Origin of the sequence: Streptomyces yaizuensis (genome assembly GCF_034961445.1) — a bacterium.
Taxonomy (GTDB): domain Bacteria; phylum Actinomycetota; class Actinomycetes; order Streptomycetales; family Streptomycetaceae; genus Streptomyces; species Streptomyces yaizuensis.
Window position 1 is genome coordinate 113,532 of the sequence record NZ_BSBI01000007.1, and the last position, 57,671, is coordinate 171,202.

Annotated in this window: 49 protein-coding genes and 1 pseudogene (2 of these 50 cut by a window edge); 37 read left to right on the forward strand and 13 right to left on the reverse strand. The window is 72.4% G+C overall.

The window, feature by feature from the left end:
- On the forward strand, window positions 1-30 hold the end of the coding sequence (locus SYYSPA8_RS18170; protein ID WP_323448257.1) for a hypothetical protein. It extends 819 nt beyond the left edge of the window; only the last 30 of its 849 coding nucleotides appear in the window; its start codon lies off the left edge, out of view; its stop codon occupies window positions 28-30.
- 77 nt (window positions 31-107) lie between these two features.
- Here SYYSPA8_RS18170 and SYYSPA8_RS18175 read toward each other — a convergent pair whose 3' ends face one another.
- Together SYYSPA8_RS18175 and SYYSPA8_RS18180 are read right to left on the reverse strand one after the other, a co-directional pair.
- A complete protein-coding gene (locus tag SYYSPA8_RS18175) occupies window positions 108-2,504 on the reverse strand; it encodes a helix-hairpin-helix domain-containing protein (RefSeq protein WP_407706033.1) in 2,397 nt (798 codons plus the stop codon).
- 662 nt (window positions 2,505-3,166) lie between these two features.
- A complete protein-coding gene (locus tag SYYSPA8_RS18180) occupies window positions 3,167-4,150 on the reverse strand; it encodes an aldo/keto reductase (RefSeq protein WP_323448259.1) in 984 nt (327 codons plus the stop codon).
- A 164-nt stretch (window positions 4,151-4,314) separates the two neighbouring features.
- On the opposite strand from SYYSPA8_RS18180, the gene SYYSPA8_RS18185 reads away from it, so the two are divergent.
- Together SYYSPA8_RS18185 and SYYSPA8_RS18190 are read left to right on the forward strand one after the other, a co-directional pair.
- On the forward strand, window positions 4,315-5,364 hold the full coding sequence (locus SYYSPA8_RS18185) for an LLM class F420-dependent oxidoreductase (RefSeq protein WP_323448260.1): 1,050 nt from the start codon (window positions 4,315-4,317) through the stop codon (window positions 5,362-5,364).
- Window positions 5,365-5,522: 158 nt separating this feature from the next.
- Window positions 5,523-6,311: a ferritin-like domain-containing protein gene (locus tag SYYSPA8_RS18190; RefSeq protein ID WP_323448261.1), complete on the forward strand. Its 789-nt coding sequence runs from the start codon at window positions 5,523-5,525 to the stop codon at window positions 6,309-6,311.
- Window positions 6,312-6,411: 100 nt separating this feature from the next.
- Here SYYSPA8_RS18190 and SYYSPA8_RS18195 read toward each other — a convergent pair whose 3' ends face one another.
- Complete coding sequence (locus SYYSPA8_RS18195) at window positions 6,412-7,434, reverse strand: magnesium and cobalt transport protein CorA (RefSeq protein ID WP_323448508.1); 1,023 nt, start codon at window positions 7,432-7,434, stop codon at window positions 6,412-6,414.
- Window positions 7,435-7,490: 56 nt separating this feature from the next.
- On the opposite strand from SYYSPA8_RS18195, the gene SYYSPA8_RS18200 reads away from it, so the two are divergent.
- The 4 genes from SYYSPA8_RS18200 to mshC all read left to right on the forward strand — a co-directional run bounded on the left by SYYSPA8_RS18200 (window position 7,491) and on the right by mshC (window position 11,026).
- A complete protein-coding gene (locus SYYSPA8_RS18200; RefSeq protein WP_323448262.1) occupies window positions 7,491-8,186 on the forward strand; it encodes a histidine phosphatase family protein in 696 nt (231 codons plus the stop codon).
- Between the two features lie 63 nt (window positions 8,187-8,249).
- A complete protein-coding gene (locus SYYSPA8_RS18205; protein ID WP_323448263.1) occupies window positions 8,250-8,840 on the forward strand; it encodes a DUF3090 domain-containing protein in 591 nt (196 codons plus the stop codon).
- Entirely contained in the window at window positions 8,804-9,625 is an 822-nt protein-coding gene (locus tag SYYSPA8_RS18210; RefSeq protein WP_323448264.1) for an SCO1664 family protein, read from the forward strand. Before SYYSPA8_RS18205 ends, SYYSPA8_RS18210 begins: the two co-directional genes overlap by 37 nt.
- Window positions 9,626-9,796: 171 nt before the next feature.
- Window positions 9,797-11,026, forward strand: coding sequence for a cysteine--1-D-myo-inosityl 2-amino-2-deoxy-alpha-D-glucopyranoside ligase (mshC, locus tag SYYSPA8_RS18215; protein ID WP_323448265.1), 1,230 nt, complete (start codon window positions 9,797-9,799; stop codon window positions 11,024-11,026).
- Between the two features lie 82 nt (window positions 11,027-11,108).
- On the opposite strand, the gene SYYSPA8_RS18220 is transcribed toward mshC, so the two are convergent.
- The gene (locus SYYSPA8_RS18220) at window positions 11,109-12,410 is read right to left on the reverse strand and encodes a PAC2 family protein (protein WP_323448266.1); all 1,302 of its coding nucleotides are present in this window, start codon (window positions 12,408-12,410) and stop codon (window positions 11,109-11,111) included.
- A gap of 408 nt (window positions 12,411-12,818) precedes the next feature.
- Here SYYSPA8_RS18220 and SYYSPA8_RS18225 point away from each other — a divergent pair, with 408 nt between their 5' ends.
- The 5 genes from SYYSPA8_RS18225 (at window position 12,819) to SYYSPA8_RS18245 (ending at window position 18,698) form a co-directional block, all read left to right on the forward strand.
- Window positions 12,819-14,150 (forward strand): enolase C-terminal domain-like protein, encoded by a 1,332-nt coding sequence (locus SYYSPA8_RS18225; protein ID WP_323448267.1) that lies wholly within the window; start codon window positions 12,819-12,821, stop codon window positions 14,148-14,150.
- The gene (locus tag SYYSPA8_RS18230; protein ID WP_323448268.1) at window positions 14,147-14,923 is read left to right on the forward strand and encodes an SDR family NAD(P)-dependent oxidoreductase; all 777 of its coding nucleotides are present in this window, start codon (window positions 14,147-14,149) and stop codon (window positions 14,921-14,923) included. The genes SYYSPA8_RS18225 and SYYSPA8_RS18230 overlap by 4 nt, the downstream gene beginning before the upstream one ends.
- Before the next feature lie 72 nt (window positions 14,924-14,995).
- Window positions 14,996-16,039 carry a sugar ABC transporter substrate-binding protein gene (locus tag SYYSPA8_RS18235; protein WP_323448269.1) on the forward strand — a complete coding sequence of 348 codons (1,044 nt, stop codon included), beginning with the start codon at window positions 14,996-14,998 and terminating at the stop codon, window positions 16,037-16,039.
- Window positions 16,036-17,676, forward strand: a complete 1,641-nt coding sequence (locus SYYSPA8_RS18240; RefSeq protein WP_323448270.1) for a sugar ABC transporter ATP-binding protein — start codon at window positions 16,036-16,038, stop codon at window positions 17,674-17,676. Before SYYSPA8_RS18235 ends, SYYSPA8_RS18240 begins: the two co-directional genes overlap by 4 nt.
- Window positions 17,673-18,698 carry an ABC transporter permease gene (locus SYYSPA8_RS18245; RefSeq protein WP_323448271.1) on the forward strand — a complete coding sequence of 342 codons (1,026 nt, stop codon included), beginning with the start codon at window positions 17,673-17,675 and terminating at the stop codon, window positions 18,696-18,698. The genes SYYSPA8_RS18240 and SYYSPA8_RS18245 overlap by 4 nt, the downstream gene beginning before the upstream one ends.
- 17 nt (window positions 18,699-18,715) lie before the next feature.
- Here the strand turns inward: SYYSPA8_RS18245 and SYYSPA8_RS18250 are convergent, their stop codons facing one another.
- From SYYSPA8_RS18250 to SYYSPA8_RS18270, 5 genes are all read right to left on the reverse strand, one after another.
- A complete protein-coding gene (locus tag SYYSPA8_RS18250; RefSeq protein WP_323448272.1) occupies window positions 18,716-19,387 on the reverse strand; it encodes a FadR/GntR family transcriptional regulator in 672 nt (223 codons plus the stop codon).
- 150 nt (window positions 19,388-19,537) lie between these two features.
- Window positions 19,538-21,148: a glycerol-3-phosphate dehydrogenase/oxidase gene (locus tag SYYSPA8_RS18255; RefSeq protein ID WP_323448273.1), complete on the reverse strand. Its 1,611-nt coding sequence runs from the start codon at window positions 21,146-21,148 to the stop codon at window positions 19,538-19,540.
- 15 nt (window positions 21,149-21,163) lie between these two features.
- On the reverse strand, window positions 21,164-22,705 hold the full coding sequence (gene glpK, locus SYYSPA8_RS18260) for a glycerol kinase GlpK (RefSeq protein WP_323448274.1): 1,542 nt from the start codon (window positions 22,703-22,705) through the stop codon (window positions 21,164-21,166).
- 62 nt (window positions 22,706-22,767) lie between these two features.
- Window positions 22,768-23,550: an MIP/aquaporin family protein gene (locus SYYSPA8_RS18265; RefSeq protein ID WP_323448275.1), complete on the reverse strand. Its 783-nt coding sequence runs from the start codon at window positions 23,548-23,550 to the stop codon at window positions 22,768-22,770.
- 364 nt (window positions 23,551-23,914) lie between these two features.
- Window positions 23,915-24,679, reverse strand: coding sequence for an IclR family transcriptional regulator (locus tag SYYSPA8_RS18270; RefSeq protein WP_323448276.1), 765 nt, complete (start codon window positions 24,677-24,679; stop codon window positions 23,915-23,917).
- 239 nt (window positions 24,680-24,918) lie between these two features.
- Here SYYSPA8_RS18270 and metH point away from each other — a divergent pair, with 239 nt between their 5' ends.
- From metH to SYYSPA8_RS18290, 4 genes are all read left to right on the forward strand, one after another.
- The gene (metH, locus tag SYYSPA8_RS18275) at window positions 24,919-28,464 is read left to right on the forward strand and encodes a methionine synthase (RefSeq protein ID WP_323448277.1); all 3,546 of its coding nucleotides are present in this window, start codon (window positions 24,919-24,921) and stop codon (window positions 28,462-28,464) included.
- A 249-nt stretch (window positions 28,465-28,713) separates the two neighbouring features.
- Window positions 28,714-30,816, forward strand: a complete 2,103-nt coding sequence (locus SYYSPA8_RS18280) for a glycosyltransferase family 4 protein (protein ID WP_323448278.1) — start codon at window positions 28,714-28,716, stop codon at window positions 30,814-30,816.
- Window positions 30,817-30,986: 170 nt separating this feature from the next.
- Window positions 30,987-31,718 carry an HAD family hydrolase gene (locus SYYSPA8_RS18285; protein WP_323448279.1) on the forward strand — a complete coding sequence of 244 codons (732 nt, stop codon included), beginning with the start codon at window positions 30,987-30,989 and terminating at the stop codon, window positions 31,716-31,718.
- A 476-nt stretch (window positions 31,719-32,194) separates the two neighbouring features.
- Window positions 32,195-33,781, forward strand: a complete 1,587-nt coding sequence (locus tag SYYSPA8_RS18290) for an ABC transporter substrate-binding protein (protein WP_323448280.1) — start codon at window positions 32,195-32,197, stop codon at window positions 33,779-33,781.
- Window positions 33,782-33,868: 87 nt separating this feature from the next.
- On the opposite strand, the gene SYYSPA8_RS18295 is transcribed toward SYYSPA8_RS18290, so the two are convergent.
- Complete coding sequence (locus SYYSPA8_RS18295) at window positions 33,869-34,543, reverse strand: response regulator transcription factor (RefSeq protein ID WP_323448281.1); 675 nt, start codon at window positions 34,541-34,543, stop codon at window positions 33,869-33,871.
- An 80-nt stretch (window positions 34,544-34,623) separates the two neighbouring features.
- Complete coding sequence (locus SYYSPA8_RS18300) at window positions 34,624-35,565, reverse strand: RecB family exonuclease (RefSeq protein WP_323448282.1); 942 nt, start codon at window positions 35,563-35,565, stop codon at window positions 34,624-34,626.
- Between the two features lie 46 nt (window positions 35,566-35,611).
- Here SYYSPA8_RS18300 and SYYSPA8_RS18305 point away from each other — a divergent pair, with 46 nt between their 5' ends.
- The 3 genes from SYYSPA8_RS18305 to SYYSPA8_RS18315 all read left to right on the forward strand — a co-directional run bounded on the left by SYYSPA8_RS18305 (window position 35,612) and on the right by SYYSPA8_RS18315 (window position 38,708).
- Window positions 35,612-36,898, forward strand: a complete 1,287-nt coding sequence (locus SYYSPA8_RS18305; RefSeq protein ID WP_323448283.1) for a site-2 protease family protein — start codon at window positions 35,612-35,614, stop codon at window positions 36,896-36,898.
- Window positions 36,899-36,988: 90 nt separating this feature from the next.
- Window positions 36,989-37,879: a tRNA (adenine-N1)-methyltransferase gene (locus SYYSPA8_RS18310; RefSeq protein ID WP_323448284.1), complete on the forward strand. Its 891-nt coding sequence runs from the start codon at window positions 36,989-36,991 to the stop codon at window positions 37,877-37,879.
- A 262-nt stretch (window positions 37,880-38,141) separates the two neighbouring features.
- Window positions 38,142-38,708, forward strand: coding sequence for a hypothetical protein (locus tag SYYSPA8_RS18315; RefSeq protein WP_323448285.1), 567 nt, complete (start codon window positions 38,142-38,144; stop codon window positions 38,706-38,708).
- Between the two features lie 100 nt (window positions 38,709-38,808).
- Here SYYSPA8_RS18315 and SYYSPA8_RS18320 read toward each other — a convergent pair whose 3' ends face one another.
- Window positions 38,809-39,120, reverse strand: a complete 312-nt coding sequence (locus SYYSPA8_RS18320; RefSeq protein WP_323448286.1) for a ferredoxin — start codon at window positions 39,118-39,120, stop codon at window positions 38,809-38,811.
- Window positions 39,121-39,385: 265 nt separating this feature from the next.
- Here SYYSPA8_RS18320 and arc point away from each other — a divergent pair, with 265 nt between their 5' ends.
- From arc to prcA, 6 genes are all read left to right on the forward strand, one after another.
- Window positions 39,386-41,152 (forward strand): proteasome ATPase, encoded by a 1,767-nt coding sequence (gene arc / locus SYYSPA8_RS18325; RefSeq protein ID WP_323448287.1) that lies wholly within the window; start codon window positions 39,386-39,388, stop codon window positions 41,150-41,152.
- Window positions 41,153-41,575: 423 nt separating this feature from the next.
- A complete protein-coding gene (gene dop / locus SYYSPA8_RS18330) occupies window positions 41,576-43,087 on the forward strand; it encodes a depupylase/deamidase Dop (RefSeq protein WP_323448288.1) in 1,512 nt (503 codons plus the stop codon).
- A gap of 150 nt (window positions 43,088-43,237) precedes the next feature.
- On the forward strand, window positions 43,238-43,456 hold the full coding sequence (locus SYYSPA8_RS18335; RefSeq protein WP_323448289.1) for a ubiquitin-like protein Pup: 219 nt from the start codon (window positions 43,238-43,240) through the stop codon (window positions 43,454-43,456).
- 6 nt (window positions 43,457-43,462) lie between these two features.
- Complete coding sequence (locus SYYSPA8_RS18340; protein WP_323448290.1) at window positions 43,463-43,762, forward strand: endonuclease domain-containing protein; 300 nt, start codon at window positions 43,463-43,465, stop codon at window positions 43,760-43,762.
- Window positions 43,714-44,559, forward strand: a complete 846-nt coding sequence (prcB, locus tag SYYSPA8_RS18345) for a proteasome subunit beta (protein WP_323448291.1) — start codon at window positions 43,714-43,716, stop codon at window positions 44,557-44,559. Before SYYSPA8_RS18340 ends, prcB begins: the two co-directional genes overlap by 49 nt.
- 74 nt (window positions 44,560-44,633) lie before the next feature.
- Complete coding sequence (gene prcA, locus SYYSPA8_RS18350; protein ID WP_323448292.1) at window positions 44,634-45,404, forward strand: proteasome subunit alpha; 771 nt, start codon at window positions 44,634-44,636, stop codon at window positions 45,402-45,404.
- A 74-nt stretch (window positions 45,405-45,478) separates the two neighbouring features.
- Here prcA and SYYSPA8_RS18355 read toward each other — a convergent pair whose 3' ends face one another.
- A complete protein-coding gene (locus SYYSPA8_RS18355; protein WP_323448293.1) occupies window positions 45,479-46,579 on the reverse strand; it encodes a LacI family DNA-binding transcriptional regulator in 1,101 nt (366 codons plus the stop codon).
- A gap of 113 nt (window positions 46,580-46,692) precedes the next feature.
- On the opposite strand from SYYSPA8_RS18355, the pseudogene SYYSPA8_RS18360 reads away from it, so the two are divergent.
- From SYYSPA8_RS18360 to SYYSPA8_RS18415, 12 genes and pseudogenes are all read left to right on the forward strand, one after another.
- Window positions 46,693-48,052 (forward strand): annotated as a pseudogene (locus tag SYYSPA8_RS18360) (MFS transporter).
- A 9-nt stretch (window positions 48,053-48,061) separates the two neighbouring features.
- Window positions 48,062-49,423 (forward strand): Pup--protein ligase, encoded by a 1,362-nt coding sequence (gene pafA, locus SYYSPA8_RS18365; RefSeq protein WP_323448294.1) that lies wholly within the window; start codon window positions 48,062-48,064, stop codon window positions 49,421-49,423.
- Between the two features lie 185 nt (window positions 49,424-49,608).
- Window positions 49,609-50,571, forward strand: a complete 963-nt coding sequence (locus SYYSPA8_RS18370; RefSeq protein WP_323448295.1) for an FKBP-type peptidyl-prolyl cis-trans isomerase — start codon at window positions 49,609-49,611, stop codon at window positions 50,569-50,571.
- A 119-nt stretch (window positions 50,572-50,690) separates the two neighbouring features.
- A complete protein-coding gene (locus SYYSPA8_RS18375) occupies window positions 50,691-51,062 on the forward strand; it encodes an FKBP-type peptidyl-prolyl cis-trans isomerase (protein WP_323448296.1) in 372 nt (123 codons plus the stop codon).
- Window positions 51,063-51,239: 177 nt separating this feature from the next.
- Complete coding sequence (locus SYYSPA8_RS18380) at window positions 51,240-52,196, forward strand: helix-turn-helix transcriptional regulator (protein ID WP_323448297.1); 957 nt, start codon at window positions 51,240-51,242, stop codon at window positions 52,194-52,196.
- Between the two features lie 14 nt (window positions 52,197-52,210).
- Window positions 52,211-53,215, forward strand: coding sequence for a helix-turn-helix transcriptional regulator (locus SYYSPA8_RS18385; RefSeq protein WP_323448298.1), 1,005 nt, complete (start codon window positions 52,211-52,213; stop codon window positions 53,213-53,215).
- 5 nt (window positions 53,216-53,220) lie between these two features.
- Complete coding sequence (locus tag SYYSPA8_RS18390; protein WP_323448299.1) at window positions 53,221-53,481, forward strand: hypothetical protein; 261 nt, start codon at window positions 53,221-53,223, stop codon at window positions 53,479-53,481.
- Between the two features lie 239 nt (window positions 53,482-53,720).
- A complete protein-coding gene (locus SYYSPA8_RS18395) occupies window positions 53,721-53,924 on the forward strand; it encodes a hypothetical protein (RefSeq protein ID WP_323448509.1) in 204 nt (67 codons plus the stop codon).
- A 325-nt stretch (window positions 53,925-54,249) separates the two neighbouring features.
- Window positions 54,250-54,549 (forward strand): Sec-independent protein translocase subunit TatA, encoded by a 300-nt coding sequence (gene tatA, locus SYYSPA8_RS18400; RefSeq protein WP_323448300.1) that lies wholly within the window; start codon window positions 54,250-54,252, stop codon window positions 54,547-54,549.
- A gap of 58 nt (window positions 54,550-54,607) precedes the next feature.
- Window positions 54,608-55,576, forward strand: coding sequence for a twin-arginine translocase subunit TatC (gene tatC / locus SYYSPA8_RS18405; RefSeq protein ID WP_323448301.1), 969 nt, complete (start codon window positions 54,608-54,610; stop codon window positions 55,574-55,576).
- Between the two features lie 47 nt (window positions 55,577-55,623).
- Window positions 55,624-56,523, forward strand: a complete 900-nt coding sequence (locus tag SYYSPA8_RS18410) for a diacylglycerol kinase (protein WP_323448302.1) — start codon at window positions 55,624-55,626, stop codon at window positions 56,521-56,523.
- A 75-nt stretch (window positions 56,524-56,598) separates the two neighbouring features.
- Window positions 56,599-57,671, forward strand: the beginning of a protein-coding gene (locus SYYSPA8_RS18415; RefSeq protein ID WP_323448303.1) for a DEAD/DEAH box helicase. It continues 1,759 nt past the right edge of the window; 1,073 of the gene's 2,832 nt are visible here — the first part of the coding sequence; it begins with the start codon at window positions 56,599-56,601; the stop codon falls past the right edge of the window.

Here is a 57,671-nt window from a genome sequence, read left to right on the forward strand (position 1 = left end):
AGCGGCGCCCGGTCCGGCCCGGGGCGCTGAGCGCGCCCCTCCCACGGCCCCGTACGGCCCGCCCCCACCCCACGGTGCGGGCGGGCCGACCCGTACCCCGGTCCCGATCAGCCGGCCGGCTCCAGCAGGGACGTCAGCAACCCCTGGAGGCGGGTGGTCCGGGGCTGCGCGGGAATCTCGGCGACGGCGCGGGGCAGCGCCTGGTCGACCCCGTGCACCACGGAGAGATGGCGCTCGCCCCGGCTGAACGCCGTGTACACCCACGGACGGCTCAGCCCCGGCGCCGCGTCACCCGGAAGCACCACGACCACGGCGGGCCAGCGCAGGCCCACCGCCTGGTGCGCGGTCAGCGCCCAGCCGTGCCGCAGGGACGCGGCCACCCGCTCCCTCGGCACGGTCACCCGCTCGCCCGCGCACTCCAGCCGGAGCCCCTCGGCGTCCGCCGAGACCACCGTCCCGGGCACGGTCCGGCCCGGCGCGGGGGAGTGGGCGACCCGGTCCCCGGGGTCGAAGCCGGCGAACCGGCCGGGACCCGGGTTCAGCCGCTGCTTCAGGGCCGCGTTGAGCGCGCGGGTGCCCGCCGAACCGCCATGGCCGACGGTGATCACCTGCGTCCGGTCGGCCGGCACCCCGATGGCCCGGGGCACCGAGTCCGCGACGAGCTGCACCGTACGGTGCACCGCCTCGCCCGCGTCCCGCACCGGGACGATGACGACCTCCTTGCCCGGGGCCTCGACCCGCGTCAGCTCGCCGACGCCGATCCCCGACACCAGCTCGCCGATCGGCCCCGGATCCGGCGTCCGCGAGACCACCCGGGGACAGACCGCCGCCGCCAGCAGATCACCGAACACCCGGCCCGCGCCCGCCGCGCCCAGCTGCCCGGGGTCACCGCTGAGGACCAGCCGGGCGCCGTCCGGCAGCGACTCCACCAGCATCGCCGCGCCCTCCACATCGAGGAGCTGCGCATCCAGCACGACGAGCAGATCCAGCGCCAGGGCGCCGTCCGCGTCCCGGCCGGGCCCCTGGGCGTCCGTGAGGAGCCCGGTGACGGTCACGGCCGCCGGGCCCACGGCCGCCCTGCCGTGCTCGCCGTGGACGGCGACCACCGGGCGCAGCCCCAGCTGTGCCGCCGCGCGGGCCAGCGCGACCGGCTCCGCGCGGGCCGCCTCACCGCCGGTGTGCGCGACCAGGCCGCTCGCCGTGACCGCCCGCACCAGCTCGGTGGGGTCGGCCGCCTCCCAGCGCGCGTCCGCCCCGGCGCGGGCGAGCCGGGCCAGACCGTCGGCCAGGCTCTCCTCCGCGAGCGCGTACCGGTCGAGCCCCAGGAGCACCGGAGCCGCCTCCGCGATCGGCCCGTCCGGGTCCTGACCGTCCTCGTCCGGATCCGGTACGGGCCCGTCCTCGCCGGCCGCCTGCTCCGCCGGGTCACCGGGGCCGTCCTGGAACGCCAGCACCGCTCCCTCGGCGATCGCCCGCTCCAGCGCCCCGTCGGGGTCCGGGACCCGGCGCTCGGCCAGGGCTCCGCGTACCGCCGCCACCGCCAGCGCGGTGTGCCCCTCCAGGGCCGCGCTCTCCAGCCGCCAGGTGACCAGGGCGTTCGTCCGCCGCTCGTCCTCGGGGGCGCAGGCGTCGCCGAGGAGGGCACGGGCGAACCCGTCGGCCTGCTCGGGCCGCACCCCGGGGACGGACAGCAGCTGCCACGGGTCCTCGCGCAGTACGCCGGCGGCCTGCTCGCCCAGCGCGGCGACCGCCCCCGCCGCGAGCGCCTCGGGGGCGCCGCCCTCCCGGAGCACGTCCCCGGTGGCGGCGACGGCCTCGGGGGAGGCGGCCGGCCGGGCCACCGGGCGCGGCGCCGGTGCCGACCGCGCGGCCCGGGCCGCCTGCGGCTCCCGGACCGGCGCGGCCGACCGGGCGGCGGGTGCCTCCCCGGGCGCGGGCTCGAAGAACGCGCCGCCGTGCTTGTCCCCGCTCTCCACCGCCCGTACGGCCGCGAGCAGATCGGCAGCGGTGCCGCTCAGCTTGGCCCCGGCGGTGACCGGGCCGCCACGCTCCGCCTTCCGCCGCTCGATCCGCTCCCGCAGCTCCCGCTGCGCCGCCAGCTCGGCCTGCGCCTCACTGACCGCCCCGGCGTCGGCCGCCGCCTCCGTGCCGGACGTATCCGCCGCCGGGGCGCCGGGCCGCTCCTGCTCCTCGTCCTGCTCCTCGTCCTGGTCCTGGTCCTGCTCCGTGGGTACGGGTACGGCCTCGTCGGCCCCCTCGGACGCCGTCTCCGGGCCGCCGTTCGCTGCTTCCACGCCGGACTCCTCCTTCTGCGCGGGGGCACCGCTGCTCTCGCGGTCCGTATCCGGGTCCGCTTCCGCTCCAGCGGGCCGTCCGTCGGGGGCCGTTCGCTCCGTGGGGCCGGCCGGGCTCGGGTCCGCGTCCGGCTGCGGGGCGCCGGAGCGGCGCCGCTCCGCAGAAGTCGGTTCGTCGTTGTCAGCGGTCCCACGGCCTGCGTCGCCCACGCCGGCGGGCCGCCCGCCGGGGTCCGTGGCCGTGGGCGCGGCGTCACCGGTGTCGTCGGATCCCCGGTCCGCGCCGTCTGCCGTGGTCTTGGGAGTGTTCCCGGCCCGTGCTGTCGTCTCCGGGTCACCGGGTCGGTCGGGCTCCGCCGGTGCGGCTGCGGCGCCGTCGGACGTGCGGTCCGCGCCGGATGCCGCTGCCGTGCCCGTCCCGGGCGCTTCCTTCGGCGCCGCCCCTGACTTCCCTGCTGGTCGGCTGTCCGGCTCCGTGGCCGTGGGCGCGGCGTCACCGGTGTCGTCGGATTCGCGGTCCGCGCCGTCTGCCGTGGCTTTCGGAACGCTCCCGGCCCGTGCTGTCGTCTCCGGGTTGTCGGGTCGGTCCGGATCCGCCGGTGCGGGTACGGCGTCACCGGTGTCGCCGGACGTGTGGTCCGCGCCGTCTGCCGATGCCCCTTCCGCCCCGGGCTTCCCTTGCGGGCCGCCAGAGCGCCGGTCCTTGCGCTTCGCGCCGCGCGCCGCCGACGCCGCAGCCGTGCCGGTCTTCCGCTTCCCGCCGCGCGCGGGGGCGCCGGGACCCTCCGGCGCCGTGGTGCCGGGCGCGGGCCCGGTCGACTGGGTCGGCTCCGGCGTGGCAGGGCCGGGGTGCGGCCCCCGGGGAGAGGCGGTCACAGCGTGCTCCAGTCGTGATCGGGATAGCGGTGCAGGGGCGCCGACACATCGTCCAGCGCCCGGCAGATCTCGTCAGGAAGCGTAAGGGCCTCCACTGACAGTGCCGCCGCCAGCTGCCGCGCGTCGCGCGCGCCGACGATGGGCGCGGCCACCCCCGGCCGGTCCCGCACCCACGCCAGCGCCACCTGGAGGGCCGTCGCCGCGAGGCCGTCCGCCGCCGTCAGGACCGCGTCGACGATGCTGGACGCCGTCTCGTCCAGATAGGGCTCCACGAACGGACCGAGCAGCTCCGACGCGCCGCGCGAGTCCGCCGGGGTGCCGTGCCGGTACTTCCCCGTCAGCACCCCGCGCCCCAGCGGCGACGACGGCAGCAGCCCGACCCCCAGGTCCAGCGCGGCGGGCAGCACCTCGCGCTCCACCCCGCGCTGGAGCAGCGAGTACTCCATCTGCGTCCCCGCGAGCCGGGCCCGCCCGCCGGGTGCGGCGAGCTGCCAGGCCGCCGCCTTGGCCAGCTGCCAGCCGCAGAAGCCCGCGACCCCCGCATACCGTGCCCGGCCGCTGCTCACCGCCGTGTCCAGCGCCTGGAGCGTCTCCTCCAGCGGGGTCCCGGGGTCGAAGCCGTGGATCTGCCACAGATCCACGTGGTCCGTCCCCAGCCGGGCCAGCGAGTCGTCGAGGGCGGCCAGCAGATGGCCGCGCGAGCCGTCGAACCGGCGGTCGGGGTCGGGCACACTGCCCGCCTTCGTCGCTATGACGAGGTCCCGCCGGGGCACCAGCCGCTCCAGCAGCTGGCCCAGGACGTACTCCGCCTCGCCGCCCCCGTACACATCGGCGGTGTCGACCAGGGTCCCGCCCGCCTCCCAGAACACCTTCAGCTGATCCGCCGCGTCCTGCTCGTCGGTGTCCCGCCCCCAGGTGAGGGTGCCGAGCCCGATCCGGGACACACGCAGGCCGGTCCGGCCGAGATGCCTCTGCTCCATGAGGGCTGAGACTACTGGCCGTACCCGCGCGAGCAGAGGCCCTGTGGACAACCGTCGCCGATCGCCGGCGGGACCCGGGTGCGGCCACCCCCCTGACGGATGGGCCCGTGCCGCGTTAGAGTCCCGGGAACACGGACGTTACTGATGAGTAAGAGGGAGTGGTCATGCGGCTCGGCATCAACCTCGGCTACTGGGGCGCGGGTATGGACGGCGACAATCTCGCGGTCGCCCAGGAGGCCGACAGGCTCGGCTACGACGTCTGCTGGGCCGCGGAGGCGTACGGCTCCGACGCCCCCACCGTCCTCGCCTGGGTCGCCGCCCAGACCGAGCGCATCGACGTCGGCTCCGCGATCCTCCAGATCCCGGCCCGGCAGCCCACCATGACGGCCATGACCGCCGCCACCCTCGACTCCCTGACCGGCGGCCGCTTCCGGCTTGGCCTCGGCGTCTCCGGCCCCCAGGTCTCCGAGGGCTGGTACGGCGTACGGTTCGACAAGCCGCTCGCCCGCACCCGCGAGTACGTCGAGATCGTGCGCCGCGCCATGAGCCGCGAACGCCTCACCCACCAGGGGCAGCACTGGACCCTCCCGCTCCCCGACGGCCCCGGCAAGCCCCTCAAGCTCACCGTCCATCCGCAGCGCGAGCACATCCCCCTCTACATCGCCGCCATCGGCCCCAAGAACCTGGAGCAGACCGGCGAGATCGCCGACGGCGCCCTGCTGATCTTCCCGGCCGCCGAGCACCTGGAGGCCACCGCGATCAGCCCGCTGCGGGCCGGCCGGGAGAAGGCCGGGAAGACCATGGACGGCTTCGACGTCTGTCCCACCGTGCCGCTCGCCGTCGGCGACGACATCACCGCGCTGGCGGACATGTTCCGCCCGTACACCGCCCTCTACGTCGGCGGCATGGGCAGCCGCAAGCAGAACTTCTACAACCAGCTCGCCCAACGGATGGGTTACGAGAAGGCCGCCGCCGAGATCCAGGACAAGTACCTCGACGGCGACAAGGACGGCGCGGCGGCTGCCGTACCGCACGAGCTGATCGACTCGACCACCCTCCTCGGCGGGATCGACCGGATCGCCGACGGCATGCGGGCCTACGCGGAGGCCGGGGTCACCACCCTGACGCTCGCCCCCGCCGGATTCACCCGCGACGAGCGGATCGCGGCACTCCGCGCCGGTACCGAGGCCCTGGAGCGCGCCGGGCTCGCCTGACCCCCGTACCGCCACCCGGCCGGTACGGCCCCATCTCCCCGTACCGGCCGGACCCCGGCGCAATCCCCCGTTCGGCCGCGTTTGGGGTGCCGAGCTGTTGCTCCGCCCACCCCACCGCAGTTGACTCGGATCCAGGGTGTCCACAGGAGGTGGCAGTGATGCTCTCGGCCCGCGGCCTGTTCCAGGAGATCATCGACGACGACCGGGCGTTCCAGCTCTTCTGCTCCATCGCCGCCAGCGGTGAGGCCCAGGGCGGCTGGGAGAACGGCCGCATCGCCGCCCTCGTCCCCGAGCGCATGCGCGCGCTGGCCCCCCGGATCGCCCGGCACGGCGCCGACGAGGACAAACACGGCCGGATCTTCAACGCCCTGCTCCGCAGACGCGGCCTCGACCCCGTCCCCGTGCCGCCCGGGACCGACTACACCATGCTGCTGGAACGCCAGGGCATCGGCCTCGCCCACGACAAGCTCCGCCGCGACGAGCCCCTGAGCGAGGAGGACATCGTCGTCTACCTCGCGCACAGCAGGGTCACCGAGCAGCGCGCCGCCGACCAGATGGACATGCTCGTCACGTACTTCGGCGACCATCCCGAACTGGGCCGCGCCATCAGGATGATCTGCGCGGACGAGGAGAACCACCTCGCCTACTGCCACGAGGAACTGCTCGGGCTCGCCGCCGCGGGACACGGCCGCACCATCCACCGCGTCCTGCGGCAGAGCGCCCTCGCCGAGATCGGCGTCTACCGCACGGTGAGCCTCGCCGTCATGGACCACATCGGCCGGCTGCTGCGCTGGCCCGGGGCCAAGTCCGCCGTCCTCGCCGCCGGCATCCACGGGATGTACGCGTACGAACGGATCGGCGGCTGGCACCGGATGGTCGGGCTCACGATGCCGGAGCGGCGGGGCGCCCTCGACGGGCCGCCCGCGCCCGCGCCCGCCGCCATCTGACCGCCGCCATCCGAACGGCAGCATCCCCGGGGGCCGCCCCTGCCGCCCACCCGCCGCCCCGCCGCGGTGGCGGGTGGGCGCCCCACCACTCGCGGGCGCCTCACATCCAGCCCCGCCGCTTGAACAGCCGGTGCAGCCCGTACACCGCCGTCGCCATCAGGACGAGCACCGCCGGATAGCCCCCCACCCAGCCCAGCTCCGGCATGTGCGCGAAGTTCATCCCGTAGATCCCCGCCACCAGCGTCGGCACCGCCGCCATCGCCGCCCACGCCGAGATCTTGCGCATGTCGTCGTTCTGCCGGACGCCCTGCTGCGCCAGATGGGCGGCGAAGATGTCCGACAGCAGCCGGTCCAACCCGTCCACCTGCTCGTTCACCCGGGTCAGATGGTCCGCGACATCGCGGAAGAAGAACCGCGCCCGCTCCGGGACGAACGGCACCCCCGCGCTCTCCAGCCGGTCCATCGGCTCCGCCAGCGGCCCGGCGGCCCGCCGGAACTCCAGCACCTGCCGCTTGAAGCCGTAGATCCGGGCCGCGGTGAGCCGGACCGCCGGCCCCGTCCCGCCGCCCGCCGGGGCGAACACCTCCGCCTCCAGCTCCTCCAGGTCGACCTGAAGCTCCCCCGCCACCTCGATGTAGTGGTCCACCACCGCGTCGGACACCGCGTACAGCACCGCCACCGGACCGTGCCGCAGCACCTCCGGGTCGCCCTCCAGCCGCCGCCGCACCGCCGCCAGCGGGGCGCCCTCGCCGTGCCGCACCGTCACCACGAACGAGTCCCCGATGAACAGCATCAGCTCGCCCGAGCTGACCGTGTCCCCCTCCGGTTCGTACACCACGGGCTTGAGGACCACGAACAACGAGTCGTCGTACACGTCCAGCTTGGGCCGCTGATGCGCCCGCAGCGCGTCCTCCACCGCCAGCGGATGCAACCCGAACTCGACGCTGACCAGGTGGAACTCGTCCTCCGTCGGCTCCAGCACACCGATCCACACAAACGCGTCGCCGCCCGCCCGGCACAGCGCGAGGGCGGCCGGGAGGTCTGTGAGATCCGCGGGATCCGCCGGACCCCCGGTCCTGCGCCCGTCGCGGTACACCGCGCAATCCACGATCACAGTGCGTATACTCCCGTGCGCACCACCCCGCCGCACCCCGGCACCGAGGGCCTACGCTGACAGGCATGGCCACTCTGATCCTCGTACGGCACGGACGCTCCACCGCGAACACCGCCGGGGTGCTCGCCGGCTGGACCCCCGGAGTCCACCTCGACGAACGCGGCGCAGCCCAGGCCGCCGAACTGCCCCGCCGCCTCGCCGGACTGCCGATCGCCGCCGTGGTCAGCAGCCCGCTGGAGCGCTGCGCGCAGACCCTGCGGCCGCTGCTCGACGCCCGGCCCGGGCTCCAGCCGCACACCGACGACCGGATCGGCGAGTGCCACTACGGCGACTGGTCCGGCCGCAAGCTGAAGGAGCTGTCCGGCGAACCCCTGATGGAGGTCGTCCAGCAGCACCCGTCGGCGGCGGCCTTCCCCGGCGGCGAGTCGATGCGCGCCATGCAGGCCCGCGCCGTGGACGCCGTACGCGACTGGAACGCCCGCGTCGAGACCGAGCACGGCGAGGACGCCCTCTACGTCATGTGCTCCCACGGCGACATCATCAAGGCCATCGTGGCGGACGCCCTCGGGCTCCATCTCGACCTCTTCCAGCGGATCCATGTCGAGCCCTGCTCGGTGACCGCGATCCGCTACACCCGCACCCGTCCCTTCCTGCTCCGCCTCGGCGACACCGGCGACCTCAGCGGCTTCGCCCCGCGCGGCGGCCCCGACCAGGGCGGCAGCGGCGACGCGGTCGTCGGGGGCGGTACGGGCGCACCGTGATCGCCGGGCGCAGTAGGGTGGAGCGCGCCGTGCAGGTCGTTCCCGAGTCTTGAGGGAGAGAGCGTGTCCCGTCAGGTGTTCCTCTATGACCCACCGGACCGGTTCGTCGCCGGTACGGTCGGGCTGCCTGGCCGCCGTACGTTCTTCCTCCAGGCGTCCGCCGCCGGGCGGACCACCAGTGTCGCCCTGGAGAAGACACAGGTGGCCGCGCTCGCCGAGCGGATCGACGAGTTGCTGGACGAGGTGGTGCGCCGCACCGGCGGCAACGCCCCCGTGCCCGCCGTCGCGCCCTCCGACAACGCGGACACGGCCCCGCTGGACTCACCCGTCGAGGAGGAGTTCCGGGTCGGGACCATGGCGCTGGCCTGGGACGGCGAGGAACAGCGCATGATCGTCGAGGCGCAGGCCCTGGTCGAGCTGGACGCCGACTCCGAGGAGGACCTCGCCGAGGCCGAGGAGCGGCTGCTCCAGGACGAGGAGAACGGCCCGCCGATGCTGCGGGTACGGCTCACCGGGGCGCAGGCCCGCGCCTTCGCCAAGCGCGCCCTGGACGTGGTGAACGCCGGCCGGCCCCCCTGCCCGCTGTGCAGTCTGCCGCTCGATCCGGAAGGACATGTATGCCCGCGTCAGAACGGATACCGGCGGAGCGTCTGACCGCCGCGCTGGATCTGCTCACCCACGGTGAGCTGACCGTGCGCGGGCAGGTCCGCGAGGCGTCCAACGCGGTGCTGTTCTGCTCCGTCTCCCAGGGCGGGGAGAGCGCCGACTGCGTCTACAAGCCGGTCGCGGGGGAGCGCCCGCTGTGGGACTTCCCCGACGGGACGCTGGCCCAGCGGGAGGTCGCCGCGTACGAGATCTCCGAGGCCCTGGGCTGGCGGCTGGTGCCGCCCACCGTGCTGCGCGACGGCCCCTACGGCGAGGGCATGGTCCAGCTCTGGATCGAGGCCGACCCCGGCGCGGAACTGCTGGCGCTGGTCGACGGCGACGAGCCGGGCGAGGGCTGGCGGGCGGTCGGCCCCGCCGAGGTCGGCCCCGGGCGCACGGCGCTGCTCGTCCACGCCGACGACACCCGGCTGCGGCGGCTCGCCGTACTGGACGCGGTGATCAACAACGGGGACCGGAAGGGTGGCCATCTGCTTCCGGCGCCCGGCGGCCGGCTCTACGGCATCGACCACGGGGTCACCTTCCATGTGGACGACAAGCTGCGCACCCTGTTGTGGGGGTGGGCGGGCGAGCCGCTGCCCGCCGAGGCGCTGGCGGCGCTGGACACCCTCGCCGCCGCGCTCGGCGACCCCGGCGGCCTGGGGGAGCGGCTGGCCCGGCTGCTGACCCCCGCCGAGGTCGCGGCGGTACGGGAGCGGGTGGCCGCGCTGCGGGCCGGCGGCGTGCATCCCGTCCCCTCGGGGCAGTGGCCCGCGATCCCCTGGCCTCCGGTCTGACCCCCGGGCCGCCGGTCCGACCCCGGGCCGCCGGCGACCGGCCCCATCTGAGCTGGCCTGGCCCGTATGCGAAGACCCGCATACGAACGCTGATCATGCAAGAGCGCGTTATCAGCCAACCCGGCGTGATCCGGTTCGTATGTGGATCAGGTCTCCGGTTAGTCTCGATGCATGCATGCCTGGCCCGCTTCTGAGGTCCCCGCCCTGCCCGGCAAGGGCCGCGACCTCCGGATCCACGACACCGCGACCGGTGCGGCGATCCCGCTCGTCCCCGGTCCCGTCGCCCGTATCTATGTCTGCGGCATCACGCCGTACGACGCCACCCACCTGGGGCACGCGGCGACCTACAACGCGTTCGACCTCGTACAGCGCGTGTGGCTCGACACCAAGCGGCAGGTTCACTACGTCCAGAACGTCACCGACGTCGACGATCCTCTCCTGGAACGCGCCGAACGGGACGGGGAGGACTGGACCCGGCTCGCCGAGCGCGAGACGGCCCTCTTCCGCGAGGACATGACCGCGCTGCGGATGCTCCCGCCGCAGCACTACATCGGTGCCGTCGAGGCGATACCCCGTATCGTCCCGCTGGTCGAACGCCTCCGCGACGCCGGAGCCGCCTACGAACTCGAAGGCGACATCTACTTCTCCGTCGAGGCGGACCCCCACTTCGGCGAGGTCTCCCACCTCGACGCCGAGGCGATGCGGCTGCTCTCCGCCGAACGCGGCGGCGACCCGGAGCGCCCCGGCAAGAAGAACCCCGTCGACCCGATGCTGTGGATGGCCGCCCGCGACGGCCAGCCCAGCTGGGACGGCGCGAGCCTGGGCCGGGGCAGGCCCGGCTGGCACATCGAGTGCGTCGCCATCGCCCTCGACCACCTGGGCATGGGCTTCGACGTCCAGGGCGGCGGCTCGGACCTGATCTTCCCGCACCACGAGATGGGCGCCTCCCACGCGCACGCGCTCACCGGGGAGTACCCCTTCGCCCGTGCCTACGTCCACGCGGGCCTGGTCGGCCTCGACGGCGAGAAGATGTCGAAGTCCCGGGGGAACCTGGTCTTCGTGTCGGCGCTGCGCCGGGACGGGGTCGATCCCGCCGCGATCCGGCTCGCCCTGCTCTCCCGGCACTACCGCGCCGACTGGGAGTGGAACGACGGGATCCTGGCGGACGCGGTGGAGCGTCTTGGCCGCTGGCGCGCCGCCGTGTCCCGGCCGGACGGCCCGTCCGCCGACGCGCTGCTGGAGGAGATCCGCGAGGCGCTGGCCGACGACCTGAACGCCCCGGCGGCGCTGGCCGCCGTCGACCGCTGGGCCGAGCGCCAGAGCGCACAGGGCGGTACGGACGAGGGTGCCCCCGGTCTGGTCTCGCGGGCGGTCGACGCGCTGCTGGGCGTGGCGCTCTGACCGGCTGACCTCGTCGCCGGCCCCCGCACACGGCGGAGGGGGTGCCCGATCGGGCACCCCCTCCGCCTTTCACCGGTCCGGGTCAGCCGGCCGGCGGGCCCTCGCCGGGGGCACCGTCCGCGCCGTCCGCGCTGTTCCCGTCCTCGCCGCCATCGCGGGTGGGCCGGTCACCGCGGTCGTCCCGGGCGGCCCTGCCGCGCTTCCTGCCCCGGCCCTCCGGTTTCTCCCGGCTGCCCTGTTCGTCCTGTTCGCCCTGCGTGCCCTGTGCCCCCTGGTCGTTCCGGGGTTCCGGCTCACGCCCCGCGGGACCGGCCCCGGATCCGCCGGCCGCCGGGCCACCGGATGCCGGAGTGCCGGATGCCGGAGCGCCTGCCGCCGGACCGTCGGAACCCGGCCCTCCGGAGGTCCCCGACGGCTCCGGACGCGCCGGTTTCGGCCGGGGCGGCCCACCGGGCCCGCCTGGCCCGCTGTCCCGCAGGAAGCTCCCGTCGCCGTCCTGGGCCACCCCGGGCCCGCCGGCCGTGCCGGGACCCGTCCCCGGCCCGCCGTCGCGCCGCCGCAGATACCGCTCGAACTCCCGGGCGATGGCCTCGCCGGACGCCTCCGGCAGCTCCGCCGTGTCCCGTGCCTCCTCCAGCGTCTGGACGTACTCCGCCACCTCGCTGTCCTCGGCCGCCAGTTGGTCGACCCCCAGCTGCCAGGCCCGCGCGTCCTCGGGCAGTTCGCCCAGCGGGATCCGCAGCCCGATCAGATCCTCCAGCCGGTTGAGCAGGGCCAGCGTCGCCTTCGGATTGGGCGGCTGCGAGACGTAGTGCGGCACCGCCGCCCACAGGCTCACCGCCGGCACCCCGGCGTGCGTGCACGCCTCCTGGAGGATGCCCACGATCCCGGTCGGACCCTCGTAACGGGTCTCCTCCAGCTCCATCGTCCTGGCCAGATCCGGGTCGGAGGTGATCCCGCTGACCGGCACCGGCCGGGTGTGCGGGGTGTCCCCGAGCAGTGCGCCCAGGATCACGACCATCTCCACGCCCAATTCATGGGCGAAGCCGAGGATCTCGTTGCAGAACGAGCGCCAGCGCATGGACGGCTCTATGCCGCGTACCAGCACCAGGTCACGTGGTGAGTCACCGCCGACCCGGACCACGGAGAGCCGGGTCGTGGGCCAGGTGATCTTCCGTACGCCGCCGTCCAGCCACACCGTCGGCCGGTTGACCTGGAAGTCGTAGTAGTCCTCGGCGTCGAGTGCCGCGAACACCTCGCCCTTCCACTCCCGTTCCAGGTGCGCGACCGCAGTGGACGCCGCGTCGCCGGCGTCGTTCCAGCCCTCGAACGCGGCCACCATGACCGGGTCGATCAGCTCGGGTACCCCCGCGAGCTCGATCACCCAGTGCCTCCTTCCGACGTTTCCCTCTCGTACGCCCCAACCTTACGGCTTGCCCGGCACATCACCGCAGCCCTCGTGCACGGGCGGGTGAACGCCCCGGCGCGGGGGGCGTGCGCCGGAGCTGTCCCGATCCTCCCCCCGGCGCCCCAGAGGATTCATCCGAGCTGTCGGCTCACAGTTCGCCGGAAATCCCCCTCACCACCCTGGACGTCGGGAACCGTCGGCGCTATACATCGGATGACCCGGCGGTCCGACGTTCCGTATCAGCTCCTGTGCCGTCCCTGTGCCGTCCCCGCGTCGTACCTGGGCCGTTTCCGTGCCGTACCTGTGCCGTCCCGCCCCACCCCTTCACCGCCCCTGCCCTGCCCCTGCCCTGCTTGTTCCCTCGGAGCGCCCGGGAGTGCGCGCATGAGCCCGACCGTCACCGGTTTCGAGGTCCACGACATCCGCTTCCCCACCTCGGAACAGCTCGACGGGTCCGACGCCATGAACCCGGACCCCGACTACTCCGCCGCGTACGTGGTGATCCGCGCCGACGACGGCTCCGAGGGCCACGGCCTCTGCTTCACCATCGGCCGTGGCAACGAGATCGCCGCCGCCGCCATCCGGGCCCTGCGCCCCGCCGTGCTCCGGCACCCCGCCCCCACCACGCCCGCCGCCCTCGCCGCCCTCCACCACCGGCTGACCCACGACTCCCAACTCCGCTGGCTCGGGCCCGAGAAGGGCGTGACCCACATGGCGGCCGGTGCCGTGATCAACGCCGCCTGGGACCTCGCCGCCCGCCACGCCGGGCTGCCCGTCTGGGAGTTCCTGGCCCGGATGGCACCGGAGGAACTGGTCGCCCAGGTCGACTTCCGCTATCTCACCGACGTGCTCACCCGCGACGAGGCCCTGGCCATCCTGCGGGCCGCCGAACCCGGCCGCGCCGAACGGGCCGCCCGGCTGCGCGCCCAGGGCTACCCCGCCTACACCACGTCCCCCGGCTGGCTCGGCTACAGCGACGAGAAGCTGGTACGCCTCGCCAAGGAGGCCGTCGCCGGCGGCTTCGGCCAGATCAAGCTGAAGGTCGGCGGCGACCTCGACGACGACGTGCGCAGGATGCGGCTCGCCCGCGCCGCCGTCGGCCCCACCGTCCGGATCGCCGTCGACGCCAACCAGCGCTGGGACGTCGCCGACGCCGTCCGCTGGATGACCGCCCTCGCCCCCTACCGGCCGCACTGGATCGAGGAACCCACCAGCCCCGACGACATCCTCGGCCACGCCGCCGTCCGCCGGGGCCAGCCCGTCAAGGTCGCCACCGGCGAACACGTCGCCAACCGCGTCGTCTTCAAACAGCTCCTCCAGGCCGGCGCGGTCGACTTTGTCCAGATCGATGCGGCCCGCGTGGCCGGTGTCAATGAGAACCTGGCGATCCTGCTCCTCGCCGCCAAGTACGGCGTCCCCGTCTGCCCGCACGCCGGCGGCGTCGGCCTCTGCGAACTCGTCCAGCACCTGGCGATGTTCGACTACGTCGCCGTCTCCGGCAGCTGGGAGGACCGGGTCATCGAGTACGTCGACCACCTCCACGAGCACTTCACCGACCCGGCGGTCGTCACCCGGGGCCGCTACCTCGCCCCCCGGGCCCCCGGCTTCTCCGCCCGGCTGCTCCCCGAGTCGATCGCCGCCCACCGGTTCCCCGAAGGACCCGTCTGGCAGGCCCGCCGGGCCGCCGAAGAGAGCCGAGGAGGCATCGCCCCGTGACCGACGCCCATGACATCGCCGGGCTCGGCGCCCTGGTCACCGGGGGCGCCTCCGGGATCGGCGCGGCCGTCGCCCGGCTGCTCACCGCCCGGGGCGCCCGGGTCGCCGTCCTCGACCGGGACACCACCGGCGCACCCGACGGCACCCTCGCCCTCACCGCCGACGTCACCGACGACGACGCCGTCCGCCGCGCCGTCGACCGGGCCGCCGCCGCCTTCGGCGGGCTCCACACCGTCGTCTCCAACGCGGGCATCGGCGCCGTCGGCACCGTCGCCGACAACGACGACGGCGAATGGCGGCACGTCCTCGATGTCAATCTGCTCGGCATGGTCCGCGTCGCCCGCCACGCCCTGCCCCATCTGCGGACGGCCGCCGCCGACCGGCCCGGCGCCGTTTCGATCACCCACACCTGCTCCATCGCCGCCACCGCCGGACTGCCGCAGCGCGCCCTCTACAGCGCCAGCAAGGGCGCCGTGCTCGCGCTGACCCTCGCCATGGCCGCCGACCACGTCCGCGAAGGCATCCGGGTCAACTGCGTCAACCCGGGCACCGCCGACACCCCCTGGATCGGCCGGCTGCTCGATGAGGCCGACGACCCCGCCGCCGAGCGCGCCGCCCTGGCCGCCCGCCAGCCCACCGGACGGCTGGTCTCCCCGGACGAGGTCGCCGCCGCCATCGCCTATCTCGCGAGCCCGGCCGCCGCGGCCGTCACCGGGACCGCCCTCGCCGTCGACGGCGGCATGCAGGGACTGCGCGTCCGACCCCCTGCCTGAGCCCGCCCCCCCCCACCCACCCGCACGCCACGGACGCACGGACGCACGCACGGACGCGAAGGAGCGGAACGGATGAGAGCGCGTACGACCACGGCCGCCGGCTGCGCCGCCCTCCTGGCGGCCACCCTGCTCACCGGCTGCAACCGGGAGTCCGGGGACGGCGCCGGCGAGCCCCGCGTGGGCATCGACCTGCCCCGCAGCGACAGCGACTTCTGGAACTCGTACCAGCAGTACATCGAGAAGGGCGTCGAGAGCGGCACGGTCGCGGCCCTGCCCCTGACCAACTCCCAGAACGACATCGGCCGGCTCGTCGCCCATGTGCGGACCCTCACCGACCAGGGCGCCCGCGCCGTGGTGATGGCGCCCCAGGACACCGGCGCGGTCGCCGAGTCGCTGCGCACCCTCGCCGAGCGGAGGATCCCCGTCATCAGCGTCGACACCCACCCCGACGAGGGACGGGTCTACATGGTCGTCCGCGCCGACAACCGGGCCTACGGGGAGAAGGCGTGCCGCTTCCTCGGCGAACGGCTCAAGGGGCGGGGGAAGGTCGCCGAGTTCCAGGGCGACCTGGCGTCCATCAACGGCCGGGACCGCTCCGAGGCGTTCAGGACCTGCATGGAACGCGACTTCCCCGGCATCCGGGTCTTCGAGCTGGCCACCGACTGGAAGGGCGACGTGGCCTCCGCCAAGCTCCAGACCACCCTGGCCGCCCACCCCGACCTCGGCGGCATCTACATGCAGGCCGGCGGGGTCTTCCTCCAGCCCACGCTGGCCCTGCTGGAACAGCGCGGCCTGCTGCGGCCCGTCGGCGACCCCGGCCACATCACCATCGTCTCCAACGACGGCATCCCGGAGGAACTGGACGCGATCCGCTCCGGAAAGATCGACGCCACGGTCTCCCAGCCCGCCGATCTGTACGCGAAATACGCGCTGTTCTACGCCAGGGCCGCCATCGGCGGGAAGAAGTTCGCCACCGGGCCCACGAACCACGGATCCACCGTCGTACGGATCCCCGGCGGGCTGGAGGACCAGCTTCCGGCGCCGCTGGTGACCCGGGAGAACGTGGACGACCCGGCGCTGTGGGCCAACCGGCTCCAGGGGGCGGGCCGCCCATGACCGCCCCCGCGTCCCGGGACCCCGTACCCCAGGACACCGGACCGCCGGCGCTGCGCGCGCGGGGGATCGTCAAACGCTTCGGGCCCACCCTCGCCCTCGACCGGGTGGACCTCACCGTCGCCCCCGGCGAGGCCCACGCGCTCGTCGGCCGCAACGGCGCCGGCAAGTCCACCCTCGTCGGCGTGGTCACCGGGCTGCACCGCCCGGACGCGGGCACCGTCGCCCTCGCCGGCCGGCCGGCGCCCGCCCACGGGGACGCCGCCGCCTGGCGGGCCCGCGTCGCCTGCGTCCACCAGAGGCCGATGACCGTGCCCGGCCTCACCGTCGCCGAGAACCTGTTCCTCGGCCGCTTCGAACCCGGCCGTCCCCTCATCGGCTGGCGGCGGCTGCGGCGGCGCGCCGCGGAACTGCTCGGTGCGTACGGGGTCGACGTCGACCCCCGGACCCGGGTGGGGGACCTCACCGTCGAGCAGCGCCAGTTCGTGGAGATCGCCCGCGCCCTGTCCTTCGGCGCCCGCCTGATCGTCCTGGACGAGCCCACCGCCCGCCTCGACGCCCGGGGCGGCGCCCGCCTCTTCGCCCGGCTGCGCGAACTCGGCTCCCAGGGGGTGGCGTTCCTCTTCATCTCCCACCATCTGCCCGAGGTGTACGAGCTGTGCGCCACCGTCACCGTCTACCGCGACGCCCGCCATGTCCTCACCGCCCCGGTGGCGGATCTCAGCCGTACGGAACTCGTCGCCGCGATGACCGGCGACGGCGGCCGGCCGGCGCCCCGCCCGCCCGCGCCCGCCACGGCCCCGGCGGCGGGGGAGCGGGCACCCCTGCTCCGTACCGAAGGACTCGCCCTCACCGGGGTGTACGGGCCGCTGGACCTCGCCGTCCGCCCCGGTGAGGTGCTGGGACTCGCGGGGGCGGCCGCCGCCGGGGCCGTCGCCGTCGGCGAGACCCTGGCCGGGATGCGCGCCCCCACCGCCGGGCGGATCACCGTGGACGGGCGCGCGGTGCGGCCCGGCCGGGTGCCCGACGCGCTCGACGCCGGGATCGGCTACGTCCCCGAGGAGCGCCACCGGCAGGGTCTGGTGCCCGGCCGCAGCGTCGCCGAGAACGCCACCCTCACCGTCGCCGGGCGGCTCGGGCCCTTCGGGATCGTGCTGCCCGCCCGGGCCCGCGCCCTCGCCCAGACCATGATCACGGCGCTGGACATCAGGACCGGGGGGCCGGGGCAGAGCGTCGCGGAGCTGTCCGGCGGCAATCAGCAGAAGGTCGTGGTGGCCCGCGCGCTCGCCCGGGGCCCCCGCGTGCTCGTGGCCGTGGCCCCCACGGCGGGCGTGGACATCACGTCCAAGAAGTCCCTGCTCGGGGTGGTGCGGCGGTTCGCCGACGAGGGCGGGGCGGTCGTCCTGGTCTCCGGTGAACTCGACGACCTGCGGATCTGCGACCGGGTCCTCGCACTGTTCCACGGCCGCCCCGCCGCCCGCTTCGGCACCGGCTGGAGCGACCGGGAACTGGTCGCCGCGATGGAAGGGACGACGGTGGGGACGGCGACCGTACCGGAAGCACCGACGGAAGCGCCGACGGCCGTACCGGAAGCGCCGACGAGCGTGCCACCGGAACCGACTCCCGGGAGCGGCCCATGAACCCGCCCGCCGCCACCACCGTCACCGCCGGCGCCAGCGCCACCGCTCCCGGCCGGCTCCGCTTCGTCCGCTGGAGCGATCTCTCCCTCGTCCCCGTCGTCCTCGTCCTGATGGTGATCGGCTTCATCGTCTCGCCGGTCTTCCTGACCTCCGGCAATCTGATCGGCGTGCTCCAGCAGTCCTCCGAACTCAGCCTGCTCGTCCTCGGCCAGGCCCTCGTCCTCGTCTGCGGCCGGATGGACCTCTCCCTGGAGTCCACCATCGGCATCGCGCCCGTCCTCGCCCTGTGGCTGGTGCTCCCCGCCGACGGCGGCCGGTTCGCGGGCCTCGGCGCCCTGCCCACCTGGACCGCGATCCCGCTCTGTCTGCTGGCCGGCGCCGCCATCGGCGCCGTCAACGCCTTTCTGATGCTGAGGCTCCGCGTCAACGGCTTCATCGCCACCCTCGGCATGCTCACCATGCTCCGGGGCCTCCACATCGGCATCACCGAGGGCAGGTCCCTCACCGACGTCCCCGGCTCCTTCCGCCACCTCGGCAGGGCACAGTGGCTCGGCGCCCCCGCCGCCGTCTGGATCTGCCTCGGCCTCTACGCGGCCGGCGGGGCCTTCCTCGCCTGGCACCGCCACGGCCGGGCCCTCTACGCCATCGGCGGCAACCCCGAGGCCGCCCGTGCCGCCGGGATCCGCACCGACCGGATCCTGTGGGTGGTCCTCGTCCTCGCCGGGGTCCTCGCCGCGTTCGCCGGTGTCCTGTACACCGGCCACTACGGCTCCGTCGCCGCCACCCAGGGCAACGGCTGGATCTTCCAGGTCTTCGCCGCGGCCGTCATCGGCGGCATCAGCCTCAAGGGCGGCCGGGGCACCCTCTTCGGGGCCCTCACCGGCGTCCTGACCCTGCAACTCGTCGTGAATGTGATGACGCTCGCCGGGGTGCCCGCCCTGTGGAACCAGTTCCTCAACGGGGCGATCATCATCGTCGCCCTCGTCGTCTCCCGCTGGGCCGGCGGCGAGCAGCAGGACTGAGACCCTGCCGCGAGGGGTCACAGCGTCGAGCGCAGCCAGTGCTCCACGCTCGCCACGTGCACCGTCGCCCAGGAGCGGGCCGCGTCCGCGTCCCGGTCCCGCAGCGCGGCCAGGATCGCCCGGTGCTCGTGCAGGGTCCGTACGACGGCGTCCTCCTGGGTCAGCCCCCGCCACACCCGGGCCCGGGTCGTCGGCCCGGAGAGCCCGTCCAGCAGGGAGCAGAGCACCGAGTTGCCCGACGCCGCCACGATCCCGCGGTGGAACTCCAGGTCCGCCGCGACCAGTTCCTCCACCGAGGGCCGCGTCCCCAGGGCGTCCAGCTGCGCGCTCAGCGCGTCCAGCTCCGGTTCCCGGATGCGGGCCGCCGCCATCGCGGTGGCCGCCGGCTCCAGGATCCTGCGGACGGCGAGGAACTCCAGGACCGTGTCGTCGCGGTGGAAGTCCACGACAAAGCTCAGCGCCTCCAGCAGCAGCTGTGGATCGAGACTGGTCACATAGGTGCCGTCGCCCTGGCGGACGTCGAGGATCCGGATGAGCGAGAGCGCGCGCACCGCCTCCCGCAGCGAATTGCGGGACAGGCCCAGTTCCGCGGCGAGTTCGCTCTCCTTGGGCAGCCGGTCCCCGGGGCTCAGCGACCCCGAGACGATCATTCCCTTGATCTTCTCGATGGCCTCATCGGTGACCGCCATGCCGCCCCGCCCCCTCGTCCCGCCAGTCATCGGAGGACCTGAGGGTACAGCGTGGGGCGGCCCCGAAGGAGCCGCCCCACAAGGCGCGTTCCGGACATCCCGGGCCGCGCTTCAGCCGTTCTCGGTACGTGCCCTCAGCGCGCGCCGGGCTCAGGCACCGCCCTTGAGCAGACCGTCGACCTTGCCGCGGATCTCGTCCGTCGCCAGCCCGCGGATGGTCAGGGTGGTACGGCGGCGCAGCACGTCGTCGGCCGTCTCGGCCCACTCGTGGTCCCGCGCGTACACGACCTGCGCCCAGATCTCCGGGGCGTCCGGGTGGATCCGCTCCGCGAGCGCCGGGTCGCCGCCCGCGAGCCGGGCGATGTCGAAGGCGAGCGAGCCGTAGTGGGTCGCCAGGTGACGGGCGGTGTCCGCCGCCATCCGGGGACCGGGCGTACCGCCGTCGACGAGGAGGCGGTGCGCCACCGCGTCCGGGTTGGCTATGCCGGGCAGCGGCACCTTCTTCGGCAGCCGGGACATGGGCTCCATGTCCTCGGCCAGCGGCTGTCCGGGCAGCTCCGCCAGCTTGTTCATGATGGTGCGGCCGATGTGGCGGAACGTCGTCCACTTGCCGCCCGCCACGGAGAGCATGCCGGCGGCGCCCTCGGTGACCACGGTCTCCCGCTTGGCCTTGGAGGTGTCGCCGGGACCGCCCGGCAGCACCCGCAGACCCGCGAACGAGTAGGTGATCAGGTCACGGGAGAGCTGCTGGTCCCGGATGGAGAACGCGGCCTCGTCCAGGATCTGCGCGGTGTCCTTCTCGGTGACGGACACGTCCGCCGGGTCGCCCTCGAACTCCTCGTCCGTGGTGCCCAGCAGCAGCATGTCCTCCCAGGGGAGGGCGAAGGTGATGCGGTACTTGTCGATCGGGGTCGCCAGCGCCGCCTTCCACGGCGAGGTGCGCTTGAGCACCAGGTGCGCGCCCTTGGACAGCCGGATCGAGGGGGCCGCGTTCGGGTCCTCCATGCGGCGCAGGTGGTCGACCCACGGGCCGGTGGCGTTCAGCACCAGCCGGGCGCTCACACCGAACTCGGTCCCGTCGAGGCGGTCCTTCAGCTCCGCGCCCGTGACCCGGCCCTTGGTGAAGCGCAGGCCGGTGACCTCGGCGTGGTTGAGGACGGTCGCCCCCGCCTCGGCGGCGGCGCGGACGGTCATCAGCGCCATGCGGGCGTCGTTCATCTGGTCGTCGCCGTAGACGGCGACGGCCTTCAGGTTCTCCGTGCGCAGCTCGGGCACGTCGCGAGCGGCCTTGGCCGCGCCGATGACATGGCCGACGCCGTCACCGAACGCGGAGAGCGCCGAGTACGCGAAGACGCCCGCGCCCAGCTTCGCCGCGCCGTGCGGACCGCCCTTGTAGACGGGCAGGTAGAAGGTGAGCGGGTTGGAGAGGTGGGGAGCCACCTCGCGGGAGACCGCGCGGCGCTCGAAGTGGTTCTCCGCGACCAGCTTCACCGCGCCGGTCTGGAGGTAGCGCAGACCGCCGTGGAGCAGCTTGGAGGAGGCGGAGGAGGTGGCGCCGGCGAAGTCGCCGGCGTCCACCAGGGCCACCCGCAGCCCGGACTGCGCCGCATGCCAGGCGGTGGAGATGCCCAGGATGCCGCCGCCGATGACCAGGAGGTCGTACGACGCCTTGGACAGCTGGTCCCGGGTCTCGGCACGGCTCGGGAGGGAGCCGGAGGCCGGGTGCGTCCCGAGGGCGGGAACGCTCTGCAGGGTGGTCATGTGGCTTGCTCCTCGTCAGTCTTCCTCGTCGATCCAGCCCATGGTCCGCTGCACGGCCTTGAGCCAGTCCTTGTACTCGCGCTCGCGCTTGTCGGCGTCCATGCGCGGGGTCCATTCCGCCGCCCGGCGCCAGTTGGCACGCAGCGCGTCGGTGTCCGGCCAGAAACCGACGGCCAGACCGGCGGCGTAGGCCGCGCCGAGGCAGGTCGTCTCGGCGACCATCGGGCGCACCACGGGCGCGTCCAGGAAGTCCGAGAGGGTCTGCATCAGCAGGTTGTTGGAGGTCATGCCGCCGTCGACCTTGAGCGCGGTCAGCTCGACGCCGGAGTCCTTGGTCATGGCGTCGGTGATCTCGCGGGTCTGCCAGGCGGTGGCCTCCAGCACGGCACGGGCGATGTGCGCCTTGGTGACGTACCGGGTCAGGCCGGCGATCACGCCCCGGGCGTCGGAGCGCCAGTAGGGGGCGAAGAGGCCGGAGAAGGCGGGCACGAAGTACGCGCCGCCGTTGTCCTCGACGGACAGGGCCAGGGTCTCGATCTCGGCCGCGGACTTGATCAGGCCCATCTGGTCGCGCATCCACTGCACCAGCGAACCGGTGACCGCGATCGAGCCCTCCAGGGCGTAGACCGGGGCCTGGTCGCCGATGCGGTAGCCGACGGTGGTCAGCAGTCCGTTGTACGAGTTCACCGGCGTCTGGCCGGTGTTCATCAGCATGAAGGTGCCGGTGCCGTAGGTGGACTTGGCCTCGCCCTCGGAGAAGCAGGTCTGGCCGAAGAGGGCCGCCTGCTGGTCGCCGAGCGCGGAGGCGACGGGGATGCCGTCGAGGATGCCGCCCTTGGCGAGGCCGTAGACCTCGGCGGAGGAGCGGATCTCGGGCAGGACCGCCGCCGGGATCTCCATGGAGCTGAGGATCTTGTCGTCCCACTGGAGGGAGTACAGGTTCATCAGCATGGTGCGGGAGGCGTTGGTGACGTCGGTGACGTGGACGCCGCCGTTCGCTCCGCCGGTCAGGTTCCAGATGACCCAGGAGTCCATGGTGCCGAAGAGGATCTCGCCGCGCTCGGCGCGCTCGCGCAGGCCCTCGACGTTGTCGAGCAGCCAGCGGACCTTCGGGCCGGAGAAGTAGCTGGCCAGCGGCAGCCCGGTCTCGCGGCGGAAGCGGTCCTGGCCGACGTTGCGGCCCAGCTCCTTGCAGAGCGCGTCGGTACGGGTGTCCTGCCAGACGATGGCGTTGTGGACGGGCTCACCGGTCGCCTTGTCCCACATCAGGGTGGTCTCGCGCTGGTTGGTGATGCCGATGGCCTTGACGTCGGCGGCGGTGATGCCGGCCTTGTCGAGGGCGCCCGCCACGACCTCCTGGACGTTGGCCCAGATCTCGGTGGCGTTGTGCTCGACCCAGCCCGGCTTCGGGAAGATCTGCTCGTGCTCCTTCTGGTCGACCGAGACGATCCGGCCGTCCTTGTCGAAGACGATGCAGCGGCTGGAGGTCGTGCCCTGGTCGATGGCCGCGATGAACGGCCCGTGTCCGTGGGTGCCGGTGCTCTGGGTGTCGCTCACGGGTTGCTCCTGCTCGTGTCGTTGGGGATACGGCTGTACCTGTGCGGCATGGGGGTCACCGCTCAGGCGAACGCGAGGTTGTAGATACCCGCGGCGAGTGCGCCACCGGCCAGCGGGCCGACGACGGGAATCCAGGCGTAGCCCCAGTCGGAGCCGCCCTTGTTGGGCAGCGGCAGCAGGGCGTGGACGATACGGGGGCCCAGGTCACGGGCGGGGTTGATGGCGTAGCCGGTGGGGCCGCCCAGCGAGAGGCCGATACCGACGACGACGAAGGCGGTGATCAGCGCGCCGAGGGTGCTCAGGCCCTTGCCCTCGGCGTTCAGGCCCTGCGTGAGGACGGCGAGCACCAGCACGGCGGTGCCGATGATCTCGGTGGCGAGGTTCTGCCAGACGACGCGGATCTCGGGCCCGGTGGAGAAGATGCCCAGGACCGGGCCGGCGCTCTTGCCCGGGGCGCCCTCGATGGGCTTGTCGGCCGGGTCGCCGATGATCTCGCGGTCGGTGAGGTGCGAGAGGAACTGGCCGTAGTAGGTCAGGACGACCAGGGCCGCGCCGATCATCGCGCCGAGGAGCTGGCCGGCGAGGTAGACGGGGACCTTGTCCCAGGTCCCGTCCTTGATCGCGATACCGAAGGTGACGGCCGGGTTGAGATGGGCGCCGGAGAGGGAGGTCGTCATGTAGACGGCCGTCATGACGGCGAAGCCCCACCCGAAGGTGATGGCGAGCCAGCCGGCACCGCGCGCCTTGGAATGCTTGAGGGTGACGGCGGCGACCACGCCGCCGCCGAGCAGGATCAGAACAGCCGTTCCGATCGTCTCGCCGATAAAGATGTCGGAGCTGGACACCGCGACTCCTTTGTCCTTCGTCCAGGGGAAGGCGGATCCCGGGTCCCACCGGTGATCCGCGCCCTCAGGTGAGGGCGTTACCGGCCCTTGGCGCTTGTCACACTCTAGCGGGTATTTCCGGTAGGTGTTCGACAATGCCGACCGATGAACGGCAGTTTTGCCCCTGGTAAACAAGCCGTCAAGGGTCGAGTGGCCGAAACCCCGATCGTTATCGATGATGCGGCAGCGGGGCCCGGAACGCCCGGCATGCCCGTTACGTGTCCGGGGGGCGGCGCGCGCCGGGGGTGACCGATCCCGGCGGCCGCCCCGGAGCCGCCCGCCCGCCGCCCCCGGACACGTGACGGACGCTCCCCCCGGCAGTGCCTCAGAACCGCCCGGCGCCCAGGTCCCGCGAGACCGCGCGGGCGCACTCCCGTACCGACGCCACCAGCTCCGAGCGCAGCTCACGGCCCTCGCAGATCCGCTCCACCGGCCCCGTGATCGCCACCGCCCCCACGGGCATCCGCCGCCGGTCGTGGATGGGCGCCGCCACCGCCGCCACCCCGTCCCAGGTCTCCTCCACGTCGGCCGCCCAGCCCCGCGCCCGGGTCAGCGTCAGCGTCTCCTCGAACGGCTCCAGCTCCGTCACCGTCCACGGGGTGAAGGACTCCCGCTCCACCTCGACCGCCTCCGTGTGCGCCACCGGGTCGTACGCCGCCAGCACCTTCCCCAGCGCCGTGGAGTGCAGCGGCTGCATCGCCCCCACCTCCAGCACCTGCCGGCTGTCGTCCGGGCGGAAGACGTGGTGGACGATGAGCACGCCCCGCTGGTGCGACACCCCCAGATGGACGCTCTCCCCGGACGACCTGGCCAGGTCGTCCGTCCAGACCAGGGCGCGCGCCCGCAGCTCGTGCACGTCCAGATAGCCCGTGCCCAGCCGCAGCAGCTCCGCCCCCAGCTGGTACCGCCCCGACGCCGGGTCCTGCTCCACGAAGCCCTCCGCCTGGAGGGTGCGCAGGATTCCGTGGGCCGTCCCCTTGGCCAGTTCGAGCGAGGAGGCGATGTCGGACAGCCCCAGTCGCCGTTCCCCGCCCGCGAGCAGCCGCAGCATCGCCGCCGCGCGCTCCAGCGACTGGATGTTCTTCGCCATCGGTCGACCCTTCCCCACTGCGATTCGACAATGCTGAACACTATTGGTCGATGCCGACCACGGTCTGTGTGAAGTGCAGTATCTCGCGGTCGGGCGCACACAGAAACCCCAGGCCACCAGGAGTCCGCACGCTGGGACACCCGGTCCGCTCCACGGCCCGCCCGGCTACGCTGGGGCCGTGCGCCCTCCCACCGGAGGCCGCAAAGCCGACAGCCGTCGCACCCCAGGGAGCACTTTCCATGGCCACGCTGCCGACCTCTTCCGCCCCTTCCGCCGCCGCGCCCCGGCCTCCCGCCGACGCCCGGGCCCGGATCGACGCCCTCCGTGAGGCACTCGCCACCAGGGTCGTCGTCGCCGACGGCGCGATGGGCACCATGCTCCAGGAGCAGGACCCGACGCTGGAGGACTTCCAGGACCTCGAAGGCTGCAACGAGATCCTCAACGTCACCCGCCCCGACATCGTCCGCTCGGTGCACGCGGCCTACTTCGACGCCGGCGTCGACTGCGTCGAGACCAACACGTTCGGCGCGAACCTCGCCGCCCTCGGCGAGTACGACATCCCCGAACGGGTGTACGAGCTGTCCGAGGCGGGCGCCCGGATCGCGCGGGAGACCGCCGACAGCTACACCGCGTCCACCGGGGCACAGCGCTGGGTGCTGGGCTCCATGGGCCCCGGCACCAAGCTCCCCACCCTCGGCCACGCCCCCTACACCGCGCTGCGCGACGCCTACCAGAGCAACGCCGAGGGCATGATCGCCGGCGGCGCCGACGCGCTGCTCGTCGAGACCACGCAGGACCTGCTCCAGACCAAGGCGTCCGTCATCGGCGCCCGCCGCGCCCTGGAGGCGACCGGCACCCACCTGCCGCTGATCGTCTCCGTCACCGTCGAGACCACCGGCACCATGCTGCTGGGCTCCGAGATCGGCGCCGCGCTCACCGCCCTGGAGCCCCTGGGCATCGACATGATCGGCCTGAACTGCGCCACCGGCCCGGCCGAGATGAGCGAGCACCTGCGCTATCTCGCCCGCCACTCGCGGATCCCGCTCTCCTGCATGCCGAACGCGGGCCTGCCGGTCCTCGGCAAGGACGGCGCCCACTACCCGCTCTCCCCGGCGGAACTGGCCGACGCCCAGGAGACCTTCGTCCGCGAGTACGGGCTCTCCCTGATCGGCGGCTGCTGCGGCACCACGCCGGAGCATCTGCGGCAGGTCGTCGAACGCGTCCGGGGCCTCGTGCCCGCCGAGCGCGAGCCCCGCCCCGAGCCCGGCGCGGCCTCCCTCTACCAGACGGTGCCGTTCCGCCAGGACACCTCGTACATGGCCATCGGCGAGCGCACCAACGCCAACGGCTCCAAGAAGTTCCGCGACGCCATGCTCCAGGCCCGCTGGGACGACTGTGTGGAGATCGCCCGCGACCAGATCCGCGAGGGCGCGCACATGCTCGACCTCTGCGTCGACTACGTCGGCCGGGACGGCGTCGCCGACATGGCCGAGCTGGCCGGCCGCTTCGCCACCGCCTCCACCCTGCCCATCGTCCTGGACTCCACCGAGGTCGCCGTCATCCGCGCCGGCCTGGAGAAGCTGGGCGGCCGGGCCGTGATCAACTCGGTGAACTACGAGGACGGCGACGGCCCCGAGTCCCGCTTCGCCCAGGTCACCCGGCTCGCCCAGGAGCACGGCGCCGCCCTGATCGCCCTCACCATCGACGAGGAGGGCCAGGCCCGCAGCGCCGAGCACAAGGTCGCCATCGCCGAGCGGCTGATCACCGACCTCACGGACAACTGGGGCATCCACGAGTCCGACATCCTCATCGACACCCTCACCTTCACCATCTGCACCGGGCAGGAGGAGTCCCGCAAGGACGGCATCAACACCATCGAGGCCATCCGCGAACTCAAGCGCCGCCGCCCCGACGTGCAGACCACGCTGGGCCTGTCCAACATCTCCTTCGGCCTCAACCCGGCCGCCCGGATCCTGCTCAACTCCGTCTTCCTGGACGAGTGCGTCAAGGCCGGACTGGACTCCGCCATCGTCCACGCCTCGAAGATCCTGCCGATCGCGCGCTTCGAGGAGGAGGAGGTCTCCACCGCGCTGGACCTCATCTACGACCGCCGCGCCGAGGGGTACGACCCGCTCCAGAAGCTGATGGCGCTCTTCGAGGGCGCCACCGCCAAGTCGCTCAAGGCGGGCAAGGCCGAGGAGCTGGCCGCGCTGCCGCTGGAGGAGCGGCTGCGCCGGCGGATCGTGGACGGCGAGAAGAACGGCCTCGAAGCCGACCTGGACGAGGCGCTGGGCGAGCGCTCCGCCCTCGCGATCGTCAACGACACCCTCCTGGAGGGCATGAAGGTCGTCGGTGAACTCTTCGGATCCGGCCAGATGCAGCTGCCGTTCGTGCTCCAGTCCGCCGAGGTGATGAAGAACGCGGTGGCCTATCTGGAGCCGCACATGGAGAAGTCGGACGCCGAGGGCAAGGGCACCATCGTGCTCGCCACCGTCCGCGGCGACGTCCACGACATCGGCAAGAACCTCGTGGACATCATCCTCTCCAACAACGGCTACAACGTGGTCAACCTCGGGATCAAGCAGCCCGTGTCCGCGATCCTCGAAGCCGCCGAGGAACACCGCGCCGACGTGATCGGGATGTCCGGACTCCTGGTGAAGTCCACCGTGATCATGAAGGAGAACCTGGAGGAGCTGAACCAGCGCAAGATGGCCGCCGATTACCCCGTGATTCTCGGCGGCGCCGCCCTCACCCGCGCCTATGTCGAGCAGGACCTCCACGAGATCTACGAGGGAGAGGTCCGCTACGCCCGCGACGCCTTCGAGGGACTGCGCCTGATGGACGCCCTCATCGCCGTCAAGCGCGGGGTCCCCGGCGCCACCCTGCCCGAGCTGAAGCAGCGCCGGGTGCGGCCCGCCGCGGCCACCGCCGTCGTCGAGGAGCGCCCCGAAGAGGGCTCCGTCCGCTCCGACGTCGCCACCGACAACCCGATCCCCGAGCCCCCCTTCCGGGGCACCCGGGTGATCAAGGGCATCCAGCTCAAGGAGTACGCCTCCTGGCTGGACGAGGGCGCCCTCTTCAAGGGGCAGTGGGGCCTCAAGCAGAACCGCGCGGGCGACGGCCCCGACTACGCGGAGCTGGCCGAGACCGAGGGCCGCCCCCGGCTGCGGGGCTGGCTCGACCAGCTCCACACCCGCGGCCTCCTCGAAGCCGCCGTCGTCTACGGCTACTTCCCCTGCGTCTCCAAGGGCGACGACCTGATCCTCCTCAACGAGGACGGCTCCGAGCGCACCCGCTTCTCCTTCCCCCGCCAGCGCCGGGGCCGCCGGCTCTGCCTCGCCGACTTCTTCCGCCCCGAGGAGTCCGGCGAGATCGATGTCGTCGGTCTCCAGGTCGTCACCGTCGGCTCGAAGATCGGCGAGGCCACCGCCGAACTCTTCGCCTCCGACTCCTACCGTGACTACCTCGAACTCCACGGGCTCTCCGTCCAGCTCGCCGAGGCCCTCGCCGAGTACTGGCACGCCCGCGTCCGCGCCGAACTCGGCTTCGCCGGCGAGGACCCCGCCGACGTCGAGGACATGTTCGCCCTCAAGTACCGGGGCGCGCGCTTCTCCCTCGGCTACGGGGCCTGCCCCGACCTGGAGGACCGGGCGAAGATCGCCGACCTGCTCCAGCCGGAACGTATCGGCGTACAGCTGTCCGAGGAGTTCCAGCTCCACCCCGAGCAGTCCACCGACGCCATCGTGATCCACCACCCCGAGGCGAAGTACTTCAACGCCCGCTGACGGTGCACCCGGCCCGGCCCTGCTCGGGGCCGGGCCCCTGGCCTGCGCGTAAACCCGAAAGTTGCGTGATGAATGCAGTCACGTAGGATCCGGACCGGGATCTCCTGACCACCGGGGAGGCGCCGGGCAGACGGCGGACGCCCCCCGGCTGCCACGGCGATCAGGGCGGTCCACCGCTCGGCTCCCGACCACCCCAACCGGAACCGCCGCGGTCAACGACCAGGGGCTGGCAACCGGGGGGACACCACGATGAAAATCGCTTTCCTCATACACAACGTCTACGGGCTCGGCGGCACCAACCGGACCACGATCAACCTCGCCACGGCGCTGGCCGACCACCACGACGTGGAGATCGTCTCGATCTTCCGGGACCGCGACACCTCCCTCTTCGCGATCGACCCCCGCATCAAGGTCGTCCCCCTCGTCGACACCCGCTCCGAGGAGCACGCCACCTGGCGGGAGACCCCGGCGGAGGTCTTCCCCAAGGACGAGACGCGCTACCGCCAGTACAGCGTCCTGTGCGACCGGAAGGTCGCCGCGTACTTCGAGAAGGCCCGGCCCGACATCGCCGTCGGCACCCGCCCCGGCCTCAACGTCTACGTCGCCGCCCTCGCCGGCGACGCGACCCTGCGCATCGGCCAGGAGCACGTCACCCTCGCCTCCCACCCCGCGCCCCTCACCGCCGAACTGCGCACCCACTACGCGCGGCTCGACGGCTTCGTGACCGTCTCCGAGGCCGACGCGGAGAACTACCGCACGGAGATGAAGATCCCCGGCCTGCCGGTCGTGGCGATACCCAACAGCGTTCCCGAGCCCCTGGTCCGCCCCGCCGACGGCCGCTCCAGAACCGTCGTCGCCGCCGGCCGGCTCGCCGCCCTCAAGCGCTACGACGACCTCGTGCGCGCCTTCGCCAAGGTCGCCGCCGAGCACCCCGACTGGACGCTGCGGATCTACGGCCAGGGCGGTGAGCGCGCCAAGCTGCGGTCCCTCATCAATGAACTCGGCCTCTGCAACCAGGTCTTCCTGATGGGCCTCGCCTCCCCGATCGAGGCCGAGTGGGCGAAGGGCTCCATCGCCGCCGTCACCTCCGAGAGCGAGTCGTTCGGCATGACCATCGTGGAGGCGATGCGCTGCGGCGTCCCCGTCGTCTCCACCGACTGCCCGCTCGGCCCCCGCGAGATCATCCGCGACGGCGAGGACGGCCGGCTCGTCCCCGTCGGCGACACCGACGCCATCGCCGCGGCCCTCCTCGACCTGATCCGCGACGAGGAACTGCGCACCACCATGGGCCGCGCCGCCCTGCGCAACGCCGCCCGCTTCGACCCCGCCGTCGTCGCCGAGCGGTACGAGGAACTCTTCCAGAAGCTCCGCACGCGCCGCGCGGGCGGACCCCTGAAGCGCTCCCTGCGCGAGCTGCGGCGCCTGCTCAAGCCCAGGCCCGCGGCCAAGCCCGCCCCGAAGACGGCCGCCAAGCCCGCCGCGAAGGCCGGGACCGCGAAGAGCGGGCAGGCCCCGGCGAAGAAGGCCGTCCCGAAGACCGCGTCGGCCGCCCTGACCTGCCTCGACGACCTGGCCATCGAGATCCGGCCCACGCCCGCGTCGAAGGCCGCCGACGGCACCGTCCTGCTGGAACGCCGGGGCGAGAAGAACGCCACGGAGCGGCAGGACACCGTCGTCCTGCCGCTGGGGGAGGGACCGGCGCCCGTCGCCCGCCTCACCACCCACGCCGCGCTGCGCGAGGACACCTGGGACTTCCACGTCCTGCGCGCCGACGGCACCCGCAACCGGCTCCGCTCCCACCTCCTCGACGTCCGCGCCCTCATCGAGGCCCGCCCGCCCCAGGACGCCTCCCCGGTCGTCGCCCGGCTGCCGTACACCACCGTCGACGGCTATCTCGCCCTGCGGGTCCGGCAGGCCCCCGTGCACGCCGAGACCGAGCGGATCGACATCGGCGACGGCCGGATCACCGTCACCTGCCGTGTGTACGGGGCCACCGGCCGTGTCGAGGCGGCGGTGCTCACCCACCGGGCCGGGCCGGCCCCCGCGATCGACCTGCCCTGCACCGCGGCCCCCGACGGCAGTGTGCACTTCACCGTCGATGCCGCCGCCCCCGCCGCCCACCGCTTCGCCGAGCAGGACCTGTGGGACCTGACCCTGCGGGTCGCCGGAGTGGAGGGACCGGTCCGCGTCGGCGCCTGGTTCGGCGACGTCAAGGACCGCAAGGAGGTCTACGCGTACCCGATCACCGTGGTCGAGGAGACCTCCCGGGGCCGGGCCCGCGTACGGCCCTACTTCACCGTCCACAACGACCTCTCCGTCAACGTGGTCGACCTGCCGGCCGCCACCGGCTGACACCCGGACGGAAGAGCCGCCCCCTCCCCGGGGAGCGCCCCATCCGGCACAGGGCGCACCCGCGCCGCACGAGTCGTACACTGGTCGGTCCAGCGCAGGCCGGTCGCCCGTCCCCGGGAACAGCCACGGGGAGGGTGGCCGGCCTTCTCGTCCCCACCGGAGGTGTGCCGATGACCAGCACGGTCCCCGCGTCCCTGACCCGCCCCGCCGAGGACGGCCGCCCGGGTCTCCGGACGCACGCCGCCCCCGGGCTCGCCGCCGTCCTCCTCGACATGGACGGCACCCTCGTCGACACCGAGGGCTTCTGGTGGGACGCCGAGGTCGAGGTCTTCGCAGGACTCGGCCACCGGCTGGACGAGGCATGGCGCGATGTCGTCGTCGGCGGCCCCATGAGCCGCAGCGCCGGCTATCTCATCGAGGCCACCGGCGCCGACATCACCCTCCCCGAGCTGACCGTCCTGCTCAACGACCGCTTCGAGGCCCGCATCGACCGCGGCGTGCCGCTGATGCCCGGCGCGGCCGAACTCCTCGCCGAACTCACCGCGCACCGCATCCCCACCGCGCTGGTCTCCGCCTCCCACCGCCGCATCATCGACCGGGTGCTCGCCTCCCTCGGCCCCGGCCACTTCGCGCTCTCCGTCGCCGGCGACGAGGTGCCCCGCACCAAGCCGCACCCCGACCCGTATCTCGTCGCCGCCCGCGAGCTGGGGGCCGAGCCCGCCCGCTGCGCCGTGATCGAGGACACCGCCACCGGGGTCGCCTCCGCCGAGGCCGCCGGCTGCCGGGTGGTCGCCGTCCCCTCCGTGGCGCCCATCGCCCCCGCCGAGGGCCGGCTCGTCGTCCGCTCCCTCGAAGAGGTCGACCTCGGGGTCCTCCGGACGCTCATCACCGCCGCGGGCTGACCGGCCCGCCACCGGCTTTCCGGCCTCCGCACCGCGCTGAACTGCGTCGATCCGGTCTTTCCGGCCGGATTGGCGGCGTGACATTCATCACCGAACCCCTATCCGGACCGGCTGTCACCGGTATTGACGTCCCTCGCGGGAGCCCTCCCGGCGGGGAGAAGTGTCCGCTTTCATGGGTACGTGTACGAAACGTTCTCCGGCGGGCCGTCCCCCTGCCGATACGACCCGTCACCCAGCGAACACGGCCCCCCGCGCCGGCGGCCCCGGCCCGGTGACACCCTCCTCCGCACGCCGACTAATCTCATCGCGGGTCTTCGCCGCACCCCCCGGACGCGCCCCGGCGGCCGCACAGCCGCCGCGAGCCAGGGCCGACCGCCCTGCCCTCCCGGACCGATCGAACCGCCCCACACGGCGGCCGTGGCGGAGTCTCCCCGTACAGGCTGAAATCCCGGTGCCGGATGAGGAGAACGTCCAGGATGAACCGTAAGACTCTGGTGCTGCCGGCCGTGGTGGGCCTGCTCGCCCCCGTACTCGTCGCCTGCGGCGGTACGGAGAGCGGCGGCGGGGGCGGTGCCATGGTCGTGGGCACCACGGACCAGATCGCCGCCGACGCGACCGGCCCCGCGCCCCTCGACCCGGCGTTCGCGTACGACACCGGATCCTGGAACGTCCTGCGCCAGACCCTCCAGACCCTGATGCACGCCCCCCGGGGCGGCGGCGAACCCGTCCCCGACGCGGCCCAGTCCTGCGAGTTCACGGACAACGCCTCCCAGAGCTACCGGTGCAAGCTCCGCGACGGACTGAAGTTCTCCGACGGCACCGCCATCACCGCCGAGGACGTCAAGTTCTCCGTCGAGCGCATCCTCGGCATCAACGACTCCAACGGTGCCGCCGCCCTCCTGGCCAACATCGACACCGTCGAGGTCAAGAGCGAGAGCGAACTCGTCTTCCATCTGAAGACGCCCGACGCGACCTTCCCGTTCAAGCTCTCCACCCCGGCCGCCGCCATCGTCAGCAAGAAGAAGTACGAGGGCAAGAAGCTCCGGAACGGCTTCGAGGTCGACGGCTCCGGGCCCTACACGATGAAGGCCCACACCAAGGGCGACGCCGTCACCAAGGTCGTCTTCACCCGGAACAAGTCGTACACCGGCGATATCGAGCTGCACAACGACAAGATCGAGCTGCGGGTGTTCCCGGACTCCGGCGCCATGACCCGCGCCCTGGAGAAGGGTGAGATCGACATCGCCACCCGGGAGATGTCCGCCGCCCACATCAAGGACATGCTGGACAACCCGAACAAGGACGTCCAGCTCACCGAGCTGCCCGGGCTCTCCATCCAGTACCTGGCCTTCAACACCGACCACCCCTCGGTCAAGGACAAGGCCGTCCGCCAGGCCATGGCCACCCTCATCGACCGGGGCCAGATCGCCGGCCAGGTCTACAGCGCCACCGCCGAGCCCCTGTACTCCCTCATCCCGGCGAGCGTCGGCGCCCACAAGAACGTCTTCTACAACAAGTACGGCGACCCCAGCATCAAGCGGGCCCGGAAGCTGCTGGGGGAGGCGAACATCGACACCCCGGTGAAGCTGACGCTCCACTACGCCGGCGACCGGTACAACGCCAAGGAGTACGAGCTGATCCGGGACCAGCTCAACCGCTCCGGACTCTTCCAGGCCGATCTGAAGGGCCACGACTGGAAGCAGTACCTCCGCGCCGGCCAGAACGGTGACTACGCCGTCTACGGCCTCGGCTGGGTCCCCGACTTCCCCGACCCGGACAACTACATCGCGCCCTTCCTGGAGAAGGACAACTTCCTCGGCTCGCCCTACCGCAACACCGACGCCGACAAGCTGATCCGCGACTCCCGCCGCAAGGCCGACCGCACCTCCGCCGGTGAGGAGTTCGCCCAGCTCCAGGAGATCATCGCCGAGGACGTACCCATCCTCCCGATCTGGCAGGGCAAGCAGTACGTCGCCTCCCGCAAGGGCGTCAACGGCGTCGAGCGCCTGCTCAACGGCAGCTCCGACCTCCAGCTGTGGGAGCTGAGCGACAGCGACAGCTGACGCGCGGCCCCGCCACGGCGCGGGACGGACGAAGGACGGCGGCGGCCCGATGGGCCGCCGCCGTCCGTGTGCCGTGCCGGGTACCGGTCAGCCCTGGGCGCCCGGGCGGACCAGGCCGCTCTCGTACGCGTACACCGCGGCCTGCACCCGGTCCCGCAGCCCCAGCTTGGTGAGCACATGCCCCACATGCGTCTTCACCGTCGTCTCGCTCACGAACAGATCCGCCGCGATCTCCGCGTTCGACAGGCCGCGCGCGACCAGCTTCAGCACCTCGACCTCACGGTCGGTGAGGGTCTGGAGCGTGTCCGGCACCGGCTCCTCGCCCGACGGCAGATGACCCGCGTACTTGTCCAGCAGCCGCCGGGTGATGCTCGGCGCGAGCATCGCCTCGCCCGCCGCGACCACCCGGATCGCCTGCACCAGCTCATGCGCGGGCGCGTCCTTCAGCAGAAAGCCGCTCGCCCCCGCCCGCAGCGCCTCCACCACGTACTCGTCCAGATCGAAGGTCGTCAGCACCAGCACCTTCGCCGGCCCCGCCCGGTCCGGGCCGGTGATCTGGCGGGTCGCCTCCACCCCGTCCATCCGGGGCATCCGGATGTCCATGAGCACCACATCGGGCTGGAGCGCCCGCACCTGGTCCAGCGCCTGGAGACCGTCCCCGGCCTCCCCGACGACCGCGATCTCCTGCTCGGCCTCCAGGATCATGCGGAAACCGGTACGCAGCAACGGCTGATCGTCGACCAGCAGAACGCGGATGGCCACGGACAACTCCTCACAGTCGGTCGCCCCCCATTCTGCCCTGCGCGCCGCCGGCACCCGCGCCCGGGCGACGCCGGGAAACCTCAGCCGGCCGCGCCCGGGCCCGCCGGGGACGGCACGCTCAGCGGATACACCGGCGGCGTCCCCCCGAACTCCGGACACACCGCCTGGTGGTCGCACCACCCGCACAGCTTGGTCGGCCGGGGCCGCCAGTCACCCGACTCCGTCGCCCGCCGGATCGCGTCCCACAGCGCCAGCAGCTTGCGCTCCACCCGCTCCAGGTCCGCCGGGACCGGGTCGTACGTCAGCACGTCCCCGCTGCCCAGATAGACCAGCTGGAGCCGGCGGGGCACCACCCCCTTCAGCCGCCAGATCACCAGCGCGTAGAAGTGCATCTGGAACAGCGCGCCCTCGCTGTACTCCGGGCGGGGCGCCTTCCCCGTCTTGTAGTCGACGATCCGCACCTCGCCCGTCGGCGCCACGTCCACCCGGTCGATCACGCCCCGCAGCCGCAGCCCAGACTCCAGCGCGACCTCGACGAACATCTCCCGCTCCGCCGGCTCCAGGCGCGTCGGGTCCTCCAGCGAGAACCACCGCTCCACCAGCGACTCCGCCTGCGCCAGCCACTCCGCGAGCCGCTCGCCCGCGGCCTGCGCGGTGTCCTCCCCCGGAACCGCCGCGTCGGCGGCTTTGGCGAACAGCTCCGCCAGCTCGGGGCGGTCCGCGAGCAGCCGCTCCCACTGCCCCGGCACCAGCGCCCGCGCCCGCTCCGCCGTCCGCTCGGCCGCCGGGACGTCGAAGAGCCGCTCCAGCACCGCGTGCACCAGCGTCCCCCGCGTCGCCGCGGGGCTCGGCCGCTCCGGCAGCCGGTCGATCACCCGAAACCGATACAGAAGCGGACACTGCATAAAATCGCTCGCCCGGGACGGCGACAACGACACCGGCGGCCTGCCCGCCGCGACCCCTTCACCCGTACTCATGACCACGACCCTACGGCCCGCCACTGACAGCGAGCGCAATACCATCGACGGGAGAGGCCACCGCACCCACCCCGCACCCCGAAGGGAACCCGTGAACGAGGACGGCACCCGAGACGAGCCCGAGCGCTCCCGCGCCGATTCCCCAGGGAGCGGACCGGGCGATGGGAGCGGCAAGCCCCACGGCACCCCCGACCCCGGGCGCAAGCGCCCCGACGGGCCCGGCGGCGGCATCCTCATGGGCCGCCCCTTCGGCGTCCCCGTCTATGTCGCCCCCAGCTGGTTCCTCGTCGCCGCCCTGATCACCTGGGTCTTCGGCGGCCAGCTCGACCGCGTCCTGCCCGAGCTGGGCAACGCCCGCTACCTCGTCGCCCTCTTCTTCGCCGTCGCGTTCTACGCCTCGGTGCTCGTCCACGAGCTGGCCCACACCGTCGTCGCCCTCCGCTACAAGCTCCCCGTACGGCGGATCCAGCTCCAGTTCTTCGGCGGCGTCTCCGAGATCGAGAAGGAGTCCGAGACCCCCGGCCGCGAGTTCGTCCTCGCCTTCGTCGGCCCCCTGTTCTCCCTCGTCCTCGCGGGCGTCTTCTACCTCGCCATGCAGGCCGTCGAGCCCGGCACCGTCCCCGGTGTGCTGCTCGCCGGACTGATGATCTCCAACCTGATCGTCGCCGCCTTCAACCTGCTGCCCGGACTGCCGCTCGACGGCGGCCGGATGCTCCGCGCCGTCGTCTGGAAGATCACCGGCAAGCCGATGAGCGGCACCGTCGCCGCCGCCTGGGTGGGCCGCGGCCTCGCCGTCGCCGTCCTCATCGGCCTCCCCCTCCTCACCCACACCGGCGCCCTCGGCAACCCCACCCAGAAGATCGGCGGCACCGAGACCGTCACCGACGCGCTCCTCGCGGCCATCCTCGCCGCCATCATCTGGACCGGCGCCGGCAACAGCCTGCGGATGGCCCGGCTGCGCGAACACCTCCCCGAGCTGGCCGCCCGCACCCTCACCCGGCGCGCGGTCCCCGTCGAGTCCGACACCCCCCTCTCCGAGGCGCTGCGCCGCGCCAACGAGGCCGGCGCCCGCGCCCTCGTCGTCGTGGACGGCCAGGGCGAGCCCATCGGACTCGTCCGCGAGGCCGCCATCGTCGGCGTGCCCGAGCACCGCCGCCCCTGGGTCGCCGTCGGCGGGCTCGCCCAGGACCTCAACGACGGCATGCGGATCCCCGCCGACCTCTCCGGCGAAGCACTCCTGGACCGCCTGCGCTCCACCCCCGCCACCGAATACCTCGTCGTCGAGGGGACCGGCGAGATCTACGGGGTCCTCGCCACCGCCGATGTCGAGCGCGCCTTCGTCGCCGCCATGGCCCGCCCCTCCGACCACCACCACTGACCCCACGCGCCCCACCGTCCCTGTGGTCGGTGGGGCGGGTGGGGCGTGACCGTGTCCGCAGCCCGCCCGTACGCCCGGTACCCTGGTCACATGTCCGAACCGACCGGTGCCGCCCGCCGACGCGGGCCCTTCAAGGTCGGGGACCAGGTCCAGCTCACCGATCCCAAGGGACGCCACTACACGTTCACGCTCGAAGCCGGGAAGAACTTCCACACCCACAAGGGGTCCTTCCCGCACGACGAGCTGATCGGCTCTCCCGAGGGCAGTGTTGTCCGAACCACGGGAAACGTCGCCTACCTCGCGCTGCGCCCCCTGCTCCCCGACTACGTCCTGTCCATGCCCCGCGGCGCCGCCGTGGTCTACCCCAAGGACGCGGGGCAGATCCTGGCCTTCGCCGACATCTTCGCCGGCGCCCGCGTCGTCGAGGCCGGCGTGGGCTCGGGCTCCCTGAGCGCCTTCCTGCTCCGCGCCATCGGCGACCACGGCATGCTCCACTCCTACGAGCGCCGCGCCGACTTCGCCGAGATCGCCCAGCAGAACGTGGAGCGCTACTTCGGCGGCCCCCACCCCGCCTGGCAGCTCACCGTGGGCGACCTTCAGGACAACCTCAGCGACACCGACGTCGACCGGGTCGTCCTCGACATGCTCGCCCCCTGGGAGTGCCTGGACGCCGTCTCCAAGGCGCTCGTCCCCGGCGGCATCGTCTGCTGCTACGTGGCCACGACCACCCAGCTCGCCCGGACCGTCGAGTCCATCCGCGAGATCGGCTGCTTCGCCGAGCCGCAGCCGTGGGAGTCCATGATCCGCAACTGGCATGTCGAAGGACTCGCCGTCCGCCCGGATCACCGCATGATCGGCCACACCGGCTTCCTCGTCACCGCCCGCCGGCTCGCCGACGGGGTGGAGCCGCCGATGCGCCGCCGCCGCCCGGCCAAGGGCGCCTACGGCGACGACTACGAGGGCCCCAACAAGAACAGCTGAGACACCCCGGCTTCCGGGCCCGCCCCGGGTCCCGGGCCGGACAACACCACGGCGCTGCCGCCGGGTTCCCCCGCTCCGGGAGAGAACTCGACGGCAGCGCCGTGCTGTTCGGGACATTCCTCCGGCGGCTGTCCGCCGGTGGTTACACAACCCTGACAAAGAACCCCCGCCCCGGCGGCCTTGGGCCCCCGCGGGCTGTGGCACGATGCAGATCTCCCCCCGTCCCGCACCCGGCGGGCCCCCCGGTCACAGGAGATCCCCCGTGCAGCCCGCCGCCGCCCCGGACCTCGCGCACACCCGGACCCGCCCCGCGCACTGGCTCGCCATCGCGACCGTCACCGGGGCCGTCGTCGCCCTCGCCGGACTGCTCCAGCCGGACCCGGCCACCGCCCGCCAGCCCGAGGCGCGGCCGTCGGCGGCCACCCGCCCCGCGCCCGACCCCGCCCGGGTCACCCTGCCGCTGAGCTGCGGAACCGTCGGCAGCAGGATCGTGGAACGGGTCACGGGCGACCTCGACGGCGACACGCACCCCGAGACCGTGGTCAGCGCCCGCTGCGACGCGGGCTCCGGCACTCCGCCCACGGGGATCTACGTCCTCACCACGGGCCGTGACGGCGCCCCCCGGCTCGTCGCCACCCTGCTCGGCCCGGACCGCCGCCAGAGCGCCCAGGGGCTGGCCCTGCGCGGCGGATCCGTCACCGCGACCCTGCTCGGCTACTCCTCGTCGGACGTCCCGAGCTGCTGCCCGGACCAGGAGGAGCGGGCCGAGTGGAACTGGCGGGACGGCGCCTTCCTGCGGACCCCGCCGCGCCCGCCGCAGGCCCTCTGACGGCCCGGGACGGCGGCACCCGGGAGACCCCGGGAAGGTTCCGTGAGGCCCCGGCGGACCTCCCGCAAGCCCCGGAAGCACACCCTCCGAGCCCGGTCGGCTACTCCGCGTCCGGACCGTAGATCTCGACCCTGTCCGAAACCCGACGTACATGAATACAGTCGCCGGGGCACTCCTTCGCCGAGTCCACCACGTCCCGCAGCAGCGGCAGCGGCACCCGCGTGGTCGCCCCCGGGTCCTGCAACAGCTCGTCCTCCGGGCTCTTCACATACGCCAGGCCGTCGATGTCCAGCTCGAACACGTCCGGGGCGTACTGCGCGCAGATCCCGTCCCCGGTGCAGAGGTCCTGGTCGATCCAGACCTCCAGGTCCTCGGCTGCGCCATCGGACGGGGCCTCGTGCTGCACGGTCATATCTCCTGCCGTTTCCTGCGTCGGACCGGATCTGCCCCGACCCGCCGTGAAGCAAGTCGCGCCAGCCCTGACGGGTGTTGAACGCTTTGACCTTACAACCGGCGGCTTTCCGATGTTGATGGGTGGGTATTCCCCTGGCGTGGGGGAGAGCGCAAGGGTGAAGATCGGACACACCCCTACCGTCTTTCTGATCTAGGGGTTTCAATCACCACCCACCCAGGTAGGGTCAGAAAGCGTCCAGCTCCCCTTGGAGGAGGTGAGGACCGTGGCAGCCCACGACGACGACATCAACCGCGGCATCCGGCCCGGGCGGGGGTCCGAAGACCCCGCCGGTCAGGTCGCCTACCTGGAGCAGGAGATCGCCGTCCTGCGCCGCAAGCTCGCCGACTCTCCGCGCCATACGAGGATCCTCGAAGAGCGCATCGTCGAGCTCCAGACCAACCTGGCAGGCGTGTCCGCACAGAACGAACGACTCGCGAACACACTCCGTGAGGCCCGCGACCAGATCGTGGCCCTCAAGGAGGAGGTCGACCGGCTCGCACAGCCCCCGGCCGGCTTCGGTGTCTTCCTGCAAGCCAACGACGACGGCACCTGCGACATCTTCACCGGCGGCCGCAAGCTCCGGGTCAACGTCAGCCCGGGCGTCCCGCTCGGTGAACTCAGCCGCGGCCAGGAAGTCATGCTCAACGAGGCCCTGAACGTGGTCGAGGCCATGGCCTTCGAGCGCGCCGGGGACATCGTCACCCTCAAGGAGATCCTGGAGGACGGCGAGCGCGCCCTGGTCGTCGGCCACACCGACGAGGAGCGGGTCGTCCGCCTCGCCGAGCCCCTGCTGGACATCACCATCAGGCCCGGCGACGCCCTGCTGCTCGAACCCCGCTCCGGCTACGTCTACGAGGTCGTGCCCAAGAGCGAGGTCGAGGAGCTGGTCCTCGAAGAGGTCCCCGACGTCGACTACGAGAAGATCGGCGGGCTCGGCGACCAGATCGAGCTGATCCGCGACGCCGTCGAGCTGCCCTACCTCCACCCCGACCTCTTCAAGGAACACGAGCTGCGGCCCCCGAAGGGCATCCTGCTCTACGGCCCGCCCGGCTGCGGCAAGACACTGATCGCCAAGGCCGTCGCCAACTCGCTCGCCAAGAAGGTCGCCGAGGTCACCGGCCAGCCCGCCGGCAAGAGCTACTTCCTCAACATCAAGGGCCCCGAGCTGCTCAACAAGTACGTGGGCGAGACCGAGCGGCACATCCGCCTGGTCTTCCAGCGGGCCCGGGAGAAGGCCAGCGAGGGCACCCCCGTCATCGTCTTCTTCGACGAGATGGAATCGCTCTTCCGCACCCGTGGCTCCGGTGTCAGCTCGGACGTGGAGAACACCATCGTCCCCCAGCTGCTCGCCGAGATCGACGGGGTCGAGGGCCTGGAGAACGTCATCGTCATCGGCGCCTCCAACCGCGAGGACATGATCGACCCGGCGATCCTCCGCCCCGGCCGTCTCGATGTGAAGATCAAGATCGAGCGCCCGGACGCCGAGGCCGCACGGGACATCTTCGCCAAGTACCTCACCGCGACGCTCCCGCTCCACGGGGACGACCTCGCCGAGCACAATGGATCCAAGGAAGCCGCCGCGCACGCGATGATCCAGTCGGTCGTCGAGCAGATGTACGCGGAAACCGAGGAGAACCGCTTCCTGGAGGTCACCTACGCCAATGGTGACAAGGAAGTCCTCTACTTCAAGGACTTCAACTCCGGCGCGATGATCCAGAACATTGTCGACCGGGCGAAGAAAATGGCCATCAAGGCATTCCTCGACCACGATCAGAAGGGCATTCGCGTCTCCCATCTCCTCCAGGCCTGCGTGGACGAGTTCAAGGAGAACGAGGACCTGCCCAACACCACCAACCCGGACGACTGGGCCCGTATCTCCGGAAAGAAGGGCGAGCGGATCGTGTTCATCCGTACCCTCGTCACCGGAAAGCAGGGCGCGGACACCGGCCGCTCCATCGACACCGTCGCCAACACCGGACAGTACCTGTGACACCCACCGGCTGCGGGTGCCCCGGGCCGGGGCACCCGCAGCCGGTGTCTTTCCCGCCACCGGCCCCACCGCTCCACCGGAGGGCACGGGCCACGGCGCGGCAAGGACCGAAACGATCTCCCCAGCAGCACGGAGCCGTTCTAGGTTCTTTCTTTCGGATCAGGCTGGATGAGTGAGCGGGGTCTGGTGCCGTGGATCGCAAGGCGGAGGATTGAGCCACTGCGGAGCATTGGTGATTGACGACAACGCGGCGAGGCGCGGTGCCAGGGCACGCGAGCCCAGCAAGATCCGGAAGAGAGGGCCTAGGCTCTTCGGTACCGCCGGGTCGCGCACCGCGGGGACGGGCACCGCAGGCGCACCGGAGCACCAGCGGTACTTGAGCGCCGCCCCCGGACGGGAGCGGCGCAGGGCAAGGAGGGCCGCATGACCGTACGGCGAGTAATGGGAATCGAGACGGAGTACGGCATCTCCGTCCCCGGGCACCCCAACGCCAATGCCATGCTCACCTCGTCCCAGATCGTCAACGCCTACGCGGCGGCGATGCACCGGGCGCGGCGGGCCCGCTGGGACTTCGAGGAGGAGAATCCGCTGCGGGACGCCCGCGGCTTCGACCTCGCCCGCGAGGCGGCCGACTCCAGCCAGCTCACCGATGAGGACATCGGCCTCGCCAATGTGATCCTCACCAACGGGGCCAGGCTCTACGTCGACCACGCGCACCCCGAGTACAGCTCCCCCGAGATCACCAACCCCCGGGACGCCGTCCTGTGGGACAAGGCCGGCGAGCGGATCATGGCCGAGGCCGCCGAGCGGGCGGCCCAGCTGCCCGGCGCCCAGCCCATCCACCTCTACAAGAACAACACCGACAACAAGGGCGCCTCCTACGGCACGCACGAGAACTACCTGATGAAGCGGGAGACGCCGTTCTCGGACATCGTGCGGCATCTGACGCCCTTCTTCGTCTCCCGCCAGGTCGTCACGGGCGCCGGCCGGGTCGGCATCGGGCAGGACGGCCACGAGCACGGCTTCCAGATCAGTCAGCGGGCGGACTACTTCGAGGTCGAGGTGGGTCTGGAGACCACCCTCAAGCGCCCCATCATCAACACCCGGGACGAGCCCCACGCCGACGCCGAGAAGTACCGCCGGCTCCATGTGATCATCGGTGACGCGAACCTCTCCGAGATCTCGACCTATCTGAAGCTGGGCACCACGGCCCTGGTGCTCTCCATGATCGAGGACGGTTTCATCGCGGTGGACCTCGCGGTCGACCAGCCCGTCCGCACTCTCCACCACGTCTCCCACGATCCGGACCTGCGCCATCTGGTCACGCTGCGCAGCGGCCGGACGCTCACCGCCGTCCAGCTCCAGATGGAGTACTACGAGCTGGCCCGCAAGTACGTCGAGGAGCGCTTCGGCGCCGACGCGGACGAGCAGACCAAGGATGTGCTCAGCCGCTGGGAGGACACCCTCAACCGGCTGGAGCGCGACCCCATGAGCCTCGCCGGCGAGCTGGACTGGGTCGCGAAGAAGGAGCTGATGGAGGGCTACCGCCGGCGGGACGGCCTGGACTGGGACGCGGCCCGGCTCCACCTGGTGGATCTCCAGTACGCCGATGTGCGCCCGGAGAAGGGCCTCTACAACCGGCTGGTGGCCCGGGGCAGGATGAAGCGGCTGCTGGACGAGGAGGCGGTCACCCGGGCCCGTAGCCAGCCCCCCGAGGACACCCGGGCCTACTTCCGGGGCCGCTGCCTGGAGCAGTACGCGGACGATGTGGCCGCGGCCTCCTGGGACTCGGTGATCTTCGATCTCCCGGGCCGTGACTCCCTCCAGCGGGTCCCGACCCTGGAACCGCTGAGGGGCACGCGCGCCCACGTCAAAGAGCTGCTCGACCGGTGCCGGACCGCGGAGGATCTGGTCCGGGTCCTTTCGGGGGGCTAAAAGGCCCCGATTCGGGAATCATCTCCGGGAATCAGCACAATGGTCTCCGGGCGTTGAGGAAAGTGCGGGGCCGATGTCGGACCGGGCTTGTAGGGTCTGATCTTGACAGGAAAGAACTCACGTCAGGGCAAACCGAGCGGGGTGAGGGACATGGCGACCAAGGACACCGGCGGCGGACAGCAGAAGGCCACGCGTTCCACGGAGGAGGTCGAGGAGCAGGCGCAGGACGCGCAGGTTTCGGAAGACCTCAAGGAGCGCCAGGAAAAGCTGTCGGACGACGTCGAATCGGTACTGGATGAAATCGACGACGTGCTCGAAGAGAATGCCGAGGACTTCGTGCGGTCATTTGTCCAGAAAGGTGGACAGTAGGGCGCTGTGCCCGCTTTGGGGGGTCGTGCTCGGCCGGACGGCCACTCCGGCGCGGGCGCGTTCCGGAGCGCGGGCGCCGCACGGCGGACGGGGCCCCGGGGCGCCCGTCCGGCCGTCCCCGCCAGCCATGTGGATCACCGCCACCGGACGGGTAAGGTCCGTGGCGTACTGTGCTTCGATCGCGATGCGGCCCGCGGCGAGCCGGGAGACGACCCCGGCTCCGCGGGCCGGACCGCCGCCTACTCGGAAGGAAACCCGTGGAAGCCAACACTCGTGGCACCGGGCGTCTGCCAGCTGCCTTCCTGACGCCCGGCTCCTCCTCCTTCATGGATTTCCTGGGGGACCAGGCGCCGGAGCTGCTGCCAGGACGGCGTACGCTCCCGCAGGTCCAGGGGGCCTTCGAGGCACCGCACGGGACGACGATCGTCGCGGCGACGTATCCCGGGGGAGTGGTGCTCGCCGGTGACCGGCGGGCGACGATGGGGAACATGATCGCCCAGCGCGACATGGAGAAGGTCTTCCCGGCCGACGAATACTCGGCCGTGGGGATCGCGGGCACCGCCGGCCTGGCCGTGGAGATGGTGAAGCTGTTCCAGCTGGAGCTGGAGCACTTCGAGAAGGTGGAGGGCGCGCAGCTCTCCCTGGAGGGCAAGGCCAACCGGCTCTCGGCCATGATCCGGGGCAATCTCGGGATGGCCATGCAGGGCCTCGCCGTGGTCCCGCTCTTCGCGGGGTACGACGTGGACCGGGGCAAGGGCCGCATCTTCTCGTACGACGTGACCGGCGGGCGCTCCGAGGAGAAGGGCTTCGCGGCCACCGGGTCGGGTTCGGTCTTCGCCCGGGGCTCCCTGAAGAAGCTCTACCGCAACGATCTGACGGAGGAGCAGGCGACCACGCTCGTGGTGCAGGCGCTCTACGACGCGGCGGACGACGACTCGGCGACCGGCGGCCCGGACGTGGCCCGGCGGATCTTCCCGATCGTCGCGGTCATCGACGAGAGCGGTGCGCGCAGGCTCACGGAGGATGAGTCCGCGCGGATCGCCCGCTCGATCGTGGAGCAGCGGCTGGAACTGCCCGACGGCCCGCGTGCCGCGCTGCTCTGAGACCTGCGCGAGCCTTGAGTGCGGAGGGTTTCTCCGCTTGTTTCCAGCCATTGACAGAAAGGGACGGATAGCCGGTGACGACGCCGTTCTATGTTTCGCCCGCACAGGCCATGCAGGACCGGGCGGAATACGCTCGGAAGGGCATCGCCCGTGGTCGCAGCCTGGTGGTGCTGCAATACGCCGACGGCATTGTCTTTGTCGGTGAGAACCCGTCCCGCGCGCTGCACAAGTTCAGCGAGATCTACGACCGGATCGGTTTCGCCGCGGCCGGGAAGTACAACGAGTACGAGAATCTGCGGATCGGCGGTGTGCGCTACGCGGATCTGCGGGGGTACACCTACGACCGGGACGACGTGACCGCGCGGGGTCTGGCGAATGTGTACGCGCAGACGCTGGGCACGATCTTCTCCAGTGCGGCGGAGAAGCCGTACGAGGTGGAGCTGGTGGTCGCGGAGGTCGGGGCCACCCCGGAGGGCGACCAGATCTACCGGCTGCCGCACGACGGGTCGATCGTCGACGAGCACGGCTCGGTGGCGGTCGGCGGGAACGCGGAGCAGATCAGCGCGTTCCTGGACCAGCGGCACCGGGACGGGATGACGCTCGCGGAGGCGCTGAAGCTGGCGGTCCAGGCCCTGTCGAACCAGGCCAACGGCGCGGACCGGGAGATCCCGGCGGACCGTCTGGAGGTGGCGGTGCTGGACCGTACGCGTCCGCAGCAGCGGAAGTTCAAGCGGATCGTGGGCGGGCAGCTGAGCCGCCTGCTGGCGGCGTCCGAGGAGGCGTCGTCGGCCGGGGAGCCGGCGGACGCCGAGCCGGACGGGGAGTCCGGGGACAGCGAGGCGTAAGCACGACCGAGTGCCCCGGGTGGGCTCCCGAATCGGGAGCCCACCCGGGGCACCGCTGTGTCCGGATGCGGCCGTCAGGGGGCCGGGGCGGTGGAGGCGCGGAGCACGAGTTCCACCGGGAGGTCGCCGGTCGGGGGCTCCCGGCCGTCCAGGGTGGCGAGCAGGGCCCGCATGCCGCGTTCGCCGACCTGTTCGGCGGGGAGGGCGACCGTGGTGAGTTCGGGTTCGACGGCGGTGGCGAGGGCGAGGTCGTCGAAGCCGGTGACGGAGAGATCCTCGGGGACGCGGAGCCCGAGCCGGCGGGCTGCCTTGCAGGCTCCGGCGGCCAGGACGTCGCCGTCGCAGACGACGGCGGTGGGCCGGGGGCCGCCGGCGGTGAGGCCCTTCTCGGTGGCGTGCCGGGCGGCGGTGACGTCGAAGGGGGCGTGGACGGTGCGCACGGTGGCGCCGGGGACGGTGCCGAGTGCGGCGCGCAGGGCGTGGCGGCGCTGGTGGAAGGTCCAGGAGTCGACGTCGGACGCCAGGTGGAGGATGTTCCGGTGGCCGAGGCCGGTGAGGTGGTGGACGATCTGCCGGACGCCGTCGGCGATGTCGAGGTTGACGTGGGCGGCGGCGGGGTCGGCGGGGTCGCTGTCCAGCATGACGAGCGGCAGTCCCGAGTCGCGCAGGGCGCTGAGCGCCGAGGTGGCCATCGATGAGGCTATGACGCCGTCGAGGGCGGCGCCGGCGGAGGCGAAGGGGTCCTTCGCGGGGCCGGTGACGTCGGGGGCGGGGTAGATGACGACGCCGAAGCCGTGGCGGTCGGCGACGGCGGTGGCGCCGGCCCAGACCCGGGCGAAGAATTCGTTGGTGAGGGCGGGGATCACCAGGAGCGCGGTGCGGGTGCGGCCGGAGCGGAGGCTGCGGGCGGCGAGGTTGGGCCGGTAGCCGAGGGTGCGGGCGGCCTCGCGGACGGACTCGGCGGTGCGTTCGGAGACGCGGCCGCGCCATTTCGCGCCGAGGACGAGGGAGACGGTCGCCTGGGAGACCCCGGCGGCGCGGGCGACATCGCGGCTGGTGGGCCGGTGGGCCCCGGGGGCGCGCGCGGTGTCGTCGGCCGGGGCCGCGCCCGTTGCCCGGGGGGTGCCGCCGTCGCCGTCCCGGTCGTCGGTGAGCCGTCGGGGCCCCTGTGTCATGTGTGCGGTCTCTCTGCTCGGTGGTGGACCCGCGGACTGAGGTCATGGTACGTATGACCCGGCCTAGTTATACGTAACACCCCGGTGGGCCGGGGAGAGGGAGGGGCCGGGAGATGGGGACAGGGGCAGGGACGGGGACGTCCGGGGCCGAGGGCGTGGAGACGGCGGCCGGGCCCGCGGGCCGCACCGGCTATGCCGGGTACGCGGACATCCTGCGGGCGCCGCACGCCGCGCGGCTGATCACCGGGACGCTGGTGGGGCGGCTGCCGCACGCCACGGGACCGCTGGCGATCGTCCTGTTCACCCGGGCCGAGGGCGGCGGCTACAGCCTGGCGGGCGGTCTCGCGGCGGTCTTCGGCATCGCGACGGCGGTCGGCCAGCCGCTGCTGGGGCGCGCCGTGGACCTGCACGGTCAGCCCCGGGTGCAGCTGCCCGCCGCCGTGCTCTCGGCGCTGGCGATGGTGGTGCTGGCGGTGGCCGGCGTGGACTCGCTGCCGGTGGCGTACGCGGCGGTCGCGGTGGCGGGCCTGTTCACACCGCCGCTGGAGGGCGGTCTGCGGGCGCTGTGGCCGACCGTGCTGGTGCGCCAGGACCGGGTGCACCGGGCGTACGCGCTGGACGCGGTGGCGCAGGAGGTGATGTACACGGTGGGCCCGCTGCTGGTGACGCTCCTCGTCTCCTGGTGGTCGGCGGGCGCGGCGCTGCTGGTGATCAACGCGATCGGGGTGGTGGGAGCGCTCGCGGTGGTCACGTCCGGGCCGTCGCGGACCTGGCGGTCGGCGCCGCGCCAGGCGCACTGGCTGGGGGCGCTGCGCTCGGGCGGGCTGCTGGCGCTGCTGGGGTCGTTCTTCTTCGTGGGGCTGGCGCTGGGGTCGATCACGGTCGCCGGGGTGGCGTACGCGGACGACCTGGGCCGCGAGGCGGTGTACGGGTGGCTGCTGGCGGGCCTGGGCCTCGGTGCCCTGGTGGGCGGTGTGGCGTACGGGGCGAAGGAGTGGGACGGTCCGCCGGAGCGGCGTCTGGAGGTGCTGGTGGCGCTGCTGGCGGTGGGGTATCTGCCGTTGACGCTGACGCCGGGGCCGGTGTGGATGCTGGTGCTGTCGGTGGTCGCGGGTCTCTCCCTGGCGCCGGCGCTGGCGTGCGGGTTCGTGGTGGTGGACCGGCACGCCCCCGAGGGCACGGTCACGGAGGCGTTCTCGTGGCTGGTGACGACGTTCGGCGTGGGCGCGGCGGCGGGTACGGCGGTGGCGGGCCCGGTGGTGGAGCGGGCGCCCACGTCCTGGGGGTTCGCGGTGGCCGGCGCGGCCGGTGTGGCGGCGCTGGTGGTGCTCCTGGTGACCCGGGGAGTGGTCGCGGGCACGGGCCGCGGCGCGCTCCCGGCGGCCCCGGTGGGACCCGGGGGCGGACCGGTCAGCGGAAAATGATCGTAATGCGGCTGCCGAACCCGGTTTCAGCACCGGTTCCGAGGCGTAATGTTCAGACATGGACCGCCGCATTTTCGGGCTGGAGAACGAGTACGGCGTCACGTGTACGTTCAGGGGACAGCGTCGGCTGTCGCCTGATGAGGTGGCGCGCTACCTCTTCCGCCGAGTCGTGTCATGGGGCCGGAGCAGCAATGTGTTCCTCCGCAACGGCGCCCGTCTGTATCTCGATGTGGGGTCGCATCCGGAATATGCAACACCGGAATGTGACGATGTGACCGAGCTGGTCACGCATGACAAGGCCGGTGAGCGGATTCTTGAGGGTCTGCTCGTCGACGCCGAGCGCAGGCTGCACGAGGAGGGGATCGCGGGAGACGTCTATCTCTTCAAGAACAACACCGATTCGGCGGGGAACTCGTACGGCTGCCACGAGAACTATCTCGTGGCGCGGCACGGGGAGTTCTCCCGGCTTGCGGACATCCTGATCCCGTTCCTGGTGACACGGCAGCTGCTGTGCGGGGCGGGGAAGGTGCTCCAGACCCCGCGGGGCGCGGTGTACTGCGTCAGCCAGCGCGCGGAGCACATCTGGGAGGGCGTCAGTTCGGCGACGACCCGGTCGCGTCCGATCATCAACACCCGGGACGAGCCGCACGCGGACGCGGAGCGCTACCGGCGCCTCCATGTCATCGTCGGCGACTCGAACATGTCCGAGACGACCATGCTGCTGAAGGTCGGCGCGACCGATCTGGTGCTGCGCATGATCGAGGCGGGCACGGTGATGCGGGATCTGACGCTGGAGAATCCGATCCGGGCGATCCGTGAGGTCAGCCATGACATCACGGGCCAGCGCAAGGTGCGGCTGGCGAGCGGCCGGGAGGCGTCGGCGCTGGAGGTGCAGCGCGAGTACTTCGACAAGGCCGTGGACTTCGCGGAGCGCCGGGGCATCCGCACCGGCACGGTGGAGCGGGTGCTGGAGCTGTGGGGCCGGACCCTGGACGCGATCGAGTCGCAGGAGCTGGACCGGATCGGCACGGAGATCGACTGGGTCATGAAGTACCAGCTGATCGAGCGGTACCGCGCCAAGCACAACATGACGATGTCGCACCCCCGGGTGGCGCAGATAGATCTCGCGTACCACGACATCCACCGCCGGCGGGGGCTGTACTACCTGCTGGAGCGGAAGGGGCAGGCGGCCCGGATCTGCGACGACCTCAAGATCTTCGAGGGGAAGTCGGTGCCGCCGCAGACCACCCGGGCGCGGCTGCGGGGCGACTTCATCCGCCGGGCGCAGGAGCAGCGGCGCGACTTCACGGTCGACTGGGTGCATCTGAAGCTGAACGACCAGGCCCAGCGGACGGTTCTGTGCAAGGACCCGTTCCGTTCGGTCGACGACCGGGTGGAGAAGCTGATCGCCGGTATGTAGTCCGGTACGCGGTGGTCACAGGGGTACGGATCCCCGGCGTCCGAGCATCTGTCCGGGCGCCGGGGATCCGTACGTACCCCCGGGTGGGAACGGACCACGGGCCCCGTGCGTTTCTCGTGCGGGGCCCACCTCACGTCCTAGAGTGTCGGGGACCCCATTCTTGACGTCTGAGATCTGAGGACCACGTGCGCCGAATCGCCGGCCTTCTTCTCGTCCCCGCGCTGTTGCTGTCGACGGCGGCATGCGGTACCGACGAGGACAAGGGCTCCGACTCCAACCCGTCCACCAAGAGCGCCGCGTCGCAGGGCGGTCTGCCCGCGATCACCGCCGGTGCCGCCTTCGGCGAGAAGCCGACGCTGGCGAAGGGGGTGGGGGCTCCGCCCAAGGAGCTGAAGATCGAGGTGATCTCCGAGGGCAAGGGCGAGGTCCTCAAGAAGGGCGACCAGGCCAAGGTGCACTACCTGGGCCAGGTCTGGGACGGGACGAAGCCGTTCGACAACAGCTTCGACCGGAAGCAGCCGTTCGATGTGACGATCGGTGGCCAGGGCGTCATCGAGGGCTGGCAGAAGGCGCTCGACGGCCAGAAGGCCGGCAGCCGCCTGGAGGTGTCGATCCCGCCGAACCTGGCCTACGGGGACCAGGAGCAGCCGGGCATCAAGGCCAACTCGACGCTGGTGTTCGTGATGGACATCGTCTCCAGCAAGACCATCCCGGTCTCCGCCAAGGGCACCGAGGTGGCACAGGACGACAGCGCCCTGCCGAAGGTCGGGACCAACACGGACGGCAAGGCCCCGTCGGTGACGATCCCGAAGTCGGAGCCGCCGAAGAAGCTGGTCGACCAGTACGTCCTGGAGGGCTCGGGACCGGTGCTGACCGACAAGGACAGCGTCGTCGTCCGCTACCAGGCGTACATGTGGAAGGACGGCAAGCAGTTCGACAGCACGTACCGGACGCAGGCCCCGCCGCCGGTCTGGCCGCTGGAGCAGGTGACGGTGAAGGGGCTGAAGGACGGCCTCATCGGCAAGAAGGTCGGCAGCCGCGTCCTCCTCGTGCTCCCGCCGGACCAGGGCTTCGGGACCAAGGAGCAGAACGGCATCCCGAAGAACTCGACGCTGGTCTTCGTGGTGGACCTGCTGACGAAGTCCTGACCAGGCCCTGACCGGTTTGTCGCGGACCCGGCCCCTCGGGCGCGGTGCGGGGCGGCCGGGTCCGCGCCGAGGTGGCAGACTGTCCCGGTTGCCCGTACAGACATTTGAGGAGCATGTTCGTGAGCATCGAGAAGCCCGAGATCGACTTCCCCGAGGGTCAGCCGCCGGCCGACCTGGAGATCAAGGACATCTGGGAGGGCGACGGCGCCGAGGCCCAGGCCGGCCAGGTGGTCACGGTCCACTACGTCGGAGTCTCCTTCTCCACCGGTGAGGAGTTCGACGCCTCCTGGAACCGCGGCGAGCCCTTCCGCTTCCCGCTGGGCGGCGGCCGGGTCATCGCCGGCTGGGACCAGGGCGTCGTGGGCATGAAGGTCGGCGGCCGGCGTCAGCTGACCATCCCGGCGCACCTGGGCTACGGCGACCGCGGCGCGGGTGCCGCGATCAAGCCGGGCGAGACGCTGATCTTTGTGGTCGACCTGCTCGCCGTCTGATCCCACCGCGGCCCGCCGCCCCGGACCGTGCCCCCGCGGCGCGGCTCCGCGCCGTGCGGCACCGCCCGTGAGGCCCGTGCTCCCCCGGAGCACGGGCCTCGCTTTGGTCCGGGGCCACGGGGGCGGTACGGTCGTGCGGGGCGGAAGCGGTTCGATCAGAAGAGGTGCGGGGCGTCGATGGCCATTGCCAAGGCCGAGCGGCTGATGAATCTGGCGCTGTGCCTGCTGGGGACCCGGCGGCCGCTGAGCAAGCGGGAGCTGCGCGGGTCCATCGAGGCCTATCTGGAAGCGGCCTCCGACGACGCCTTCAACCGGATGTTCGAGCGGGACAAGGACGATCTACGCGAACTGGGCCTCGTGATCGAGACCGTCGAGAACCTCGACGGCGAGGTGGGCTATCTGGCCCGCCGGGACAGCAACCGGCTGCCGCCGATCACCCTGGACGCCGAGGAAGCCGCCGCGCTGGGGCTGGCCGCCCGCGTCTGGCAGCAGGCCCGGCTCGCCGGAGCGGCCAGCGGGGCGCTCCAGAAGCTGCGCGCGGCGGGAATGCCGGAGGCGGAGGACGCCTTCGACGACCGGCCCAGCGCCCTGGAGACCCGTATCCCGGTCCACGAGGCCGCGTTCGAGCCGCTGATGCTGGCCTGCCGCGACCGCCGGCCCGTGATCTTCGACTACCGCAAGTCCACCGCCGCCCGCCCCGAGGAGCGCCAGGTCGAGCCCTGGACCCTGGAGTGCTGGCGCGGCCACTGGTATCTCGCGGGCTGGGACCGGACCCGGGGCGCCGAGCGCGTCTTCCGGCTCTCCCGGATCACCGGCCGGGTGCGCTCCCGGGCCGGGGCGTTCACCGCTCCCGTGCCCGATGTCTCCACCGTCCGCGAGACCGTGGAGAGCTGGGCCGGCGAGACGGCGACCCGGACCGCGCGGATCCGGCTGCGCGCGAAGGCGGGCTATCCGCTGCGCGCCCGGGCCACCTCCGTGCGGGAGCTGGACGGCGGCTGGGACGAGCTGGAGATCCCGTACGGGCACGGGCTGGACGCCTGGCTGGTCGAGTTCGGGCCCGATGTGGTCGTGGTGGAGCCCGCTGATCTGCGGGCCGACGTGCGGGACCGGCTGCGTGCCGTGGCCGAGGGCTGAGGGGGAGGACGGGCATGGCCGCCAACGCCATTGACCAGACCCGGCGGATGCTGTCGCTGGTGACCTATCTGAGGGAACGGCCCGGCGCCCGCGTCGGCGACGTCGCCCGCGCCTTCGGGATCTCCGAGGACGAGCTGATCTCGGACCTCGATGTGCTGCCGATGTGCGGCACCAGCTTCCGGGGCGGCGATCTGCTGGACATCGACACCGACGGCGACCGGATCTGGTGGCACAACCCCGACGACGTGGCCGAGCCCCTGCGGCTGGCCGCCGACGAGGCGACGGCGCTCCTGGTGGCGGCGCGCGCGGTGGCGACCCTGCCGGGGCTGCGCGAGGGCGACCGGGAGGCCCTGCTGCGGGCGACGGCGAAGCTGGAGACGGCCGCCGGCGAAGCGGCCGGCGCGTCCGCGCGTCTTTCGGTCACCTTCGAGTCCGAGGGCGGCGTCTTCGCCGACGTGGACCGGGCCATCTCCGAGCGCCGGCGGCTCTGGCTGCGCTACTACTCGCCCGCGCGCGACGAGCTGACCGAGCGCGAGGTGGACCCGATCCGGCTGTTCGCGGTCGGCCACACCTACCTGGAGGGGTGGTGCCGGCTCACCGAGGCGCGCCGCACCTTCCGGCTGGACCGGGTGGCCGAGATCCGGCTGCTGGACGCGCCCGCCGCGGCGCCCGAGATCGAGCTGCGGGACCTCTCCGAGGGACTGGTGCAGCCGTCGGCGGACGATCCCGAGGTGATCGTCGAGGTGGGGCCCGGCGGCCGGTGGGTGGCGGAGTACTACCCGCACGACCGCGCCGACGAACTGCCCGGCGGCGGCCTGCGCATCACCCTGCGGACCCCGTCCCCGGCGTCACTGCGCCGGCTGGCGCTGCGGCTGGGCCGGGACGGGCGGATCACCGCCCCGGTGGAGCTGGCCGAGAGCGCGCGCCGGGCCGCCCGGGAGGCGCTGGCGGCCTATGACGAGACGACGGAGGCGCCCGGGGACGGCGCCGCCGGCGGTGGACAGTCCCCGGAGGCCTAAGTGATATGTCGCTGATGTCGGACATCACCGCTGCTGCTGCCGCACCCGGAGGCGGCGTGCTCTTCCGGGCCGCCTGTCCCGACTGCCGGGCCAGGATCGAACTGTCCGCCGAGGCCCTGCGGCTCGCGATCGGCGGCAGCCGCCGCACCACCTTCTACTCCTTCACCTGCCCGGAGTGCGGCACCCCGGTGCGCAAGCCGGCGGGGGAGCGGATCGTGGAACTGCTCACCGGCGGCGGCGTCCGCACCCTCCGGCTCACCGTTTAGGCCCTCTCTTCCGGATCTTGCTGGGGCTCGCGTGCCCTGGCACCGCACTCCCCCTGGGCCTTGCGGCCCGGGAGGTACCCCCACGCCGCGTTGTCGTCAATCGCCGATGGCCCCCTGGGCCTGGCGGCCCGGGAGGTACCCCCACCGCAGGGACTCATTCCTCCGCCTTGCGATGCACGGCACCAGACCCCGCTCCCTCACCCAGCCTGATCCGAAAGAAAGGACCTAGGCTCGTGACCATGTTCTGGCCCATGCTCGCCGTCGCCCTCGGCTTCCTCGGTATCGCCGTCCTCGGCGTCCTCGGTGTCCGGGTCTTCCTGGAGGCCCGCCGGCTGGGGCAGGAGGTCGCCAGGACCGCCGAGCGGATCGACCGCGCCGCCGGGGACCTGGAGCGGGCGGCCGCCGGGCTGGCGCGCGGCGCGGACACCCTGCGCCGCGACTGACCCGCCGACCTCGTTCCGCCGACCCCGACCCGTCGGGGCGCCGCCTCCGGAAGTTCACCTTCCGGTGCATCGGAGCACAGAGATTCGGCCGAGATCCCCCCATGGTGGCCGGAAATCGCAAGGGAGTCGTACCGGAGGCAACCCGAGGCCCGTCACGGCACGTCTGCCCAGGTGGCGGGGTACTCCGTCGCAAGGTGGAGTATGCATGGGCATTGCCCGGTGTTTACTCACCCGGGTTACGATCGCTGACAGCACGATGGCCGGACGCCCGTCCGGCCGCATGCCAGCCCCACCCCCAGCCGCCTCGGTGAGAAGGTACACACTTATGTTCGGTGGACGGATCGGCGCTCCTGAGATCATTCTGATCCTCGTCGTCATCATCCTGCTGTTCGGCGCGAAGAAGCTGCCCGACATGGCCCGTTCGCTGGGCAAGTCGGCCCGCATCCTCAAGAGCGAGGCCAAGGCCATGAAGTCGGACGGTCAGCAGCAGCAGACCACCCCGGCCGACCCGCCGACCCCCGGCCAGGACGCCCAGCAGCCCGCCCCGCGCACCATCAAGGCCGCACCGGGCGATGTCAGCCACGCCCGTCCGGTGACCGAGCCGACGGACTCCACCCAGCGCTAGAGCCGCCCCGAGACCCGCTCCCCGCGAGAGGGCCTGCCACACGAGATGAGGACGTGGGTTGCTCAAGTCTGCCCGCAAGAAGGAGAAGGACCCCGAGGGGCGGATGCCCCTGGTCGAGCACCTGCGTGAACTGCGCAACAGGCTCGCCAAGGGGCTGCTCGGCATCGTCGTCGTCACCGTCGTCGCCGCCTTCTTCTACAACGACATCATCAACCTCTTCACCAAGCCCGTCCTGGAGTCGGTGGGCTGTGAGGACTCCTTCTCGGAGCTGGCGAAGAAGCCCGACGGCGCCGCCTGCGCGCAGATCACGATCAACGGTCTGCTGACCCCGTTCACGCTGGCGCTGAAGGTCTCCCTGATGGCGGGTGTCGTCCTCGCGTCCCCGGTCTGGCTCTACCAGCTCTGGGCGTTCCTCGCGCCCGGTCTGCACCGCAGCGAGAAGAAGTACGCGCTCTGGTTCGTCGCCGCCGGCTTCCCGCTCTTCCTCGGCGGCGGCTGGTTCGCCTACCAGGTGCTGCCGACCACGGCTGAGGTACTGATCGAGTTCACGCCCATGGACGTGGACAACCTGCTCCCGCTCGACGAGCTGCTCGACCTCGTGACGCGCATGGTCGTCGTCTTCGGCCTCGCCTTCGAGCTGCCCCTGCTGCTGGTCATGCTGAACATCGGCGGAGTGATCACCGGGCGCCGGATGCTCGGCTGGTGGCGCGGGATGATCATGGGCATCACCGTCTTCTCGGCGGTGGCCACCCCCAGCACCGAGCCGATCACGATGCTGCTGCTCGCCACCCCCATCGTGCTCCTGTACTTCGTCGCCACCGGCTTCTCGCTCTTCAACGACCGGCGCCGGGCCCGCCGCGAGGCCCTGGAGCCCGACGCGGACGAGGCCTCCGAGCTGGACCTCACCCCCGAGGACGTCGGCGACGTCGAGACCGTCTCCGCCCGCCGTGCCCTGCCCGCGCAGTCCACCGGGGAGTCCGACGGCTCCCGCGCCCACCGCCGGAGCGGCTACGACGACATCACCTGAACCTGATACCGCCGGCCCACGCCCCGCCGTGCAGTAACGTCACGCGGATGACCAGCGAGATCACTCTCTTCGTCAACCCGGCCGCCGGACGAGGCCGGGGCGCGCACGCCGCCCAGCCCGCCGCCAGGGAGCTGCGCGCGGCCGGATTCTCCGTCCGCACCGTCATCGGCGAGGACGCCCCCGACGCCCTGAGCCGGGCCAGGGACGCCCTCGCCCGCGGCACCGGGGCCCTGATAGCCGTCGGCGGCGACGGACTCGTCTCCCTGGCGCTCCAGGCGGTCGCCGGCACCCCCACCCCGCTCGGGGTCGTCGCCGTCGGCACCGGCAACGACTTCGCCCGCTCCCTGGGGCTCCCCGTGCGCGACCCCGCCCGCGCAGGACGGCTCGCCGCCGCCGCGCTCAAGGAGGGACCGGCCCCCGCGATCGACCTCGGCCGGGCGGGGGAGCGCTGGTTCGGCACCATCCTCGCCTCCGGCTTCGACTCCCGGGTCACCGACCGCGGCAACCGGATGCGGCTGCCCGGCGGCCGCTTCCGCTACGACCTGGCGATGCTCGCCGAACTCGCCGCGCTGCACCCCATCCCGTACCGGATCTCCCTGGACGACGGACCGGTCCGGGAGGTCGAGGCCACCCTCGTCGCCGTCGGCAACGGACCGCTGTACGGGGGCGGGATGCGGATGTGCGCCGGGGCGCGGATGGACGACGGACTCCTCGACGTCACCGTGGTCGCGCGATGCGACCGCAGAACGCTCCTGAGGGTCTTCCCCCGCGTCTACCGGGGCACCCATCTCGACCACCCCGCGGTCACCACCCACCAGGTCCGCTCGATCACCCTGGAAGCACGGCGGACCACCGGATACGCCGACGGGGAACCCCTCGGACGGCTGCCGCTGACCGCCCGCTGCGTACCGGAGGCCGTACGGGTGCTGGGCGCCGTACTGCCGTAGCGCGCCGGGCCTCCGACCTGGGGGGAATTATCCCCGCGCTGACTGTCGTACCTCTTGGGTAGGCTCGACAGCAAGATGACCGAGGATCTCTCCCCAGCCGGGCGCTACGCCGCCGCTCGCAGACGCGCCGCCGAGGAGGCCACCGCGCTGGCCCCCTTCCGCGAGATGTACGACTTCGACCTGGACCCGTTCCAGATCTCCGCCTGCCAGGCCCTGGAGGCGGGCAAGGGCGTGCTCGTCGCCGCCCCCACCGGCTCCGGCAAGACCATCGTCGGCGAGTTCGCCGTCCACCTCGCCCTGGCCCAGGGCCGCAAGTGCTTCTACACCACCCCCATCAAGGCCCTCTCCAACCAGAAGTACGCCGACCTCGCCAAGCGGTACGGGGCGGACAAGGTCGGCCTGCTCACCGGCGACAACAGCGTCAACTCCGAGGCACCCGTGGTCGTCATGACCACCGAGGTCCTGCGGAACATGCTGTACGCGGGCTCCCAGTCGCTGCTGGGCCTCGGCTATGTGGTGATGGACGAGGTCCACTACCTCTCCGACCGCTTCCGGGGCGCGGTCTGGGAGGAAGTGATCATCCATCTGCCCGAGTCCGTGACGCTGGTGTCGCTCTCCGCGACCGTCTCCAACGCCGAGGAGTTCGGCGACTGGCTGGACACCGTGCGCGGCGACACCGAGGTGATCGTCTCCGAGGACCGGCCCGTGCCGCTCTGGCAGCATGTGATGGCCGGGCGCCGGATGTACGACCTCTTCGAGGAGGAGAGCGACCACGGCGGGCGCGGCACCGGCCGCCGCGAGGTCAACCCCGACCTCGTCCGGCTGGCCCGGATGGAGAACCAGCGCACGTACAACCCCCGCGACCGCCGCCGGGGCAAGATGGTCCGCGAGGCCGACCGGGAGCGCGAGCGCCGCAGCCGGGGCCGGATCTGGACCCCGGGCCGCCCCGAGGTCATCGAGCGGCTGGACGCCGAGGGGCTGCTGCCCGCCATCACCTTCATCTTCAGCCGGGCCGGCTGCGAGGCCGCCGTGCAGCAGTGCCTCTACGCCGGGCTGCGGCTCAACGACGACGCCGCCCGGGCCCGGGTCCGGCAGATCGTCGAGGAGCGCACCGGCGCCATCCCCACCGAGGATCTCCATGTCCTCGG

Coding starts and splice junctions, on each gene's coding strand:
- SYYSPA8_RS18250 (WP_323448272.1), bottom strand. CDS start 19,387: ATGGCGGTCACCGATGAGGCCATCGAGAAGATCAAGGGAATGATCGTC.
- SYYSPA8_RS18245 (WP_323448271.1), top strand. CDS start 17,673: ATGAACCCGCCCGCCGCCACCACCGTCACCGCCGGCGCCAGCGCCACC.
- SYYSPA8_RS18270 (WP_323448276.1), bottom strand. CDS start 24,679: ATGGCGAAGAACATCCAGTCGCTGGAGCGCGCGGCGGCGATGCTGCGG.
- SYYSPA8_RS18380 (WP_323448297.1), top strand. CDS start 51,240: ATGGCCATTGCCAAGGCCGAGCGGCTGATGAATCTGGCGCTGTGCCTG.
- SYYSPA8_RS18180 (WP_323448259.1), bottom strand. CDS start 4,150: ATGGAGCAGAGGCATCTCGGCCGGACCGGCCTGCGTGTGTCCCGGATC.
- SYYSPA8_RS18300 (WP_323448282.1), bottom strand. CDS start 35,565: ATGGTATTGCGCTCGCTGTCAGTGGCGGGCCGTAGGGTCGTGGTCATG.
- metH (WP_323448277.1), top strand. CDS start 24,919: ATGGCCACGCTGCCGACCTCTTCCGCCCCTTCCGCCGCCGCGCCCCGG.
- SYYSPA8_RS18225 (WP_323448267.1), top strand. CDS start 12,819: ATGAGCCCGACCGTCACCGGTTTCGAGGTCCACGACATCCGCTTCCCC.
- SYYSPA8_RS18210 (WP_323448264.1), top strand. CDS start 8,804: ATGCCCGCGTCAGAACGGATACCGGCGGAGCGTCTGACCGCCGCGCTG.
- SYYSPA8_RS18335 (WP_323448289.1), top strand. CDS start 43,238: ATGGCGACCAAGGACACCGGCGGCGGACAGCAGAAGGCCACGCGTTCC.
- SYYSPA8_RS18240 (WP_323448270.1), top strand. CDS start 16,036: ATGACCGCCCCCGCGTCCCGGGACCCCGTACCCCAGGACACCGGACCG.
- SYYSPA8_RS18255 (WP_323448273.1), bottom strand. CDS start 21,148: ATGACCACCCTGCAGAGCGTTCCCGCCCTCGGGACGCACCCGGCCTCC.
- mshC (WP_323448265.1), top strand. CDS start 9,797: ATGCATGCCTGGCCCGCTTCTGAGGTCCCCGCCCTGCCCGGCAAGGGC.
- dop (WP_323448288.1), top strand. CDS start 41,576: ATGACCGTACGGCGAGTAATGGGAATCGAGACGGAGTACGGCATCTCC.
- SYYSPA8_RS18285 (WP_323448279.1), top strand. CDS start 30,987: ATGACCAGCACGGTCCCCGCGTCCCTGACCCGCCCCGCCGAGGACGGC.
- SYYSPA8_RS18200 (WP_323448262.1), top strand. CDS start 7,491: ATGGCCACTCTGATCCTCGTACGGCACGGACGCTCCACCGCGAACACC.
- SYYSPA8_RS18320 (WP_323448286.1), bottom strand. CDS start 39,120: ATGACCGTGCAGCACGAGGCCCCGTCCGATGGCGCAGCCGAGGACCTG.
- SYYSPA8_RS18290 (WP_323448280.1), top strand. CDS start 32,195: ATGAACCGTAAGACTCTGGTGCTGCCGGCCGTGGTGGGCCTGCTCGCC.
- SYYSPA8_RS18235 (WP_323448269.1), top strand. CDS start 14,996: ATGAGAGCGCGTACGACCACGGCCGCCGGCTGCGCCGCCCTCCTGGCG.
- SYYSPA8_RS18410 (WP_323448302.1), top strand. CDS start 55,624: ATGACCAGCGAGATCACTCTCTTCGTCAACCCGGCCGCCGGACGAGGC.
- SYYSPA8_RS18310 (WP_323448284.1), top strand. CDS start 36,989: ATGTCCGAACCGACCGGTGCCGCCCGCCGACGCGGGCCCTTCAAGGTC.
- SYYSPA8_RS18390 (WP_323448299.1), top strand. CDS start 53,221: ATGTCGCTGATGTCGGACATCACCGCTGCTGCTGCCGCACCCGGAGGC.
- pafA (WP_323448294.1), top strand. CDS start 48,062: ATGGACCGCCGCATTTTCGGGCTGGAGAACGAGTACGGCGTCACGTGT.
- SYYSPA8_RS18385 (WP_323448298.1), top strand. CDS start 52,211: ATGGCCGCCAACGCCATTGACCAGACCCGGCGGATGCTGTCGCTGGTG.
- SYYSPA8_RS18190 (WP_323448261.1), top strand. CDS start 5,523: ATGCTCTCGGCCCGCGGCCTGTTCCAGGAGATCATCGACGACGACCGG.
- SYYSPA8_RS18185 (WP_323448260.1), top strand. CDS start 4,315: ATGCGGCTCGGCATCAACCTCGGCTACTGGGGCGCGGGTATGGACGGC.
- tatA (WP_323448300.1), top strand. CDS start 54,250: ATGTTCGGTGGACGGATCGGCGCTCCTGAGATCATTCTGATCCTCGTC.
- SYYSPA8_RS18355 (WP_323448293.1), bottom strand. CDS start 46,579: ATGACACAGGGGCCCCGACGGCTCACCGACGACCGGGACGGCGACGGC.
- SYYSPA8_RS18280 (WP_323448278.1), top strand. CDS start 28,714: ATGAAAATCGCTTTCCTCATACACAACGTCTACGGGCTCGGCGGCACC.
- SYYSPA8_RS18395 (WP_323448509.1), top strand. CDS start 53,721: ATGTTCTGGCCCATGCTCGCCGTCGCCCTCGGCTTCCTCGGTATCGCC.